A 57,671-nucleotide genomic window follows, 5' to 3' on the forward strand; every position below is an offset into this window, starting at 1 on the left:
GGCCACCGTATTCCACCAGATAGATTCCCACCAGGACACCGATCGGGATCGAAAGTGCCGCGCAGACCAGCCCGAGCAGCAGCGTGCCGACGACGGCGTGATAGGCGCCGCCACCGGGAGTCAAGACGGTCGTGCCCGCCTGCGAGTGGGTCCACCACGCGCTCGAGGTCAGCGCTTTGCATCCGTTCACGACCACCGAGCACAGCAGCCAGACCAGCGGCGCCAGGGCGATCAGCATCGCCGTAGTCACCGAAACGGTGGCGACGGCGTTGGCGATGCGACGACGCGGTCCGCGTCCGGAGAGCGTCCGCCATTTCAGCGGACGGTCCAGCCTCGAGGTCATGACGCCGGCCTACCGGCGCGGGTGCCGGTCACCGCGGCGCGCGCCAGCGCGTTGACCACGAATGTGAGCAGGAAGAGCACCAGGCCCGCGGCGATGTACGCGCCCGCCTTGTACTGGCTGTCGAATTCGGGCGCGGCGGCGGCGATCTTGGTCGCGAAGGTGGAGCCCCCGTTGAACAGTGACCAGCCGAATGCCCCGTGCGTGCCGCGCAGGATGATCAGCAGCGCCACCGTTTCACCCAGGGCCTGCGCCAATCCCAGGATCGCCCCGCTGACGAATCCGGATCGGCCGAACGGCAACACCGTCGTCTTGACCACTTCCCACCTGGTGGCACCCAGGGCGAGGGCGGCCTCGATCTCTTCCTGTGGGGTATGCACGAAAACTTCCCGGGTGACCCCGGTGATGATCGGCAGGATCATCACCGCCAAGACGATTCCGGCCGTGAAAATGGTGCCGCCACCGGCCGCCGAGGCATTGCCGGTGGCGAACAGGAAGATGCTGCCCAGGTTGGCGTTCAGCCACGTAGCCACCGGCCGCAGCTGAGGTGCCAGCACGTACAGACCCCAGATGCCGTAAATGATCGAGGGCACCGCGGCCAACAGATCGACCGCATACGACAGTGGCGCGGCGAGCCGGCGCGGCGCGTACTGGGTGAGGTATATCGCCACGCCCAGCGCCACCGGCATCGCCAGAACCAGCGCGAACAATGACACGAAGAATGTCACCTGCAACTGCTCGAGGATGCCGAACCGCATCGCCGCGGGGTCGGTGGTCACCCAATTGCCGCGATAGGTGAAGAAGTTCTCCCGATTCCGGGACAGCGCCGGCACGGCGCGCCACAGCAGGAACACGCCGATCCCGGCGATGACGGCCACGATCGACAAACCGGCACCTTCCGAGAGCCGGCGGAAAATCCGGTCACCCAGCGGGGGTTTCCCGTATCCCCACGGGCTGGTGGGAGCCGTAGGCGGTGTGCGGAACGGTCCGGCGACGACTTCAGCCGAACCTGGGTTTGGCGTCGTCAATCTCGATCCCCGCCGATCCCCGGGCCGCGACTCGGCTGCGCCCCGGTCCTTCGCTCGTCATCGGTGTTTCGTGCGGTTACTGCAGTGCTGTGATCGCGGTGTTCAGCCGCTCTTTGACCTTATCCGGCAACGGGACGTACCCGCCGGAGGTGAGCGCGGTCTGGCCGTTGTTGACGGCCGTGGTGAGGAAGGCCTTGACCGCCGCGGCGGTATCCGGGTCGTAACCCACCGAGCACACGATTTCGTACGTGGCCAGCATCAGTGGATATGACGTGGGCTCTTGCATCGCGTACATCGAGCTCAGCTCCAGGACCAGATCGTTGCCGTCGGCCGCGAAAGTGACGGCGTTGACGGCGTTGCGGGCGGTCTGGTCGGTGAGCGCGACGACGCCGTTGCCGGTATCGATCTGGGCGAACGGCATTCGGGCACGATCTGCGAATCCCCGTTCGACGTACCCGATCGCTCCGGGCGTGGTTCGCACCGCCTCGACGACTCCGGCCGACCCCGTGCTGCCCTCGCCCACGCCGCCCTGGAATTCGGTACCTACGCCCCGGACCCAGCTCTGCGGAGCGGCGACGGTCAGGTACTTCTGGAAGTTGTCCGTCGTTCCCGACGAGTCCTTGCGGTAGATCGGCGCGATCTTTGTCCTCGGTAACGCCACGCCGGGATTCAGCTTCACCAGCAGCGGGTCGTCCCAGTCCCGGATGCCGCCGCTGAAGATCTTCGCCAGGGTGTCGGCGTCGACGGTTAATTTCGCGATGCCGGGCAGGTTGTAGACCAGCGCGATCGGCCCGAACACCAGCGGCAGGTCCCAGGCCGCGTTGCCCTTGCACCGCTGGGTCGCCGGGCCGATCTGAGCGGCGAACAGCGGCGAGTCCGATCCGGCGAAGTCGACGTGGCCGGCGATGAACTGTTCACGTCCCGCGCCCGACCCGGTCGCGTTGTAGGCCACCGCCTTGCCCGGACACAGCTGGCCCCACACCTGATTGAACAGTGCGATGGCGAGCTGCTGTGCGGTCGAACCCTCGGCGGTCAGCGAATTCTTGCCGCCACACGAGCCACCGCTGGCCGGTCCACGGCTTGTCGCGGCGCCGCGGTTGTCGTCACTGCCGCACGCCGTCAGCAGCGCCCCGCACAGCGTCATCGCAGCGGCAGTCCTTGCGACTATCGAGCCCAGTCTCACCGATCCCGCTTTCCTGCGCTCATCGACGGTCTCTGTTCCCCAGTGGAACGTCTCTATTCCCCAGAGGAACGTCTCTATTCCCCAGAGGAACATTGCCAGGTACGGCCGAAACTATGCTCACGCCGCCGGGCGGGTTGTCCGATCAATTGTCGGCCGGGCCCGACCCATACGCGGTGTCGACGCTGTAGACCGAGAACCCCGTATTTTCGTAGGTGCGCACCGCAGCCGTGTTGTCGGATTCCACGTAGAGCATCGCGGTGGGCTCGGGCAAATCGGCCAGCCGCTGCGCCAGCGACGCCAGACCGATCGAGGTCAGCAGCCGACCCAGTCCGCCGCCTTGCGCCGCGGGATCCACGCCCAGCACATAGACCTCGCCCAACCCGGCGGGATCGGGATGCACCTTGGTCCAGTGGAAGCCCAGCAGCCGGTCGTCGCGGTCGAGCGCCAGGAATAGGCCGGCGGGATCGAACCATGCCTCCCGGCGCCGCTCCTCGATCTCGCGTTCGGTCCAACCCCCCTGTTCCGGGTGATGCGAGAAGGCGGCGTTGTTCACCCGCAACAGTTCGGCGTCGTCGGACGGGCCCGCGTAGGTGCGGATCCGCACGGTGCGCAAGCGTTCCGGGTGAGCGGGTTGGGCGATGTCGCGTAGCGGCCGTCTCATCTGCAGCAGTTCCCGCACCGCAACCAGACCCAGCGCCGACGCAGTGGCCCGGGCCGGCTGCAGCGTGCCGTGCGCCCAGAACCGGGTCTGCCCGCCGGTCTTGGCCAGCGCCGCGCGGGCCAGCGCGGCGCCCACGCCATGACGGCGGGCCCGGGGGCGGACCACCACCTCCGACATCGACCCGTCGCCCGCCGGGGTGAGGTTCAGGTAACCCGTGATGCCGTCGCCGCCGGCGGGATCCTTGGCCACCAGATGCTCGGTGCGGTCCTGCGCCAGTTCCCGCAGCACCTGTTCGCCGACAGGTGCTACGCCGTCGGATTCTGTTGCCTCCGTAATGATTTCACGAATCTCGTGCTGCTCATCAGCGGTCAGCGCGCTGCGCCAGTGCGGCGCGGTCACTGACTGCGCAGCGGGTCGGGCAGCGGATCTTCGATCTCGGCCTCGGAGTCGTCGTCGCCGGATTCGGTCGCCTGGACCCGTCCGCGCGCCGGCCGAACCGCCTTGTACCCGACGTTGCGCACCGTGCCGATCAGCGCTTCGTGTTCAGGCCCGAGTTTCGCCCGCAGCCGACGGACGTGCACATCGACGGTCCGAGTGCCGCCGAAGAAGTCGTAGCCCCACACCTCGTGCAGCAGTTGCGCCCGGGTGAACACCCGGCCGGCGTGCTGGGCAAGGTACTTCAACAGCTCGAATTCCTTGTAGGTGAGGTCGAGTGGGCGGCCTCGCAGTCGCGCGGTGTACGTACCCTCGTCGATCACCAGTTCACCCAGACTCACCTTGCCGACGCTCTCCTGGTCGGCCAGGCCACCGCGGCGTCCCACCACCAGGCGCAGTCGCGCATCGATTTCGGCCGGACCCGTGCTCGGTAGCAGGATCTCGTCCAAGCCCCAGTCGGCGCTCACGGCCACCAGGCCGCCTTCGCTCACCACCGCCAGAACCGGCACCGACCGGCCGGCGGTGCTCAACAGCCGGCACAGACCGCGCGCCGCCGAAAGGTCGTTGCGGGCATCGACGAGCACGGCGTCGGCGCTACCCGCTTCCAACAACGAGGACGCCTCGGCCGGCGCCGTCCGCACGGTATGAGGCAGCAGGGACAACGAGGGTAGGACCGGGTCGGGATACAGCTCCGAGGTCAGCAGTAGTAGCTCCAACACGCCCCTCCAGCGTCGTGGGCAAGGCCTCCCAGACTCATCGCGACATATGCCGTTAGCGGCAAGATCATCTAACGATAACGTGCCACCTGGTGTTAAGCCTGGCAACGAGGCCTTCCGTGACGCAAGCACGGGCGGGCGGTCGATTAGCCGAAGCGTCTGCCGAAGGCGGCCCGACCCGGCACTCGGACCTGCGGACCTGGCACCTTCGCCAATCTCCGCACCGCCGGGCCGGACCGATCGGGCGCGTTGCTGCCGGGGCGACTGTGATCAAACCAACATGGCGCGGGCGATGTCACAATGTCCGCGTGCGTAAAGTCCTGGCCGCCGCCACCGCCACGGCGATCGCCGCCGGCGTCATCGCGCTCGCCGCTGTCGGCGTCGACTACGGCGTGAGCATCTACGCCGAATACCGGCTGTCGACCAACGTGCGGAAAGCGGCGAACCTGGGGACTGACCCCTTCGTGGCCATCCTTGCCTTTCCGTTCATCCCGCAGGCGATGGGCCACCGCTACAACGAACTGGAGATCAAGGCCGCGGCCGTCGACCATGCCGCCGTCGGCAAGGCCACCCTCGAGGCAACCATGCACTCGATCGGCCTGACCGACTCGTCCTGGCTGATCAGGCCGGAGGCCAAGCTCCCGATCGGCGAGCTGGAAAGCCGCATCATCATCGACTCGGTGCATCTGGGCCGATATATGGGCCTCGCCGACCTGATGGTGGAGGCGCCACCCCAGGAATCCAATGACGCCACCGGCGGCACCACCGAGTCCGGCATCTCCGGCAGTCGAGGCCTGGTATTCAGTGGCACTCCCCGGTCAGCCGCGTTCGAACACCGGGTCAGCATTTCGGTCGACCTGTCCATCGCCCCGGAAGACCCGGCAACTCTGCTCATCACCCCGACGGGCGTTCTGACCGGACCCGACACCGCCGACCAGGCGGTACCCGCCGACAAGCGCGACGCCGTGCTGCGGGCGTTCACCAGCCGGGTGCCCAACCAGAAGCTGCCGTTCGGGGTGGCGCCGAACACCGTCGGAGCCCGCGGCTCCGACGTCATCATCGAGGGCATCACCAGGGATGTCACCGTCACGCTCGAAGGTTTCAAGCAGTCGTGACGATCACGATCGCCAGCCTGCGGTCCGTGTGTCGGCCGCTGTTGGCTTGATCACTGTTTCATTGGGTAAGCTGACCGACGTGTCAACCCGCATCGAGCCTGTGCTCACCACGCGCCGCACAGTTCAGCTGTGCCGCATCGCGGGTTGTTGCTGTTGCTGTAGCTGCTGAGTCGCCGCGCCTTTCTGCGTAGGACTCGAAGCGGCCAGGGCCCCTACCGTGGCATGCCTTCCTTGCGCAACAGGCGTACCCAGCTCCCACGCTGTCATCAGAAGAAAATTGAAAGGATCCACCATGGCACGCTCCGACGTCCTGGTCTCCGCCGACTGGGCTGAGAGCAATCTGGATGCCGAAAATGTGGTTTTCGTCGAGGTAGACGAAGACACCAGCGCATACGACGGCGGGCACATCGCCGGCGCGATCAAGCTGGACTGGCGAGACGACCTGCAGGACCCGGTCAAGCGGGACTTCGTCGACGCTGAGCAGTTCTCCAAGCTGCTCTCCGACCGCGGCATCTCCAACGACGACACCGTGATCCTCTACGGCGGCAACAACAACTGGTTCGCGGCCTATGCGTACTGGTATTTCAAGCTGTACGGCCACGACAAGGTGAAGCTCCTCGACGGCGGCCGCAAGAAATGGGAACTCGATGGCCGGCCGCTGTCCAGCGAGGTCGTCAACCGTCCCGCCACCTCGTACAGCGCTGCCGCGCCGGACAACAGCATCCGCGCCTTCCGCGACGAGGTCATCGCCGCCATCGGCACCAAGAACCTGGTCGACGTGCGCTCACCCGACGAGTTCTCCGGCAGGATCCTCGCGCCCGCGCACCTGCCGCAGGAGCAGAGCCAGCGTCCCGGCCACGTCCCGACCGCGATCAATGTGCCGTGGAGCAAGTCCGCCAACGAGGACGGCACCTTCAAGTCCGACGAAGAGTTGGCCAAGCTCTACGCCGACGCGGGACTGGACGGAACGAAGGAAACCATCGCCTACTGCCGGATCGGGGAGCGTTCGTCGCACACCTGGTTCGTCTTGCAGGAATTGCTCGGACACAAAAACGTCAAGAACTACGACGGCAGTTGGACGGAATACGGCTCCCTGGTGGGCGCCCCGATCGAGTTGGGAAGCTGACATGTGCACTGCACCAAAGCAAGGACTGACGTTGCCGGCCAGCGTCGACCTGGAGAAGGAAACGGTGATCACCGGCCGCGTGGTAGACGGCGACGGGCAAGCCGTCGGTGGGGCGTTCGTCCGCCTGCTGGACTCTTCGGACGAGTTCACCGCGGAGGTCGTCGCGTCGGCCACCGGCGATTTCCGGTTCTTCGCCGCGCCGGGGTCATGGACGCTGCGGGCATTGTCGCGGGTCGGCAACGGCGACGCGGTGGTGGCTCCGTCGGGGGCCGGCATCCACGAGGTGGACATCAAGGTCGCCTGACCGCGACCCGCTACGGCCGACTCCTGGAATAGACTCGTTCCCGTGGTGCTGTTCTTCGAGATCATGCTGGTCTTGGCGACCGTGGTCATCTCCTGGTTCGCGCTGTATGCGCTGTATCGGCTGATCACCGACGAGTCGTGACGTCCGCCGAGGGCGCAGATTCCGCAGACGCCGCTGACGAATTGTCACAGGCGGCGGAGCGGGCGAAGCTGACCGCTGCCCGGAATATTCCCGCTTACGACGACCTGCCGGTGCCCGCCGATACCGCGAACCTGCGCGAAGGCGCCAACCTGCACGACGCCTTGCTGGCGCTGCTGCCCCTGGTCGGCGTGTGGCGCGGCGAAGGCGAGGGGCGTGCCCACGACGGCGACTACCGCTTCGGCCAGCAGATCGTGGTCTCGCACGACGGCGGTGACTACCTGAACTGGGAAGCCCGCTCGTGGCGCCTCGACGACGCGGGCGAGTACCACCAGCCGGCGTTGCGGGAAACGGGTTTCTGGCGGTTCGTCGCCGATCCGGACGACCCCAGTGAATCGCAGGCCATCGAGTTGCTGCTGGCGCACTCCGCCGGCTACGTCGAGCTCTTCTACGGCCGTCCGCGTAACCAGTCGTCGTGGGAGCTGGTCACCGATGCGCTGGCCCGCAGCCGCTCCGGCGTGCTGGTCGGCGGTGCCAAACGGCTCTACGGCATCGTCGAGGGCGGCGACCTCGCCTATGTCGAAGAGCGGGTGGACGCCGACGGTGGCCTGGTCCCGCACCTGTCCGCGCGACTGTCCCGTTTCGCCGGCTGACCGGCCCCGGCACAACGTAGCCCCTACCGCTATCTCGTTGTTGCCTTCGCGTGCACTTGCGCGTGTACTGTTCGCGTCCGAGCAGGCCCGGAAGAGGCCCCGAAAGGCCCGGCAAGGGAGGTTCCATGGGCCAGAAGAGAATCGCCCCGCGGCCGGTGCGCTGGGCGATGTCCATCATTGCGGTCCTGTTGATCGGTTATCTGGCCGCGGTAGCGTTCCAGCCCGCCATCCTCGACCTGCTGCCGTCCGGCGTGGCCTGGTTCGGCCGTCCGGGATCAATGGCGACGACCGCGATCGTGGTCGCTGTGCTGGTTGCCGTGTGCGTGATGACCTTCCGGTCCAACAGCAGCCACCGCCTGGTGGGCGTGTCGTTCACCGTGATCGCGGTGCTCATCAGCATGAGCGCGGTGCTCGGCCTCAGCTCGTACTGGAATTGCCATGACGCGAACCATCCCGCGGTTTTCACCCCGCTGATGCTGACCGCCCAGCTGATCAAGGGCAGCAGCAGCGACTACTCCCTGGGCGGGCACATCTGCCCCAGCCCGACACCCGTAGGCCTCGAATTGGCCCGGATGGCAGCGGTTTCGGCGATCTTCACCGGTTTGGGCGGGGTGGTGGTCGGCGTCTTCCGGTCCCAGGTCGACCGGCTGCGGGCCAACTTCGCCGACTCCGTCACCGCCATCGTGGGTGTCGACGACGACACCGAGTCGATGATCAGCGGAGTCGCGCGGACGTTGGACCGGCGCAGCACCCTGGTGGTCATCACCAGCGCCAACGACGACCGTGTCCAGCGGATCCGCAGGATGGGCGCCCGCGTCGTGCTGGTGGACTTCACCACGCCCGCCACGCTGGTTTCGCTGCGGTTGTGGCGCCACCTGGGTCGGCTCTACCTGATGGCACCCGACCCGGCGATCAATCTGTTGTGGCTGGACCTGATCAGCCGTCGGCTCTCCGAGGTCGCCAACAAGCGGCGCTTGCCGCTCATCGTGCGCATCGACGATCCCTGGCTGGCCGAGGCATGGCGTGCCCAGCAGTTCGGCGGATCCGACACCCGGTGGGCGGCCGACGTGGTCGGCAAGTACGAGGTGACCGCCAGCCGGCTCTTGGACGGAATCATCGCCACCGGCCGAACGAAGCGCGTATTTGTCTGCGGCACTTCGCAATTGACGTTGGCGCTGTGCGCGGACCTGACCCGGCGCGCGCTGGAGCGCGACTTCTACACCCCCCCGGGAGCGGCGCCGCTGCCGTCGCTGACCCTGGTGGAACGAGACGCCGCGGAGTACCTGAAGGACCACGAGTTCTACCGCCGGCAAGCAGGATTCGCCTCGGACGGACCGTCCATCGACGCGGTGTCGGAGGGGCCGACGATTCCCACGATTCTCCGGTTGATCGGTGAAACCGAACCCGCCACCAGCGCGGTGATTCTGGTCGACAGCCACACGGCGACCACCGGCACCAGGCTGGCCGCCCGCTTTCCGGAGATGCCGGTCTACACCTCGGACCTCAACACCAGCATCGCCGACGACTCGATCCAGGTGGTGGGCATGCTGCAGTCGTACTCCCTGGTGCTGGACAGCCGCGAAGGGCAGGTCCAGGACGCCTGGGAGCGGGCGGCTCGGCTGATCCACGAACGGTATGTCGCCACCATCGATCCCAGTTGGCCGCGAGGCCCCGCCTCGGTGCCGTGGGTCGAACTCGACGAGTTCTACCGTGGTTCGAACCGGCGTCAGGTGCGCAACGCGCTGTGGATGGTCGAACAGATCGCAGGCCACACCTGGAACACTTGGGGGAGCCCACCCGCGCAGCTGTCCGGACGCGACATGGCTGACTCGCCGCCGCTGGAACAACTCGCGCTACTGGGCTTCGACCAGTATTCGGCCCTGGCCATGGCGCGGGCAGAGCACGAGGACTGGTGCCGTTACTACCGCCGCAACGGCTGGAAATACGGCACACCCCGAGACGACGCCCGCAAGATCCACGACAAGCTGGTCGACTGGTCCGTCGTCGAGGGCAACCCCGACCTCCTCAACGCGGCGGTGCGCAGTCTGGCGGCCACTCTGTGGAGCTTGCGCCAACTCGGCTACCGGTCCCGCCCGCTGTGGCGGACCTTCACCCGGGTCGGCACCGTTTCCGCCGAACAACGCACCAGCCCGTGGACGTGGACGTCGGATTCGGGACACACGATGCACGCCGACGCCGGTGACTGGGAGGTGCGCGCCGACGGTAAGGCCTGGTCGGTGCGCGACGACATCTTTCGCACCACCTACGAGCCGGCCGGTGAGGGTACCTGGCGGCGGAAAGGCCGTGTCCAGGCCCGTCCCGCGCAGCCCGGCGAGTCGATCCTCACCCTGGAAGGCCCGACCAACGCAGCCGAGGGCGACTGGGTGGTGCGAGGCGCCGAGGGCGAGCAGTGGCCGGTTCCCGGCCACGAGTTCGCGCAGCGCTACGCCGAGTTCCAGCCCCCCGAGGAAGCACATGTCCCCGCCACCGACTGACGCCTGGCGGACGTCGATGGCGGTTTGCCACAGTCGATTGCTGCGACCACGGCCATGCGCTACCGTCGCATGACGGTTTCGCCGTATCAGCTTCCCATCTGCCTCAATTGAGGAGACTGCCGTGGCCCTATTCATCAGCTACTCGAGCCAAGACAGGACGTCGCTCGAAGCGCTGACGACCGCGTTGAAGCGTGCTCAGCAGAAGGTCTGGTTCGACCAGGAACTCGGCGGCGGTGACGCCTGGTGGAACGCCATCCTGGAGCAGATCCGCTCCTGTGACGTTTTCATCGTCGCACTGTCCAACAACTGGCTGCAGTCCAAGCCCAGCCAGGCCGAGCTGCGCTACGCGCAGGCCCTGAATCGCCCGATCCTGCCGGTCAAGGTGGGGCCGGTGGACAGCGTTCGGGTCAACCCAGTCTCCACGCTGCAGATCATCGACTACCAGAAACCGACCGTCGACGCCGGCATCCAGTTGGTCACCGCGATCCATGCGATGCGCGAGAAGGCGCCGCCGCTGCCCTCACCGTTGCCCGACGAGCCGCCGGTGCCGTTCGGCTACATCATGCGGCTGGGCAACACGTTGTCGGAGAAGGAGCTCACTCCCCAGCAGCAGCTGCAATTGCTGGTCGAGTTGCGGTCGGGACTCGACGAAGACGGCGACGACCCGAGCGCACGCAGCGACATCGCCCAGCTCCTGCGGATGCTGCGGATGCGGCACGACGTCACCTACCGGACCCGGACCGAGATCGACAACGTACTCGCCGAGATCGAGGCCAAAGACGGCGCGCCGGCCGGACCACCGGCCGCCACCGCCCCGGCCGGCCCGTCGGGCAGCGCACCCCAGACACCTGCCGCGAGTGCGCCCGCGGCTACGCCACCGGCCCGTCCCACCACGGGGCATGCCGCACCCGCCCCCAGCGCCGGTCAGCAGTCCAACAAGAAGCTGCTCATCATCGGTGGCGCCGCTCTGGCAGCCATTGTGGCCATCGTGTTGATCGTGGTGTTTGCCAGTAGCGGCGGCGGAAATACCCGGAAGCCCGCGGCGGCCAGGCCGAGCGGAGCGTCAAACGGGGTCGCCGCCCCGGCCGAGTCAGCGGCAATCCTGCTCGGTGCCGCCGACATCGGCAACGTGCTGGGCGACCCCAACATGAAGGAAAGTGCACACAGCGACCAACTACGAACCCCGCAGGGCACACTGTCCGATCCGGAGTGTCTGGCAGCGTTCGAACCATTCCAGGAATCGGTGTATCGGCCCCACGATCCCACCGGAATCCACACCCAGGTGGTCCAATCGCCCGGTGACGCGCACCGGGTGGTCGAAGCCGTCGCGAAGTTCCCGTCAGCGGAGAAGGCGCAGGCATTCGTGGAGTCATCGGCCGGGAAGTGGCGGGCGTGCGCCAACAAGACCGTCACCTTCGCCGGACCGACCAAGAGCACGGAGTGGACCTTCGGCGAGCTCAACGGCGCCGCACCGAAGATCACCATGACACGTGCGGAAACCGACAACAACGGTCGGACCTGCCAGCATGCGCTCAGCGCCACGGGCGACCTGGTCGTCGAGGTTCAGGCGTGCGGTAGCGACATCACCGACGGAGGCGCGCGGCTGGCCGAACAGATTGTGGCCAGGGCAACGAAGTAGCCAGCCCAGAAATGGAGCGGCCCCCGAGCGAAGCTCCGGTTGGACAGACCGGACGCTCGGGGGCCGGGTGGCTGCGGGAAATTCGCCAGCGCGCGTAGATCGCTGACTCTTCCGAGCCAATGCAGCTAGCGCGCAGCCACCTCACATGTCCATGAAGCTATCAATTTCGCGGACCACCTCCTTCCTTGTGTACAGCCGACGCTACCGCGACTCCAGCCCGCCGACAACACAATTAAGCGCTCAGCGATCGCTGACGATGGCGGCGTCGACCAGCTCGGCGAAGGTATCGGCGAACGGCACGCGGGGCAGCCAGCGGCCGTCCAGAGTGTGCACCCGCGCTGCCAGCGTCATGCTGGAAACCAGCCAGATGCCTTGCGCCGCGACAAGATCAGCCCTGCGCAGCGCGCGGTAGTCACAGTCGTAGCCGTTGCCGCGGGCAACCTCGAACAGCGCCTGCTGGGTGGTTCCCCGCAAGATCGGGAACCACGGCGGTGGGGTGAGCACGCACGGGCGGCCGTCGTCTCCGGCAACCGCGATGACCACCGTCGAGCGCGGGCCTTCCAGGATGTAACCGTCGGTACTGACGAAGATGACGTCACCCGCGCCTTGGCCGGCGGCGTGCCGCAGGGCGGCCATGTTGACGGCGTAGGAAAGGGTCTTGGCGCTGGCCAGCAGCCAGGGCATGGCGTCAAGCCCCTTGGCCGGCAAACCCCGGTCGAGGGTGATGGCCGCCAAGCCGTCACGGCGTACCGCGGTCACCCGGTCCGGGACGGGGTTGACCATCACATACGCGGTCGGTGCGGTGGGCGCGCTCTCCCGGCCGCGGCTGTAAATCAACCGCATCGCTGCCTCGTCGGCCGTGTCCGTCAGCCACCGCCGGGTCGCCAGCTCAATCGCCTCACGCCACCGCGGCAGGTCCGGTTCGGGCAGGTCCATCGATTTCGCCGAATGGGCCAGCCGTTGCAGGTGCGACTCGATCAGACATGCCCGGCCGTCGCGTAGCAGCAGCGTCTCGAAAACTCCGTCGCCGCGCACTGCCGCCAAGTCGTCGGCGTGCAGTAACGGCGTCCCCGATTCGAGGATTTCGCCGTCCAGAGTGACGACCACACCCGTCATGGGGAGTGAGCCTAATCGCCCCGGTCATCGCCGGGAGCGTGCGGCGGGTGTGGGCCGCCGTAGAGTTGACCTGTGTCCGGGGGGCTAAGCGATGAGGAGCGGCGCACATGAATCCAGTCCCCGCCCCCGATCCCGGCCCCGACGCCGGTGCGATCTGGCATTACGGCGATCCACTCGGCGAGCAGCGGGCCGGCCAGACCGATGCCATCGCTGTCGACCGCTCGCACCGTGCCGTGATCACCCTGACCGGGGGGGATCGTCAGTCCTGGCTGCACAGCATCTCTACCCAACACGTCAGCCGGCTCGCCGACGGCGCCGCCACGCAGAACCTGAGCCTCGACGGCCAGGGCCGGGTCGAGGATCACTGGCTGCAGACCGAACTGGGCGGCACCACCTATCTGGACACCGAGCCGTGGCGCGGCGACCCACTGCTGGATTACCTGCGCAAGATGGTTTTCTGGTCCGACGTCACTGCGCGCCCGGCGGACCTGGCGGTGCTGTCACTGCTCGGGCCGCAGCTGGGCGAGCCTTCGATACTGGCGGCACTCGGCATCGATGCGCTGCCTCCCGAATGGTCGGCGACCCCCCTGCCCGGCGGTGGGTTCGTGCGCCGGATGCCGAGCACCCCGGCGGGCCCCCCCGAGCTGGACCTAGTGGTGGCGCGTGACGCCGCGACCGACTGGCGGCGGCGTCTGACCCAGGCAGGTGTTCGTCCCGCCGGTGTGTGGGCCTACGAGGCACACCGGGTCTCCGCCCTGCGCCCACGGTTGGGCGTGGACACCGACGAGCGCACTATCCCGCACGAGGTGCGGTGGATCGGCGGCCCCGGCGAGGGCGCCGTGCACCTGGACAAGGGTTGCTACCGCGGCCAGGAGACGGTGGCACGAGTGCACAACCTGGGTAAACCGCCGCGGATGCTGGTGTTGTTGCACCTGGACGGCTCGGCGGACCTACCGTCGACCGGTGCCACGGTGTCCGCAGCCGGCCGCGCCGTCGGTCGGCTGGGCACGGTGGTCGAGCACGTGGACCTCGGGCCGGTCGCGCTGGCGCTGGTGAAGCGGGGTATCCCCGCTGACACGGAGTTGACGACCGGCACAAACGGCGAGGTCGCGGCGGTGATCGACGCCGAGTCGCTGCCGCCCGTGGATGGGACGGGCGCAGGCAGGCTGGCTGTCGATCGACTGCGCGGCGGCAGCCGATGACCGACTGTGACATCCGCCATGGGCGGCCGGGCAGGGCGCGGCCACCTTCGGCCGCGCGGCACGGTAAGCTGTCGGCAGGACAATAACGACACTAGAGATCGGAGCCGCCTACTTGTTAGGCCGCTCCGTTATTTCGCGAGGGGGTTCCCCCATGGGCCGCGGCCGGGCAAAGGCAAAGCAGACCAAGGTTGCTCGAGAACTGAAATACAGCTCCCCCCAGACCGACTTCACGCGGCTTCAGCGCGAGCTGTCAGGGACGAGCACGAGCACCGGTGAATCCGACCACGCCGATGGGGATTCGTGGGACGACGAGGACAACTGGCGCCGCTGAATCTGACCGAGCCCCGTGCCGTGCGGCACTGAAGCCGTTCAGAATCTGGGGTGCTGCCCGACGAGCGTGGCTCGCGGGCCTTCTTTTCCACCCTTACAAATCGTGCCCAGCACCCAGCAATTCAGGTGACGGGCGGTCAGAATGGCCAGCGCCCGGTCGGTGTCCTCGGGAGCGACGACAGCGATCATGCCCACGCCCATGTTGAACGTCTTCTCCATCTCAGGGCGGGCGACGCGACCACGCTGCGCGATCATGGCGAACACCGGCGCGGGGGTCCACGTGCCCCGATCCACCTCGGCGACCAGGCCGTGCGGGATGACGCGCTCCAGGTTGCCGGCCAGCCCTCCCCCGGTGACGTGGCAGAACGTGCGCACCTGGGTCTCGGCGGCCAGTGCGAGGCAGTCTTTGGCGTAGATCCGGGTGGGCTCGAGTAATTCTTCGCCCAGCGTGCGGCCGAACTCCTCGATGTAGCCGGCCAGGTTCATCCGGTCGATTTCCAGCAGCACGGTGCGGGCCAGCGAGTATCCGTTGGAGTGCAGACCCGAGGAACCCATGCCGATGATGACGTCGCCGGGTTTGACGCGGTCTGGCCCCAGGACGTCGTCCGCTTCGACCACGCCGACGCCGGTGGCCGAGATGTCATAGTGGTCCGGCTCCATCAAGCCGGGATGTTCGGCGGTCTCGCCTCCGAGCAGCGCGCAGCCGGCGCGCACGCAACCCTCCGCGATGCCGCTCACGATCGCAGCGACCCGTTCCGGAACCGTGCGGCCGACGGCGATGTAGTCCTGCAGGAATAATGGCTCGGCGCCGCACACGACGAGGTCGTCGACCACCATCGCGACCAGATCCAGGCCGACGGTGTCGTGCTTGTCCATCGCCTGGGCGACTGCCAGCTTGGTGCCCACACCGTCGGTAGAGGCGGCCAGCACCGGTTCGCGGTAATCGCCGCGCAGCGCGAACAATCCGGCGAAGCCACCGAGCCCACCACGCACCTCGGGACGGGTGGCCTTGGTCGCCAGCGGCTTGAACAGATCGACAGCGCGGTCACCGGCTGCTATGTCCACCCCGGCCGCAGCGTAGGTGATGCCCTGGTTGCCGGCGCCGCGTTTGGCGCCGTGATCGGGATCCGTCATCGCGATAAAGGCTACCGGGCGGCAGGCGCCGCCGGTAACACTTACCCTCAGCGGAGGTTCGGTCAGCGCCGGACGGGAACTTCCGGAGCGTCCCGCTTCGCCAGGTCGCCCAGGCCGGCGCCACGCGCGGCATTGGCCAGCATGTGCTCGATGACGTTCTTACCCAGCGCGCTCTCGCTGGGCAGCTCGATCGGGTATGTGCCGTCGAAGCACGCGGTGCACAGCCGGGACGCGGGTTGCTCGGTCGCCGCGACCAGACCGCGCAGTGAGATGTAGCCGAGGGTGTCTGCATTGATCGCGTGCCGCACCGCCTCGAGCATCTCCCCTTCGTCCTCGACGGCGTTGGCGATCAACTCCGCCGGCGAGGGGAAGTCGATGCCGTAGAAGCAAGGCCATTTCACCGGCGGCGAGGCGATCCGCACGTGTACCTCGACCGCTCCGGCTTCCCGCAGCATGCGCACCAGCGCGCGCTGCGTGTTTCCGCGCACGATCGAGTCGTCCACGACGATGAGTCGCTTTCCGCGGATCACCTCTTTGAGCGGGTTCAGCTTGAGCCGGATGCCGAGCTGGCGAATCGTCTGCGACGGCTGGATGAAGGTGCGCCCGACGTAGGCGTTCTTCATCAGCCCCTGCCCGTAGGGAATGCCGGATTCCTGCGCGTAACCCACCGCGGCCGGAGTACCGGACTCGGGCACGCCGATGACCAGGTCCGCGTCGACGGCGCACTCCCGGGCCAGTTGGCGGCCGATGTCCAGCCGGGCACCGTGAATGGACCGGCCGCCGATGGTGCTGTCGGGTCGGGCCAGGTAAACGTATTCGAAGATGCAGCCCTTCGGCGTGGGGTTGGCGAATCGGGTGGACCGCACGCCGTCGGCGTCGATGGCAAGCAGTTCACCCGGTTCGATATCCCGGACGAACGAAGCGCCGACGATGTCGAGGGCGGCGGTCTCGGAGGCCACCACCCAGCCGCGATCCAGCCGTCCGAGCGACAGCGGCCGCACGCCGTGCGGGTCGCGGCAGGCGTACAGAGTGTTCTCGTCCATGAACGTCAGGCAGAACGCGCCACGCACGGTGGGCAGCAATTCCAGCGCGGCCTGCTCCAGGCTGGCGTCGGCCGCTCCGTGTGCCAACAGGGCGCCGAGGATGTCGGAGTCCGTGGTCGCGGGAGCCGGTGCCCGTTTGGCGATCAAACCCTCGTCTCGGGCGCGCGCTGCCAGTTCGGCGGCGTTGACCAAATTTCCGTTGTGGCCCAGGGCCACTCCGGTGCCCGCCGCGGTGTTACGGAAAACGGGCTGGGCGTTCTCCCAGGTGGTGTCGCCGGATGTGGAGTAGCGGCAGTGCCCGATGGCGACGTGGCCTTCCATGGCCGCCAGGGTCTGCTCGTCGAAAACCTGACTCACCAGGCCGAGGTCCTTGAAGACCAGCACCTGGGATCCGTCGGCCACGGCGATGCCCGCGGCTTCTTGGCCGCGATGCTGTAGCGCGTAGAGGCCGTAGTAGGTGAGCTTGGCGACATCTTCACCCGGGGCCCAGACCCCGAATACACCACACTCTTCACGAGGCGAACTGAAGTCTTGCTCGGGCTGCTGCGCGGTCACGGTTTGGCGGCTCCCTAGGGCGCGGTTGGTGACATCACGGAGTCTACGGGCACCGCGGCCCGGCGACGCAACCAAAGCGGCGTGTTGCGCCCGCCAAGAACGCCGTGTCGCCGGTTACGCGCAGATCAGAGCAGGTCACGAGGCTAAACCGAGCAGAGGTAACCAGTGTTGAATGTCACAGGCCCGTGCGCCGGAAAGGGCCAGCGCGCCACTTGCCGCCGCCTCGTCGAACCCCAACAGCCCCGTTGCCACCAGCAGCCACGTGCGCGGGTCGGTTTCCACCACGTTCGGCGGCGTTCCCCGGGTATGCCGAGGACCGGACATGCACTGCACGGCCACGAATGGCGGTATTCGCACCTCGACGCTGGCACCGGGCGCTACGTCGGCCAAGGTACGCGCCGTGAGCCGGACGGCGCTCGCGAGATCGGCCCGTTCCGGCGCGGGGCGGCTTTCGTCACGCAGCCAGTCGGCCATCGCCGACACAACCTGCCGTGTCTTTGCCGGATCGGCTTTCTGACGGGCGGCCATACCTTAGGGTCTCAGAATCATGGAGCGTCGTCGTTCGGGCGCGCGGCCACCCTACCGAACCATCGGCTTTATCACGCTGGTGGCGCTGACGCTCGTGCTGGGCGCGCTGTACTGGCAGTTCCGCGGGAACTTCACCGCCAAGACGAAGTTGATGATGGTTGCGCCGCGGGCCGGCCTGGTGATGGACCGGGGTGCGAAGGTCACTTACAACGGCGTACAGATCGGTCGAGTTGCCAGCATCTCCGAGATCGACCGCGACGGCGTCCCGGCAGCCCAGTTCGTCCTGGACATCTTTCCGAAGTACATCCCTCAGATTCCGGCAAATGTGGCCGCCGAGATCAAGGCGACCACCGTGTTCGGCAACAAATATGTCTCCCTCAGCTCACCGAAAGAGCCTGTGCCCCAACACATCACGCCTACTGTCCTGATCGATGCAACGAAGGTGACCACCGAATTCAACACACTGTTCCAGACGCTGACGGCGATCGCGGAGAAGGTCGACCCGATCAAGCTGAACCTGACACTGAGCGCGGCCGGTCTGGCACTGGCCGGTCTGGGTGACAAGTTCGGCGCCTCGCTGACCAACGGCAACGCAATCCTCGACGATCTGAACCCGCAGCTTCCTGCGGCGCGCCGCGACGTGCAGCGCCTGGCGGCACTGGGTGACGTCTACGCCGACGCCGCACCGGATCTACTCGCGGCTCTCGACCAGGCGGCGACGACGGCACGCACCGTCAGTGGGCAGCGCAACGAGCTGGATGCGGCGTTGCTGGCGGCCGCCGGATTCGCCGACACCGCGTCGCCGGTATTCGAGCGGGGCGGACCGTATCTGGCGCGGGGGGCCGCCGACCTGACGCCCACCGCCGAGCTGCTCGACGAGTACAGCCCCGAAATCATGTGCACGATACGCAACTACGACGAAGTCGCGCCTCGGATCCGAAACGCACTCGGCTTCAACGGTTATGCGCTCGGGGCGACGTCGTCGGGTGCGATCTCGGGTGCACCCAATCCGTACACCTGGCCGGAGAACCTGCCCAGGACCAACGCCCGCGGCGGGCCGGGCGGGAAACCGGGCTGCTGGCAGAAGATCACCCGCGACCTGTGGCCCGCCCCGTATCTGGTGATGGACGTGGGCGCCAACCTGGCGCCGTACAACCATTTCGACCTGGGTTCACCGGTGATCATCGATTACGTCTGGGGCCGGGTCATCGGCGACAACACCATCAACCCCTGATCATGACATCACTGCTGCGCGCGCTTGCCGCTGTCAACGCCGCCCTGCTGGTGCTCACCGGCTGTCACGACACCGGCGCCGGCGGACATGGTCAATGCCGGACACTGGCCGCCGACCCCAGCTGGTATGGCGACAACCGCGACCGGATCAACGCGATGATCAGCGAGCTGGGTAGCTGCGGGAAGACCGCCCCGGTCGGCCGCCAAGCACCGTTGGCGTTGTTTGACTGGGACAACACCATGACCCGAAACGACATCGGCAACGCGACGTTCTACTGGGTGGTGCGCAACGCCAAGGTGCGTCAACCGCCAGGCGGAGACTGGACCACCACGAGCCCCTACCTCACCCCCGTGGCCGCAGCGTCCCTCGCCGCCGCCTGCCGGGGCCTCGCGCCTCCCGGCGACCCGCTGCCGACCGGTGCCGGCCAAGGTACCGACTGCGCCGACGAGTTGGTGACTGTCTACTCGAACGGCCGAACCCGCTCGGGGGAAACAGCATTCGAGGGCTACGACCATCGGCGCTTGAAGCCGGTGGACGCGTGGGTGCTGCAGGTGCTCGCCGGCTGGACCGATGCGGACATCACCGGATTCGCCGCCGCCGCCAGGCAGGAAAATCTGGACGCGCTCCAGGGCACCGAGCAGACCGTCGGCAGTACCCGGCAAACCGCCTGGGTGCGTTATTACCAGCAGATGCGCGATCTCGTGGGCACGTTGCAGGCCAACGGGTTCGACGTGCGCGTCATCTCCGCCTCACCCGAGCTTGTGGTGCGGGTCTGGGCGGCAGATGTCGGCATTCCCGCCGACCGGGTGATGGGCGTGCTCACCGAACACGACGGCGCCCTGGTCACTCCACGTCTGGCATCCTGCGGCGGGGAACCTTCGATGCCGTTCAACGAAGGCAAACGATGCCGCGTCAATCAGCAGGTGCTGGGCATCTCGGGTCCGGCGGCATTTGCGCCGGCTCCCGAATCCCGCCGACAGGTGTTCGCCGCCGGCGACTCTGACGGCGACGCCACCTTCCTCTCCGATGCGACCGGTCTGCGACTCGTCTTGAATCGTCATCAGATTGAGCTGATGTGCCGGGCCTACTCCGACTCCGACGGCCGCTGGCTGGTCAACCCGACCTTCATCGATCCGCTGCCGCAGAGCCCACCGTACTCGTGCGCCACTCAGGGGTTCGACCAATCCGACGGCGGTCAGGGTCCACTGCACGGACCCGACGGCGCCGTCGTCCCCGACCAGCAGGACCGGGTACACTAACCGCGCGGCCGCAATAACGCCGAGATGAACTCACCTTTACGGCCACGTGTCGAGCTGCGGTCTAATCTTCTGTGTTGCAACAATTGTCACCCCGCCGCGCCGTTCGGCCAGAAGTGTGAGATTCTCCCGTTAACCAATGTGCGACTTAAGGCGGTGTTCCGATGCCAACAAGCTTCCCGTACGACGGCGGTCGGTCCGCTGGGCGCTCGTTGAACCCTCTGGTGGTCACCCGCCGAGGCAGGATAGCCCGTTTAGAAAGCGGTCTGACCCCGCATGAGGCACAGATTGAAGATTTGATCTTCCTGCGAAAGACGCTGAATCGGGCCGACATTCCGTACCTGCTGGTTCGCAACCACAAAGACCGGCCGGTTCTGGCCGTCGACATCCAGTTGCGCAGCGCTGTCGAAAAAGCCTTGGCAGCGGCGTGCGTCACCGAACCGATGTATGCCAAAACGCTTGATGGACGATCACTTCCACCGTTACTGTTGGCGCATGGCCGGCTTTCGGCAGCAGCGGATCCGCGTACCCTGCGGCTGTACCGCCGCCGTATCGCTCCGGGCGGGTTCCGCTACGGTCCGGGTTTCGGCGTCGACCTGCAATTCTGGGTGTTCGACGAATCGGTGATCCGATGCCCGGTCGAAAACTCGCTGACCCGCACCGTGCTGCCCCGGGCCGAGGTGACTCCGGCGACCGTCAAGCTCTACGGCTACAAGTGGCCGACTTTGGAGGGTATGTTCGCGCCGCACGTCAGCGACGTGACCTTTGACGTTGACATGGTGTTTTCGTGGGTCGACGGCAGTGACCCGGCGTTCCGCGCTCGCCGGGCCGCGCAGCTATCCGAGCACATCGTCGGCGAGGGTGACGACGCGGAGGCGCGTATCCGCCAGATCGACGAGTTGAAGTACGCGCTGCGTTCGGTGAACATGTTTGCGCCGTGGATCCGCCGTATTTTCATCGCGACCGACTCGACACCACCGCCGTGGTTGGCAGACCATCCGATGATCACGATTGTGCCTGCCGTGGAGCACTTTTCGGATCCCTCCGCGTTGCCGACATACAACTCACACGCGGTAGAGAGCCAACTGCACCACATCGCCGATCTGAGTGAGCATTTCCTGTACTCCAACGACGACATGTTCTTCGGCCGACCGCTGAAGGCCAGCATGTTCTTCTCACCCGGTGGAGTAAGCAAGTTCGTGGAAGCGAAGACCCGGATCGGGTTGGGAAGCAACGATCTCACCCGCAGCGGCTTCGAAAATGCGGCGCGAGTGAACCGGCAACTGCTCTTCGAGCGGTTCGGACAGCTCACCACCCGCCACCTCGAACACACCGCGGTTCCACTGCGAAAAAGCATCCTGCGGGAGATGGAGCGAGAGTTCCCGGACGACTTCGCTCGCACCCAGGCCAGCGCTTTCCGCTCCTGCACCGACATCTCGGTGACCAATTCGTTCTATCACTACTACGCGTTGCTCACCGGTCGCGCGGTACAGCAAGAGAACGCCAGAGTGCTCTATGTGAACACCACGACCCGAGCCGGGCTGGATTTGCTGCCCGAATTACGCAGGCGTCGCCGGTGCCACTTCTTCTGCCTCAACGACAGTAGTTTTCCCGAGGTCGCTGCGGCCGAACGCGCCGAATTGGTGATCAGCTTCTTGGAACGGTATTTCCCGATCCCCGCGCCGTGGGAAAACGTCGGTGACGTCAGTCAGCCGGATTTCGCGGTGCCGTCGAGGTCAGCGCCATCGGAGGGTGCGTGAAAAGCGAGTCGCGACGGGAAGGCTCGATGAAGATGCCGGCTTCGGCGATGTTGCGTTGCGCCTGACCCGGAGTGACGAACGTGCCGACGGTGTTTCCGCCGCCAAGCGGGATGACGGAGTGCACAACGGTTTCCGGGTAGATGTGCACCAGGTTGCAGGCTTGGGCGCCGTCCCTGCCGCGGGTTCCGCCGACGGCAACCGTGAGGTCCTGCGTGTAGCACGTTGCCGAAGCGACCGACACCGGGATTCCGACGAAGGTGGCATTCGTCGAATAATGCAGGTGTCCGGCCAAGATGGACCGAACATCGCTGCCGCGCAGCACTCGGCCAAGCGGTGCCTGGTCACGCAGCTCCACCGTGACCGCCATGTCCAGCACGCTGGGAATCGGCGGGTGGTGCAGGGCCAGGATTGTTCCATCCGGCGCCGGCGTTGCCAATTGCTCAGCAAGCCAATCTAATTGGGATGCCCGGAGCTCGCCGTGGTGGTGTCCCGGCACCGAGGTGTCCAGTGTGACGATGCGCAGCCCGTCGATCATGCGGACGTGATCGAGCGGAGCCATGGACGGCACCTCGTCCATCAGCAGGCGACGCAGTTCGGCCCGGTCGTCGTGGTTGCCCATCACCCAGACGAGTTCGGCACCGAGGCAGGCGGCGAACGGCTCGACCAGGTGGCGAAGCTTGCGGTACGCGGCGGGCTCGCCCCGGTCGGCGAGGTCTCCGGTGAAGACGATGGCATCGGGGCGCACCCCGGAGTGGTCCAACTGCCCGAGAAGTTCACCCAGCCGAGCGTCGGCATCGACGTCGCCGTACAGCGGACCGTCGCCGCCGATCAGGTGTGTGTCGCTGATGTGCAGTAGAACGTAATCCGGCCGCGGGTGCTCCGCGGCCCTGAGTCTGTGCACCGGCGGTGCCGCCCTCTCTAGCTGGGAATTTAACAGGCAATTAACAAGTGTAGGGCTTCAAGCGCCGGATCGCTCGCCATGTGAGCTGTTGCACGTTCGCCGTTGCACGGCGACCGCAGCGATCGCGGCCGCCTCGTTGATGGCCAGGTGCGCCAGGATCGGCGCCGTCAGGCTCTGGCTGCGGTCGGCCATCCAGCCGAACACCCAGCCCGCAATCCCGGTCACCAACAAGATCGGCAGGACGGGCTCACCCCCCGCACGCGCATCGGCGACATGTGACAGCCCGAATGCACTTGCCTGCAGTAGGCGGCCACGCGCCGGGCCGAAGGCTGTCGCGGCGGTGGTGCCCAGCGCTGCGCGAAAGCCGGCCTCCTCGGCCCACACCGTGCCGAGCGGTATCTGCCATCCCAACCATGCCGGCACCGACGGCGGCAACTCGCGGTCCGACATCGACAGCCGCACTCTGGGAACTGGCGTCGTCGCGGTAATGACGGCGGTGGCCAGGGCGGCTACCGCCGAGCCCAGCCGCAATCCTGACCACACCTGCGGCGGGCGAAACCCCAGGGATGCGCCGGTTTTCAGAGCCAGCACGCTGCCGGCACCGGCCTGCGTCGCCACCCGGTATGCAGCGGGCAGGCGTGGACCGACGAAGCTCCAGCCGACCAGTGCGGCGGCCAAACCCAGAGCGCGAAGCCTTAACCGAAGAATCGCGGCAGCACCGCCTCGGACGTTTCACGCAACTCGGTCAGCGACACCGTGAACAGTCCCTGCACCTCCACGGTGTCCGACGCCTGATCCACGACGCCGATGCGGGCCGCCGGCAGGCCCCGGGCTTCGCACATGGCCCGGAACCGGCTCTCTTCGGTGCGCGGCACCGCGACGAGCACCCGGCCGGCGGACTCCGAGAAGAGCGCCACAAAGGGATCGGCGTCCTCGGGCAGCACGATCCGGCAACCGGTTTCCCCCGCAAGGGCCGATTCGACGATTGCCTGCGCCAGACCACCTTCGGAGAGGTCGTGTGCCGCGGTGATCAGCCCGTCTCGTGATCCGGCGGCCAGCACCTCGGCGAGCAGCTTCTCGCGCTGCAAGTCAACCGCGGGCGGTAACCCGCCCAGGTGATCGGCCGTCACCTGCGCCCATATCGAACCGTCGAATTCGTCGCGGGTGTCGCCGAGCAGCAACAGGCTCTCCCCCGGTTCGGTCCCCAAGCCGGTGGGGATGCGCCGGCTGACGTCATCGATCACACCGAGCACCCCGACCACCGGGGTGGGCAGGATCGCCGTCGACCCCGTCTGGTTGTAGAAGCTGACATTGCCGCCGGTGACCGGAATGCCCAGCGCGGCACAGCCATCCGCAAGCCCGCGTACCGCCTGGGAGAACTGCCACATCACGCCCGGGTCCTCCGGCGAGCCGAAGTTGAGACAGTTTGTCACCGCCACCGGGATGGCACCGGTGACGGCCACGTTGCGGTAGGCCTCGGCCAGGGCGAGTTGCGCACCGGTGTATGGATCAAGTTTGGTGTAGCGCCCCGAGGCGTCGGTGGACAACGCGATGCCGCGGCCGGTCGCCTCGTCGATACGGAGCACACCGCCGTCCGCGTGCTCGGCCAGCACGGTGTTGCCCCGTACGTATCGGTCGTACTGCTCGGTGATCAGGGCCCGGCTGCACAAATGCGGACTGTCAAGCAGGGCAAGCAGAGTCGCGCGCAGTTCCTCTCCGGTGCCGGGCCGGGGCAGCTTCTTCGACGAGTCCGCGTTGAGCGCGTCCTGGGTATCGGGACGGACGACCGGACGCTGGTACACCGGACCCTCGTGGGCCACCGTGCGCGGCGGTACGTCGACGACGGTCTCGCCGTGCCAGGTAATGCGCAGCCGATCACCGTCGGTGACTTCGCCGATGACCGTCGCCAGCACCTCCCACTTCCGGCATACCGCCATGAAGGCATCGACATTCTCCGGCGCAACCACCGCGCACATCCGCTCCTGCGACTCACTGCACAAGATCTCGGCGGGCGTCATCTCCTTGGCGCGTAATGGCACCGCGTCCAGGTCGATCGCCATGCCGCCGTCTCCGGCCGACGCCAACTCCGATGTGGCACAGGATAATCCGGCGCCGCCGAGGTCCTGGATGCCGATCACCAGACCGCCGGCATAGAGCTCGAGGCAGCACTCGATGAGCACCTTCTCCATGAAGGGGTCACCGACTTGCACCGACGGCAGCTTCTTGCGCGAATTCTCGGCCCCCCCGTCGGCGCTGAACGTCTCCGAGGCCAGCACCGAGACCCCCCCGATGCCGTCCAGCCCGGTGCGCGCCCCGAACAGGATGATCTTGTTGCCGGTGCCGGAGGCGAACGCCAGATGCAGGTCCTCCTGCCGTAACACGCCTACGCACAACGCATTCACCAGCGGGTTGCCGGCGTAGCATGCGTCGAAGACGGTCTCGCCGCCGATATTGGGCAGGCCAAGCGAGTTGCCGTAGCCGCCGATGCCCCGGACCACGCCGTCGAGGACGCGGCGGGTGTCGGGCGCGTCGGCGGCACCGAACCGGAGCTGGTCCATCACCGCGACCGGCCGGGCTCCCATCGCCATGATGTCGCGGACGATGCCGCCGACACCGGTAGCCGCACCCTGGTAAGGCTCCACATACGACGGATGGTTGTGCGACTCGACCTTGAAGGTGACCGCCCAGCCGTCGCCGATGTCGACAACGCCCGCGTTCTCACCGATCCCTGCCAGCATCCCGGTGCGCATCGCGTCGGTGGTGGTCTCGCCGAAATAGCGGAGATGGACCTTGGACGACTTGTAGCTGCAGTGCTCGCTCCACATCACCGAATACATCGCCAGCTCGGTATCGGTGGGCCGACGGCCGAGGATCTCGCGGATGCGCTGGTACTCGTCGTCTTTGAGGCCCAGTTCGTGGAATGGTTGCGGATGCTCGGGGGTGGTCGCGGCGTGTTCGACGGTGTCAGTCACGGGGGTGGGCGCGCTCGTCACGGACACAGTCTAGGTTCCGGCTGCGAGGGGGGCTGACCGCGCGGCCTGCCGCATTATCTGCGGCCGGTCTTGTCCATGATTGGGATGGCTCGAATTGGCGTGGGCGTCAGCTGATCTTCTCGATCGCAGATAAGTCGGCAGTCCGACGAAATCCGCGACGCCATAACCAGTTTGAGCATCGATACGATGCTGCTATCCGATCTGGTTGGTGGGTGGTGGTTGGGGTTGGAAGGGTTGGTACCACCACCACTGGGCGCGTTCGCCGCTGGGCCCGGGGTAGGGCGGCACGTCGGGTGGGGGGTGGTCGGGTGGACGCGCGAGTGAGCCGGGGTGTAGCAGGTCTCCGTCGCTGTCGGTGACGGTGAGGTGCTCGGCGTCTCCGGTGATGGTGATCTCGCCGCGGTGGTGCAGCCGGTGGTGGTAGGGGCAGACCAGGACCAGGTTGGCCAGGTCGGTGGGGCCGCCGTCTTCCCAGTGCCGGATGTGGTGGGCATGCAGGCCGCGGGTAGCGCCACAGCCGGGCACCGCGCAGCTGCGGTGGCGGTGCTCGAGAGCGCGCCGTAGCCGCCGGTTGACTCCGCGGGTGCTGCGCCCGGCGCCGATGACCTCGCCGTCACGTTCGAACCAGACCTCGTAGGTGGCATCACAGCTCAGGTAGTGGCGGTCGCCCTCGCTCAGCACCGGACCCAGGTGCAGCGCGCCCACCCGCTGCGCGACATCGACGTGCACGACCACCGTGGTGTGCTGGGCGTGCGGGCGGGCGGTGGCCTCGGTATCCCAGCCGGCCTCGACCAGCCGCATGAACGCCTGCAGGGTGTCGGGCATCGGCGGCGCTGTCTGGGAGGCGCCCCCGGCGTCGGCGCGGTCGTGTTTCCACTGGGTGATCAACGCCTCGCGGTGGGAGGCCAGCGCTGCCTCGAACGTCGCCGCCTCCGTATGCGGCAAGGTGATCCGCCACGTCGTGGACTCCTCGTCGCCGGTCTTGGTGATCGCAGGCTGCCGACGCCGATCCGGCTCCGGACGCGGTTCCAGTTTGACCGCGGTACGCAACTGAGCGACCGAGGCATGCCGCGCCAACTGCGCATAATGCTCATCAGATCCCTGCCCGGCCCTAGCCGCGATCACCCCGACCTGATCCAGCGACAACCGCCCCTCCCGCAAACCCTGGGTGCAACGCGGAAACTCCTCCACCCGGCCTGCGATCGTGGTGATCGTGTGCGCAGTCGTCGAGGACAACCCCAGCTTCCAGGCCACCAACGCCGCCACCGAGCGCGCCCCGGTCATCCCGCACAACCCGTCACGATCGATCTCAGCCGCGATCTCCACAATCCGCCCGTCCAGGGCGTTACGCTGCCCGGCCAACTGCGCCAACTCCTCGAACAACACCTCCAAACGCTCCTTCGGAAGCATCACCGCAGAGCCCACCGAGCCGACCGAAGACATAACCCCATCATCACAGCGGGGTACGACAACTCTTCGCCGCGAAGTTCAGGCCGCGGCACCTGTCACCTCGCCCAAGCGCCGACCGTCAGCTAAGGGTTCAAGGCTCCGGCGAACGAGCCGGCCTTAGTCCTCGGAAAACTCAGCCACCACGCAGAAAACGTTGCCCTCCGGGTCGGCCATCACCACCCAGCGGAAGTCGTCCCCGATGCTGTGGCGTCCGACCTCGGTGGCGCCCGCAGCGGTCAGTCGTGACACTTCGCCGTCCACATCCGCGGCCACGTAATCCAGATGCACACGATTCTTGCCCGGGGTCGGGTCGGGCACCTTCTGGAACCCCAGCCGCGGCCATTCCGGGGTGATCACGGCAACGAACTCACCCGGCATCAGTTCGCGCGTCGTGCCGCCGAACTGCGCGGCCCACCAGCCGGCCAGCATCGCCGGATCGGTGCAGTCGAAGGTCACCATCTCCAATTTGAGCGCCATAAGGCCGACCTTAGGCCTCGGGCGCCAGAAACGCTTGCAGTGCAGCCGCATACGCGCCGATGTCGCGCGCGCCCATCAACTCGCGCGCGGAATGCATGGCCAGTTGCGCGGCGCCGACGTCGACCGTCGGAATACCGGTTCGCGCCGACGCCATCGGCCCGATCGTCGAACCGCACGGCAGATCCGCGCGGTGTTCGTAGCGCTGCAGCGGCACGCCCGCCTGCTCGCAGGCGATGGCAAAGGCCGCCGCGGTGCGTCCATCGGTCGCGTACCGGAGATTCGGGTGCACCTTGAGCACAGGTCCCCCGTTCACCGCGATCTGGTGTCCCGGCTCGTGACGCTCCGGATAGTTGGGGTGCGTGGCGTGCGCCATGTCGGCCGACGCCAGCAGGGAGGCGGGCAGCAACCGCAGAAAGTCCTCCCGGTTGCCGCCGGCGGCCAGGACGATCCGTTCCAGCACGGTACCCAGCAGATCGGATTGCGCGCCGTGGTCAGACGTCGAGCCGACCTCTTCATGATCGAACAGCACGAGCACCGGCACAAATCCGTCCGTCTCGGGCGTCAGGGCCAGCAAGGCCTCCAAGCCGGCGTAGCAACTGGCCTGGTTGTCCAGCCGCGGCGCGCTGAGCAGGCTGGCGTCGGCGCCGATCACGGCCGATGCGGCGAGGTCATGAGTCATCAGATCGGCGGAAAGCACCTCCTCGGGGGCCACTCCCGCCTGCTCGGCCACGTATCCGACGAAAGACTCGGCCACGTTACCCACGCCCCAGACCGCGTTGAGGTGCCGCTGCGGATCAAGTGTCACGGACTTGCGGTCCTCGGCCAGGTGGATGGCCAACTGGGGAACCCGCAGGATCGGCTCGTCGATACGAACCAGCCGATGGCTCACCCCGCCGCTGTCGCGCACCGACAACCGCCCGCTGATGCCCAGGTCTAGATCCAGCCAGGAGTTCAGCCAGGCTCCGCCGTACGGCTCGAGCGCCACCACCTTCCAGCCCGCCACGCAGCGGTCCGGGTGTTGCTTGACTCGCAGGTTCGGGCTGTCGGTGTGTGCGCCGACGATTCGGAAAGGTGTCAGGCCGGCCCGCCCGCTCCAGGCGACCAGCGATCCGGCGCGGACGGTGAAATAGCGGCCCGGCTGCCCGGGCCAGCGGTCGAACTCGCTGAGTTCGGTATATCCCTCGTCAAGCAACCGCGTGGCCGCTGCGGCGCACGCGTGGAAAGGCGACGGGGAAGCATCAATGAATTCCCCCAGGCCGGGGGCGGTGGCCACCATGTAGCCAGGTTAGGCACCGTCTCCTGCACATGGGCGTTAGGGTCTTGCCTGTGCCCGCTGTTCAGCCGCAGCCCATTCTGGAGCCCTTGACACCAGCCGCGATCTTCTTGGTGGCCACCATCGACGAGGGCGGGGAACAGGCGGTACACGCCGCACTCCCCGACATCTCGGGATTGGTGCGCGCAATAGGATTCCGCGACCCGGCCAAACGGCTCTCGGCCATCACCTCGGTCGGCTCCGAAGCCTGGAACCGATTGTTCTCCGGCCCCCGGCCGGCCGAGTTGCATCCGTTCCCCGAGCTGGTGGGTCCCCGTCACACCGCACCCGCGACGCCCGGGGACCTGCTGTTCCACATCAGGGCCGAGACCATGGACGTGTGCTTCGAACTGGCCGGCCGCATTCTCAAGGCGATGGCGGGGGCGGTGACGGTGGTCGACGAGGTGCATGGCTTCCGATTCTTCGACAACCGCGACCTGCTCGGATTCGTCGACGGCACCGAGAACCCGGACGGGCCGATCGCCGCGAGCGCGACCACAATTGGAGACGAAGACCCCGACTTCGCCGGTTCGTGCTACGTCCACGTCCAGAAGTACCTGCACGACATGACCTCGTGGGACTCGCTGTCGGTTACCGAGCAGGAGCGGGTTATCGGGCGAACCAAGTTGGAGGACATCGAACTCGGCGACGAGGTGAAGCCGTCCAACTCCCATATCGCCCTCAATGTGATCACCGACGACGACGGCACCGAACTGAAGATCGTGCGGCACAATATGCCGTTCGGCGAGCTCGGCAAGAGCGAGTACGGCACGTACTTCATCGGCTACTCGCGCACACCGGCGGTGACAGAGCGCATGCTGCGCAACATGTTTCTGGGCGACCCGCCGGGCAACACCGACCGGGTACTCGACTTTTCCACCGCGGTCACCGGTGGGCTGTTCTTCTCCCCCACCGTCGACTTTCTCGATGACCCGCCTGCCCTGCCGATATCGCCGGCACCGGCCGCGGCCGTGACAACGACTTCATATGACGGCTCACTGTCGATCGGCAGCCTGAAAGGAATCTCCCGATGAACAACCTGTACCGCGACCTGGCGCCAATCACCGAATCTGCCTGGGGCGAAATCGAAGTGGAGGCGGCACGGACGTTCAAGCGGCACATCGCCGGGCGCCGGGTGGTCGACGTCAGCGAGCCCGGCGGACCCGTGACGGCGGCCGTCAGCACCGGCCGGCTGATCGACCTGGAATCACCCACCGACGGCGTGATCGCCCATCTGCGCGACAGTCGGCCGCTGGTCCGGCTACGAGTCCCGTTTACCCTGTCCCGCAACGAGATCGACGATGTTGAGCGCGGCTCCAACGACTCGGACTGGGAGCCGGTCAAGGCCGCCGCCAAGAAGCTGGCGTTCGTGGAGGACCGGGGCATCTTCGAGGGCTATGCCCCGGCGTCGATCCAGGGCATCCGGAGCGCAAGTTCGAACCCGCCACTGCCGTTGCCCGAGGATCCCCGCGACATTCCGGACGTGATCACCCAAGCCCTCTCCGAACTGCGCCTGGCCGGTGTCGACGGCCCGTACTCGGTACTGCTGTCCGCCGATGCGTACACGAAGGTGAGCGAAACCACCGAGCACGGTTATCCGATCCTGGAGCACCTGAACCGGCTGGTAGACGGGGACATCATCTGGGCACCGGCTATCGACGGCGCATTCGTGTTGACCACCCGCGGCGGTGACTTCGACTTGCAGTTGGGCACCGACGTATCGATCGGTTACCTCAGCCACGACGCCGAGACGGTACAGCTCTATCTGCAGGAGACCCTGACGTTTCTGTGCTACACCGCTGAAGCGTCGGTCGCCCTCTCTGCCCCCAGAGATTGAGCGCCATGGCGACATTCGACGGCTACCGCGCGTTGGTCACCGGCGCCACCTCCGGGATCGGCCGCGCGATAGCGCTGCAGCTCGCCCAGCGCGGTGCCGAAGTGGTGGTACACGGGCGTAACCGGGAGCGGGGCGCGGAGGTGGTCCGGGAGATCGAAAGCAGCCATGGCACAGCGTGTTTCGTTGCCGCTGAGCTCAACAACGCCGATGACGTGCGACGGCTGGCCGCCGAAGCCGGCCCAGTCGACATCCTGGTCAACAACGCCGGCGTCTTTATATTCGGTGACACCGTCGACACCGACGACGCTGTCTTCGACGAACATGTGAATGTCAACATGCGCGCCCCCTACCTGCTGGTGCAGGAACTGGTGCCGAGTATGGCCGAACGGGGCCGCGGGGCGGTCGTCAACATCAGCACGCTCGCTGCCTCCGCGCCGAAGCGCAAGGGTGGCATCTACGGTGCCACCAAGGCCGCCCTGGAGTTGCTCACCAAGGTGTGGGCAGACGAATACGGCGCATCCGGCGTGCGAGTCAACGCGGTGGCGGCCGGCCCTACCGACACCCCGGGAACCGAGGCCACTCCGGGCCTACTGGAGAAGCTGGCGGGTGTCACCGCATTGCGCCGGATCGCCGATGCCGGCGAAATCGCCAGTGCGGTAGTCTTTCTCGCCTCGCCAGAGGCAAGTTACGTGAACGGTTCGATATTCAATGTCACCGGCGGCGAGACCTCATTTGCCCGGTAGCCACGCCCTGAACGACCGGCCACCGGTGCTGGTGTTCGACGTGAACGAGACACTCATCGACATCGAGTCCATGGCGCCGTTGTTCGACGCACTCTTCGGCGATCGACGAGTGTTGCGGGAGTGGTTCAACACCCTGGTCATGTATTCGATGACGGTTACGTTGTCCGAACACTACGTCGATTTCGCGACACTCGCCGGCGGCGTGCTGCGGATGCTGGGCACCATCCACCAGATTCCGGTTAGCGCTGACGACGTGCAGCGTGTCATGACAGGCATGCTCACCATGCCCGCGCACCCCGACAGTGTCGACGGACTCACCCGGCTGCGCGCCAGGGGTTTCCGTCTGGTCAGCCTGACGAATTCGCCTCAAATCCCCGGGATTCCGACCGCGCTGGACAACTCCGGTCTGTCCGGACTGTTCGAGCGCCAACTGAGCGTCGACGCGTGCCAGGCGTTCAAGCCGGCACCAGCGGTCTATCGACACGTGTGTCAGGAGCTCGACGTGGCTCCCGCCGATTGCATGATGGTGGCCTCCCACGTGTGGGATCTCCTGGGCGCCCGCAACGTCGGCTTCAGTACTGCCCTGATCACCAGGGCGGGCAACGCACCGCTGGCGGTCGACGCACTACCGCAGCCCGCGGTGACAGCCGGCGATCTGCGCGAGCTCGCGCGGTACCTGTTGCGTCCCGGCGCGAAAGGAAAAGATCAGTGATGGCAAAAGAATACGACGTTGTGGTGCTCGGCGCGGGCCCGGTGGGGCAGAATGCGGCCGACCGTGTTCAGGCCTGCGGCCTGAGTGTCGCCATCGTCGAGCGCGAGCTTGTGGGTGGCGAGTGTTCCTATTGGGCCTGTGTGCCGAGCAAGGCGCTACTTCGCCCCATCCTCGCCGTGGCCGATGCCCGCCGGGTGGACGGCGCCCGCCAGGCGGTGAGCGGTTCGATCGACACCGGCGGCGCCTTCGGCCGTCGCGACCGTTACGTCGGCGATTGGGACGACACCGATCAGGCCGACTGGGTGAACGGGATCGGCGCCGCGCTGATCCGCGGGCATGGACGGTTGGCCGGCCCCCGCCGAGTGGCGGTGTCGACCACGAGCGGTGAGGTGGTGCTGGCGGCCCGGCATGCGGTCGTAGTCTGCACCGGGAGCCGCCCGGTCATCCCCGACCTGCCCGGCATCGATGAAGCCAGACCTTGGACCAACCGCCAAGCCACCGACAGCAGCGCGGCCCCGGGCCGGCTCGCGGTCGTGGGCGCGGGCGGGGTCGGCGTCGAAATGGCCACCGCCTGGCAGGGATTGGGAGCGTCGGTGACCCTGCTGGTACGGGGCTCCCAACTGCTGCCCCGGATGGAGCCCTTCGTCGGCGACCTCGTCGGCCGGGGGCTTTCCGCCGCGGGAGTCGATGTGCGCCTCGGCGTCGCGGTCCGAGCGCTGCACCGCCCCGATCCGGCGGGCCCGATCGATCTCGCATTGGACAATGGTGACCGGCTGGAAGTCGACGAGGTGCTGTTCGCGACGGGGCGCGCGCCGCTCACTGACGACATCGGTTTGGAGACAGTCGGATTGACCCCGGGCGGCTGGCTCGACGCGGACGACACCTGCCAAGTCGTGAACGTCGACGGAGGCTGGCTTTACGCGGCCGGCGACGTCAATCACCGCGCACTACTGACTCACCAGGGTAAGTATCAGGCTCGCATCGCCGGTGCAGCGATCGGCGCACGCGCCGCGGGTCGTCGGCTCGATACCGCGCCGTGGGGTGCGCACGCCACCACCGCCGACCATCACGCCGTGCCGCAGGCGTTCTTCACCGACCCCGAGGCGGCCGCCGTCGGACTGACTGCACAACAGGCCGCGCACGCCGGCCATCGCATCAAGACCATCGATGTCGAGATCGGGGACGTCGTCACGGGCGCCAAACTGTTCGCCGACGGGTACACCGGCCGGGCGCGCATGGTGGTCGACGTCGATACCCACCAGGTGCTTGGGATGACACTGGTCGGCCCCGGGGTCGCCGAACTGCTGCACGCGGCCACCATCGCCGTCGTCGGCCAGGTGCCCGTCGAGCGGTTGTGGCACGCGGTACCGTGCTTCCCGACCATCAGTGAGCTGTGGCTGAGACTTCTTGAAGCCTATCGAGATTCGTTTATTGTGGTGGTCTAGCGAAGGAGCAGCGATGGCGACCTCGGACGGATTCCATCCCGACTTCGACGCGCGCGACATCGATGCGCGCCGTAAGTGCGTCCATCACATCAGGTCTTCCGAACTCGACTCCGGCACCGCCCAGACAGCCGGACTGCAGCGGTTCGCCGCCATCAGCGGCAAATCCGTTGGTGCCGAACAGTTGTGGATGGGCGAAACGTTCATCGAGCCGGATACCGCGTCGGGCAACCACCACCACGGTGATTCCGAAACGGCGATCTACGTGCGAAGCGGTAACCCGGAGTTCGTCTTTCACGACGGCGTCCAGGAGGTCCGCATCAAGACCCAACCGGGCGACTACGTCTTCGTCCCGCCTTTTGTGCCACACCGCGAGGAGAACCCGGACCCGGACACCCCGGCCGAAGTCGTCATCGCCCGCAACAGCCAGGAGGCCATCGTGGTGAACCTGGAGACGCTGTACCCGCTCTGAGGCTGACTTGATTGCGGTGCGCGCCGGACCACTTGACCCGCGGGTGTTAAGACGTTTTAATACGTCCTATGACATCCGGTCCGCCTCGCCTCGATCTGGACCTCGCCGCTTTGCAGATCTCCCGGGGCGCCGTCCCCGCCACCGCTCAACTGGCGGAGGCGCTGAAGGCGCAGATCGTCGCGCAGCGGCTGCCCCGAGGTGGACGACTGCCCAGCGAAAAGGAGTTGATGGATCGAACCGGCTTGAGCAGGGTGACGGTGCGCGCGGCAGTAGGCATGCTCGAGAGGCAGGGATGGCTGATTCGCCGCCAGGGGCTGGGCACCTTCGTCGCCGAACCCGTGGAGCAGGAACTCGGATCCGGGGTTCGCACCATCACCGAGGTACTGGTGGATTCCGGCACCACCCCACAGGTGGACGTGCTCTCCCACGAAGTCATCTCAGCGCCGCAACGGGTCAGCGACGTCCTCGGCCTGACCGAGGTGCTGTGTGTCCGCCGCCGCTTCCGCGCCGGCCCGCAACCGCTGGCCATCGTCACCGTTTTCCTGCCGGCGGGTTTGGGCCGAGCCGTCGAACCGCTGCTGTCCGGAATGCCGACGACCGAGACCACCTACTCGATGTGGGAGCAGCGCCTCGGCGTGCGGGTAGACCGCGCCACTTACGACATCCGCGCTGCGGGTGCTTCCCCCGAGACAGCCGAGGCGTTGGGCCTCACGGCGGGCGCACCGGTGCTGGTGGTGGAGCGCACCAGTTACAGCGACGACGACAAACCTCTGGAAGTGGCGGTCTTCCACCACCGTCCGGAGCGCTACAAGTTCTCCGTCACACTGCCCCGCATGGTCGCCGGGCCGGGCGCCGGAATGACCGAAAGTGATGATCGCCAATGAATCTCGACACACGCGTGGGTCTGATACTGGCCCTGACGATCAATGGCCTGGCGGTGAGTGCCTACCGCGACTTGGTGGCCGTCTCACAGCGGGCGGAGGAATACGGATTCGATTCGGTGTGGCTGTGCGATCACTTCCTGACGATCAGTCCCGACGACTATGTCAAAGACGCCGGCATCGCCGGTGAGTCGAGCGGCACCAGCCGAAGCGCGCCGCCCGCCTCGCTGCCATTATTGGAATGCTGGACCGCGTTGAGCGCATTGGCGCGCGACACCAACCGCCTCCGACTGGGCACCAGCGTCTTGTGCAACTCCTACCGGCACCCTTCGGTGCTGGCGAAGATGGCGGCCACCCTGGACGTGATCTCAGAGGGCCGGCTGGATCTGGGAATGGGCGCCGGCTGGTTCCAGCGGGAATTCGACGCCTACGGGATTCCGTTCCCGCCGGTGCGCGATCGGGTGTCGGCCCTGGCCGAGTCGCTGGAGGTGATGAAGGCGGTGTGGACGGAGCCGAGTCCGACGTACGCCGGCCAGTACTACACGCTGAACGGTGCGATATGCGATCCGCCGCCCATCCAGCGGCCTCATCCGCCGCTGTGGGTCGGTGGCGAGGGTGACCGCGTCCACCGCATCGCCGCCAAGTCGGCGCAGGGCCTCAACGTGCGGTGGTGGTCCCCACAGCAGGTCGCACAGCGCCACGATTTTCTGCGTCGGGCATGCGAGTCGGCTGGGCGTGACCCCGAGACGCTGCGGTTGTCGGTGACCGTGCTGCTGGCGCCCACCGAATCCGCGGCGCAGGAAGCCCGGATCCGGGCCGAATTCGCTTCGATTCCCGAATCCGGACTCATCGTCGGGTCGCCCGCGCGCTGCCTCGAGCGGATTCGCGAGTACCAGGGCTGCGGCATCGATCAATTCCTCTTCACGATCCCGCACGTGGTTCAATCGCAGCATCTCGACGTTGTCGGGCGGGAGATCATCCCCACGATCAAGTCTGGATAGACCGCGGTCGCTCAGCGAATTCTCAACTGATTCTTCGCAATCCCTGGCTCTTGCTCCAGGTTTCGCATAGTCGCAGCCCGGAAGATTAGACCATGTCTGAGTCGATGCACGAGCCGCTGAACACGAATCTGATCGAGCGCTACCTGTGCACCCGTGCGCGACGCTACTTCCGCGGCAGGCACGATGGCGAGTTCTTCTTCGTCCTCAACACCGACCTGCGCCTGCACGTCCATCTGGAAATCCCACCCTCGCATCCGGACGTATTGACCATCCGAGTCACCCCCGCATACTTCTTTCCCGCCGCCGAACAAGGCCGGCTGACGACCCTCGCCCGGGCCTGGAACGAACAGCATCGCGACGTCACCGCGATCGTTCACGGCTCGTCCGACCCGCAGCGCATCGGCGTAACCGCCGAGCAGTCGCGGTGGATCGGCGAGCGGGTCCGGTTCAATGATGTTGCGGCGTTTGCGGACCGCGCCACCGCGGCCGCCGTCGATCTCTTCAGCCGGCTGACAGTGACCGCCGAGTTACCAGCGCCGGCATTGCTGCTCGACGCCAGCTGATCAAGGCGACCGGCAACCATCTTGTCGGGCCGCGGTTCACCGAGTCGCTCGCGGATGGCGGTCCACGGGTCGGCGTAGCAACCGGGGGCATCGCGGTAGGCCGCCCGGCGGGCGAGTAAGCGGCGGACAATCGGTGCGACCGCACCCATCGGAAAGCGTCGCCACCCGGTAGCGGCGCGCATCTCGGCGAGCATGTCCGGCCAGGGGTGGTGCTGGAACGACAGCAACCGCTGGGCCCGGGCGGTGTCCATCCGATCGGTGACGAACCAATCGTCGTCGCTCTCCGGGTCGCCGGGCAGAACGTTGTCGAGACCACGCGCGGCGGCCAGCGCCGCACCGACCTCGCCCTGCCTGAGCTGGACCATCCGGTGTGGCGAGAGAACTGCGAGGTCGACCTCGATCACCATCTGCGCCGCGTCCGGGTGCCGGCACCGGGCGGGCGACGAGAGCTGGACCAGGTGATCGGTGAGATTGCCGCTACGCCACTGGACCGCAACCGCCCGCTGTGGGAGTTTCACTTCGCCGACGGGCTGGCCGGTGGCCGGTTCGCGCTCATCGGCAAGGTGCACCACTGCCTGGCCGATGGAATCGCATCGGCGAATCTGCTGGCCCGCCTGATGGACCTCACCGAGCCGGCATCATTGGATGACGAGAAGAACTGCAGCCCAACAACATTGCCTAGACTTTTGCTGATGGCGGCGCGGGGCCATCTGCTGCGGCTAATCGAACTGCCGGGACTGCTCAAGGACGCCACGGTGGGATTGACGCGGGTGCGCCGCCGGTCCCGGGAACGGGGACCGCAGCCCGATCTGGCCGTCCCGTTCGATGCCCCAACCACCTTTCTCAAGCACGTGGTGTCACCCAGACGCCGATTCGCCAGCGCCGCAATGTCGTTGGCAGACGTCAAAGCAACTGCGACCGGGATGGGGGTAACGGTCAACGATCTGATCCTGGCGATAGCCGCCAGCGGTTTGCGGACGCTGTTGTTGAGTTACGACGGAGGCGCCGACCGCCCGATCATCGCATCGGTGCCGACGGCCACGGACAAATCCGACCGCGTCACCGGCAACGAGATCAGCGGCCTGTCGATATCGCTGCCGGTGCACATCGCCGATCCCGTCGAGTGGGTGCGCCTGGTGGCGCTGGCCACCCGGATCGCCAAGGAAGATCACGAGCTCCTCGGCCCGCGGCTGTACGGGCGCCTGATGAACTACCTGCCGACCGCAATAGCCCCTGCCTTGTTCCGATGGCTCGGCCGGCGCAAGGGACAGAACAAGATCATGAATGTGGCGGTTTCCAGCGGGATCGGGCCACGCAGCCAGGGCCGGTTCGATGACGCGCCGGTCAGCGAGATCTACTCGACCGGAGTGCTTTCGCCCGGCGCCCCGGTCAACATCACCGTGTGGAGCTATGCGGACCGACTCGGCGTCGCGGTGCTGACGGATGACCAGCCGTTCAAGGACCCGCATGACGCCACCGATGCGCTGATCGCCGCGTTCGACGAATTACGGCATGCCGCAATGGCTTACGACGGGCTAACGGCGTGACAGTTCAGGCGGTCATCACCGCGTCCAGCGCCGAGTAGAACAGGCCCAGGCCGTCGTCAGAGGGACCGGTCAACCCTTCGATGGCGTGTTCGGGGTGCGGCATCAAACCCACGACGCGCCCGTTGGCCGAGCTGACGCCGGCGATGTCGTGCTGGGAGCCGTTGATGTTGTCGCGGTAGCGGAACACCACCCGGCCGTCGCCTTCCAACTGGTCGAGTACCTGCTTGGGCGCAACATAGCGACCTTCGCCCGATTTCAGCGGTATCAGCAGGTCGGCATCGGACTCGAAGCGCGAAGTCCACGCCGTCGACGTGGACGAGACCCGCAGCCACACGTCGCGGCAGATGAAATGCAGCCCGACATTGCGCGTCAGGGCGCCAGGCAGCAGACCCGCCTCGCAAAGCACCTGGAACCCGTTGCAGATGCCCAGCACCGGCATGCCCCGGCCCGCCGCGGCGACCACTTCACTCATCACCGGAGCGAACCTGGCTATCGCACCGGCGCGCAGGTAGTCACCATAGGAGAAGCCACCCGGTACCACCACCGCATCGACGCCCCTGAGATCGGCGTCGGCGTGCCACAGGCTGACCGCCTCGGCGCCCACCAGGCGGGCGGCCCGCGCGGCATCGACGTCGTCGAGGGTTCCGGGGAAGGTGATGATGCCGATCCGCGCCGTCACTGCGTATCCCGGCTGATGGTCCAGTCCTCGATGACCGTGTTCGCCAGCAGCGACTCCGCTATCTCGGCCAGCTGGGAGTCATCGACGGTATCGTCGACTTCCAGCTCGAATCGCTTGCCCTGGCGCACATCTGAGATCCCGGGATGTCCGAGCCGCCCCAGGGCGCCGACAATCGCCTGACCCTGCGGGTCGAGAATCTCCGCTTTGGGCATCACGTGCACGACCACCCGGGCCACTGCATTCCTCCTCGGCTCTGACGACTCCGCGCCAACTCTACCGACCACCGCAGCAGCTAGGCGACCAGAACCAGCCCGTCACCACCCAACTCGGTGATGCGGCGGTGCGCTTCCCCGTGCGGGTCCCGGGACGCGTCGCTCAGGGCGGTCCAGGCGTTGACCCCGAAAGGCCGGCCGGCCAGGCCGGAAGCACCGCGCGCGGTGCGGGCCGCCGCGACGAAATCCTCGATCCGAGGGTGATCGAGCGCGACGTTCATGGCGTCGCACCGCTCACCGGCGATCTTGGCCAGGGCCATGCTGTTGACGCCGAGCAATACCGGTGGACGCGGCGATGGCAGCGGGAAACCGGCCCACTTCTCCGGCCGATCCGGGTTCCACTGAGCGTCGCACAGGTCGAGTACGTCGAGCAGGCGCCGGTGCCGTTGCTGCATCGAGTCGCTCAGCGGAATGTTCAACACTTGATGCTCTCGGGACCAGCGGGTGCCGGGTGTGGCGCCGGCGCCGAGGCCGAACACGAATCGCCCGCCGCTGATCTCCTGCACCGACGCGGCCGCCGCAACCGCGACTCCGGCCGGACGGTTCGCCGCGTTCACCACCAGCGTGCCGACCCCGATGGTGGACGTCGCGGCCGCCAGCGCGCCGGCCAACGTGAAGCACTCCAGCATCCGGGTGCCGAACAACACCGCGCCGGAAAGGTGGTCGAAAACCCATGCTCGCTGAAAGCCCTCGGCCTCGGCCCGCAACACACCGTCGCGGAGCTGGGGCCAGGGATGGGTGGCGGCACTGTAGAGGACATCCAGGGTCACCATCCGTTGCACCTAACCTCGGATCGCACGAAAAATTCTGTCTCACAATCTATTCGGCTAAGGACAGGAGTCGATGTAAGCCTCGCACAGTGCGGCGGTCAACGCGTCGAGTACGCCGGCATCGGAGACCACCGGCCAAGGCACCTGCGGGGTGCCCGACGACCAGAGGGTCAGTTCGCTGATCGTGCTGCTCGCGACGTGTGCAACAAGGTAGGTGTGCATCACGATCGGCCCACTGACCACGGCGGCCATCCGGGTCGGTTCGTCGTCGGTGATTGACGGCGACTGTGCGGGTGCCCCCAACTGACATCCACGCAGCGCGGCGACGGCAGGGCCGAACACCGACGCGGCGAGCGCACCACCGCGGGCCGTATCCCCGCGCCAGTGCATGATCTGGGCCTGTAGCTGCCACTGCCCGGCGGGCCGGGCGACCGTTGCCCGGGCGGCAACCGCGACGTTGCGACCGCCCTGCGGGGACACCACGCTGTTGCAGACCTGCTCGAATCTGAACGCGGGTGTGGTCCCCGTCAGCACGGTTTGGCTGCCGGCCAGGACAGGCCAGTTGTACACCGAATGCATCGGTATCGACCGCCGGTCGATCCAGGCGGTGCCGGGGATTTGATCGCACACCGGAGGACAGGTCTCGGGCTCCGCGAGCGCCGGTGGCGCCGCGATCAGTGTGATCACGAAGCTACCGGCGACCATCATCATCACGATAAACACCCTGAGCTGAATAGCCGCCATCAAGGCACAATCGTAGACATGCAACTGACGCATTTCGGACATTCCTGTTTACTCGCCGAGTTCGGTCAGACAAAGATTCTTTTTGACCCCGGCAGTTTCGCCCATGGTTTCGAGGGGATCAGCGGCCTGTCGGCCATTCTGATCACCCACCAGCATCCCGACCATGTCGACGTATCCCGACTGCCGGCGCTGCTCGAAGGCAACCCGGGCGCTGCGTTGTACGCTGACCCGCAAACCGCCGCGCAGCTCGGTGAGCCGTGCCAGGCGGTGCACGTGGGGGACGAATTGTCGGTCGGTCAGCTCAGTATCCGTGCCGTCGGCGGACGCCACGCCGTCATTCACCCGGAAATACCTGTGATAGAGAACATTTCGTTTCTGGTCGGCGACGGCGAACACCGCGCCCGGTTGATGCATCCCGGGGACGCGTTGTTCGTTCCCGGGGAACCGGTGGACGTCCTGGCCACTCCCGCCGCCGCGCCGTGGATGAAGATCTCCGAAGCCGTCGACTATCTGCGAGCGGTGGCGCCCGAACGGGCGGTACCCATCCACCAGGCTGTCGTGGCACCTGAGGCGCGAGGCATCTATTACGGCCGGCTTACCGAAATGACCACAACCGACTTTCAGGTATTGCCCGAGGAGAGCGCGGTCACCTTCTGAGGCGCGCCGCCAGTTCCCCCGCGAGCAGACGCAGAATCGCACGATGTGGCGGGGCGGCGTGCGATTTCATGTCTGCTCGCGCAAGAAAAAGGGCGCGCGTCACGTGATGTCGTCGGCCACCCCACGGCCGGCCGCGCGACCGGAGAAGATGCAGCCGCCCAGAAATGTTCCCTCCAAGGCCCGATAGCCGTGCACGCCCCCTCCGCCGAAGCCCGCGACCTCTCCGGCCGCGTACAACCCGGTGACCGGGGTGCCGTCGGACCTGAGAACCCTTGATTCCAAGTCTGTCTCAATACCGCCCAACGTCTTTCGGGTCAGAATGTGCAGCTTGACCGCGATCAGCGGCCCGGCCTTGGGGTCGACCAGCCGGTGCGGCGCCACCACCCGGCCCAGCCGGTCACCCAGATAGCCGCGGGCGGCTCGAATAGCGGTGATTTGGCCGTCTTTGGTGAACTTGTTGGCGACCTCGCGGTCGCGCGAGACGACCGCCGCCTCGACCGTGTCGTAGTCCAACGGCTCCACATCGGGCAGGGCGTTCATGGCTTCGACCAATTCCGGCAGCGAATCGGCGGTGACGAAGTCCACACCTCGATCGACGAACGCCTGCACCGGCCCCGGCGGCCCCGACCGGGCCCGGGCCCGCAGCAGCCGCCGCACACTCTGCCCGGTCAGGTCGGGATTCTGTTCCTGACCCGATAGTGCGAACTCCTTCTCGATAATCTTGGCGTTCAACACGAACCAGGTGTAGTCGTAGCCGCTGGCGGCGATGTGCTCCAGGGTTCCGAGGGTGTCGAAGCCCGGAAAGAGCGGCACCGGCAACCGATTTCCCGCACCGTCCAGCCACAGCGACGATGGGCCCGGGATGATGCGGATGCCGTGCTGTGGCCAGATCGGGTCGTAGTTGGTGATGCCCTCGGTGTAGTGCCACATGCGGTCCGGGTTGATCACGCGCGCACCGGCCTTCTGCGCTATACCGATCATCCTGCCGTCCACGTGGGCGGGAACCCCGCTGAGCAGCTGCTTGGGCGCCCGGCCCATCCGCCGCGGCCAGTTCTTGCGCACCAGATCGTGGTTACCGCCGATGCCGCCGCTGGTCACCACCACGGCGGAGGCCCGGAACTCAAACTTCCCCAGGGCTTTACGTGATGACGCCACGCCGCGTGGTTCATCGGATGGCTCCAGGACGGTGCCGCGCACTCCGGTCACCGCGTCCCCCTCGACGATCAGCCTGTCCACCTGATGGCGGTGCGCGAACCGCACATTCGGCCGGTTGCGCAGCTGACGCGCAAAGATCTCGACCAGGGCGGGCCCGGTCCCCCAGGTGATGTGAAACCGCGGCACCGAATTGCCATGTCCCTGCGCGTCGTAGCCGCCACGCTCGGCCCACCCGACCACCGGGAAGATCCGGAGTCCACGGGCCCGCAGCCAACTGCGCTTCTCCCCCGCGGCGAAGTCGACATATGCGTGCGCCCACTGTTCTGGCCAGTAGTCCTCAGGACGGTCGAAGGCAGCCGTGCCCAGCCAGTCCTGCAACGCGAGTTCATGACTGTCGCGGATCCCGAGCCGGCGCTGCTCGGGGCTGTCGACGAAGAACAGGCCGCCGAACGACCAGTAGGCCTGGCCACCGAGATTGGCGCTGTTCTCCTGGTCCACGATCAGCACCCGCAAGCCCCGGTCCACAAGTTCACACGCGGCCACCAGCCCGGCGAGCCCGGCTCCGACGATGATCGCATCCGCTGTGAAGTCGTCCGAACCCACGCTCGCGTCGCCCATGTCGAATCAGGGTAGCGCCAGCCGGCCGGCAGCACCCGCGCAGCGTCAGGCGGCGTCGAGTACCGCCCTACCGGATTGCCAGCGGTACACCGTGGGCACGCAGTCCTGCAGCAGGGCCAGGTCGACCGCATCCAGCATGGCCTGCCGTGGACCGGGCTTGCGCAAGTGACGGGCCGCCACGGCGATCCGTACCACGCCGCCGCGCCGGGCGATCCGGTCGGCGGACAGGACTACCATGCGGCACCACCACGGCTCGGCCAGATACCCTTCGCCGATGCCCAGCACGCGGGCCCGCACGGTGTTGTTGCGGACCAGGTCGGTCAATCCGTAGGCATCGGCGAGGAGACGAAAACCGTTGTTCGGCAAAGCCTTGACCACCCCCGGGGAAACCAGCCAGCCGGGTGCCGCGAACAGCCGGGTGCGCAGGCCGAGATGTTCGAGCACCCGGTCGGCCCCCTTGATTCGCAGGCCCGCCTCGTGCGCGTGCAGCGTCGCGAACTCGCCACGCCGCCTCTTGGTGGCGGCTTCGTCGTAGCCGTGCAGCACCAGGGCGTCGCCGCCGGCACGCCGCTCGGTCAGCCAGTCCACGGTGCGCGGGTCGCGGTCGAGTCGATAGTCGTTGCCCAGCCGCGGCGCCACGAGCAGCGACACTGGAATCGAACGGGCGTCCATTTGTGCGCAGAAGTCGGCGACATCGCTCAGCGTTTGCTCGCCGATTCCCGAAACCGACACGATCAGTTTTCCAGACACACCAGTAGTTTGCCGATTCCAGGTGTCGCGTCGGTGAAGGACACACGGACAGCAGACGTCGGGCCTCTGATCAGGTCGAACGCCGATCCCCTGAGTCGGCGGTCGCAGTCGGTTAGATATGCTCAACAACGCCATGGACAAGGCGCCCTCCGCGCCGGCCGACGCCGCGCTGCCCAGTGCCACGGGAACGTCGGTGACCCCCGACTTTCCCGACAAACTCGATGCGGCCACACTGCGGGTTGCCGGGGTGTGCATTCTGGCTTCAATGATGATGGCGGTGGACACCACGGTCGTCAGCGTCGCGCAACGCACCTTCGTCGTGCAGTTCGGCTCGACCCAGACCGTCGTCGGCTGGACCATGACCGGTTACACGCTGGCACTGGCCACCGTGATCCCGTTGGCCGGTTGGGCGGCCGACCGCTTCGGCACCAAACGCCTGTGGATGGGTTCGGTGGTCGCGTTCATGGTCGGCTCGATGCTGTGTGCGGCGGCGCCAAATATTCTGCTGCTGAATGTTTTTCGCGCGGTACAGGGTATGTGCGGCGGCATGATGGTGCCGTTGGGTTTCACGATTCTGACCCGCGTGGCGGGCCCGAGGCGGCTCGGGCGGCTGATGTCGGTGCTTGGCATCCCGATGCTGCTCGGCCCGATCGGTGGGCCGATCCTGGGCGGTTGGTTGATCAATGCCTTCAGTTGGCCCTGGATCTTCCTGATCAACGTCCCGATCGGGTTGTGCGCGTTCATCCTTGCCAAGCTCGTGTTCCCCCGGGACGACCCGGCGCCGTCGGAGACCTTCGACTTCCTCGGCGCCCTGCTGCTCTCACCCGGCCTGGCCGCCTTCCTCTTCGGGGTCTCATCCATTCCCGGCCGGGGCACGCTGGCCGACCGCCATGTGCTGATACCGGCGGTCATCGGGCTGACGCTGATCGTGGCCTTCGTGGTGCACGCGTGGCACCGGCGCGATCACCCGCTCATCGATTTGAGGTTGTTCCGGGTCCCGGCCGTCACCCATGCCAACATCACCGGTTTCATCTTCTCGATCGCCTTTTTCGGGTCACTGCTGCTACTGCCGAGCTACCTGCAGCAGGTGATGCACCAGAGCCCGCTGCAATCCGGCTTGCACCTGATTCCCCAGGGGATCGGTGCCATGCTGACCATGCCCTGGGCCGGAGTCTTCACGGACCGCAAGGGCCCGGGCAAGAGCGTCCTGTTCGGCATCACGCTCATCACGGTGGGACTGGGGTTGTTCACCTTAGGTGTCGCCCGCCAGGCCGCGTTCTCACCTGTGCTGCTGATCGGACTGGGCATCCTGGGTATGGGCATGGGCTGCACCATGATGCCGCTGTCGGGGGCGTCGGTGCAGGCGCTGAGGCCACTGGAAATCGCCCGCGGTTCGACGCTGATCAGCGTCACCTTCCAGGTGGGCGGCTCGATCGGGACGGCACTGATGTCGATGGTGCTCACCAGCCAGTTCAATCGTAGCGAGAACATTTCCGCGGCAAACGAACTCGCCCGACGCGCTCCGTCGGCGGTACCGCCGCGGGCGCTGAGCCCAGACTTTGCCGCCAGCCTGCTCAACGATCTTTCGCACGCCTACACAGTGGTGTTGGTCATCGCGGTCGCGTTGATGGCCACCACCCTGATCCCGGCCTCGTTCCTGCCCAGGACGCCGTCCGCCTAACCGCTCTGCGCGGTCGATAACAGCCACGCGTACTGGAAAGCGGTTTCCTTCCAGCGTTCGTAGCGGCCGCTGATTCCACCATGGCCGGCATTCATCTGGGTCTTCAACAGCACCGGGCTGCTTTGCGGACCGGCACCGTTGTTGGCGTGCCGCAACGCGGCCACCCACTTGGCCGGTTCCACGTAGTAAACCCGGGTGTCGTTCAGCGAGGTCATCGCCAGGACCGCCGGATACCTCCTGGCAGCGACGTTCTCGTACGGCGAATAGGACTTCATGTAGGCGTAGACGTCGCTGTCGGCCAGCGGGTTTCCCCATTCGTCCCACTCGGTGACGGTCAACGGCAGCGAGGGATCCAGAATGGTGGTCAAGGGGTCGACGAACGGCACCTGCGCCAGGATTCCGGCGAAGAGTTCCGGCGCCATGTTGGCCACCGCGCCCATCAGCAGGCCGCCGGCGCTGCCCCCCAGCGCGACCAGCTGCTGCGGGCTGGTCAGCCCCGTGTCGACGAGATGTCGCGCCACCGTGATGAAGTCGGTGAAGGTGTTCTTCTTCTCCAGCAGCTTGCCGTGTTCGTACCACAACCGGCCCATCTCGCCACCGCCCCGGACATGTGCGATGACGAACACCATGCCACGGTCCAGCAGCGACAGCCGGGCAATGGAGAACCGGGGATCTTCGCAGATCTCATAGGCGCCGTACCCGTAAACCAGTGCTGGAGCAGGGAATTCGATGCCGTCCCGGTACACGATCGAGATCGGCACCCGGGTGCCGTCTGCCGCCCGGGCCCAGTCCCGCCGTTCCACGTAGTCCTCGCGGCGGTAGTCGCCCAGCACCGGTTGCTCCTTGAGCAGAGTGCGTTCTCCGGTGGCCAGATCCAGGTCGTAGATTTGCACCGGCGTAACGAATGACCCGGCTCCCACCCGGAGCTTGGGTGCCTGCCAGTTCGGGTTGCCCGCCAGCCCGGCCGACATCAGCTCGGAGTCGAAGGCCATCTCCTCGGGCTCGCCGTAGCTGCCGTCGGAACCCAACGGCCACAACTGGATTCGTGGGAGCGCCGCTCGCCGGTAACTGACCACCAGGTGGTCGGCAAAGGCGTCCACGCCGTCCAGGCGGACGTCGTCGCGGTGGCCGATGAGCGTGCGTTGCTGCGTCGGATCGGTGACCGGAGCCTCCACGAGCGTGAAGTTCACCGCCCCGTCGTTGTGCAGGATCAAGAACCTGTCCTGCCCACCGACAATCGCGTGCTCCACCGAGTACTCGACGCCCTCGCGGCGCGGCAACACCACGGTGAACTCGGCGTCGGGGTCGGCCGCGTCGGCGTAGCGCACCTCGGAGGTAATCGACGATCCAGCGGCAATCAGCATGTAGCTGTTGCTGCGGGTGCGGCCCACGCCGAGCCAGAACCGCTCGTCGGGTTCGTGATAGACCTGCTCGGACGCTGCGCCGGAACCCAGTCGGTAGCGCCAGACCGTGTCGGGGCGCCACGCCTCGTCCACCGTGCTGTAGTAGACGGTGCGGTTGTCGGCCGCCCATGTTGCACCCGCGGCGATATCGGCGATCTCGTCGGGATAGCGTTCGCCGGTGCGTAAGTCTTTGAACCGCAGTGTGTATCGTTCGTCGCCCTTAACGTCGACGGAGTATGCCAGCAGGTTGGCATCCAGGCTCACGCTGGCGGCGCCGAGAGCGAAGAAGTCGTGCCCCTCGGCCTCGATGTTCTCGTCGAGCAGGATCTGTTCGCCGGAAATCTCGGTGTGCTCGTCGAGCTGCGGCGGATTCCAGTCGTCGGGATCAGCGACCGGGCAACGGCAGTGGACGCCGTACTGCTTGCCTTCGAAGGTTCGAGCGTAGTACCACCAGTCACCGCGTCGGGTGGGCACCGACAGGTCGGTCTCCTTGGTGCGCGACTTGATCTCGTCGAAGATCTGTTGCCGTAGCGACTCCAGGTGAGCGGTACTCTGATCGGTGTAGTGGTTTTCCGCCTCCAGGTAGCCGATGACCTCGGGGCTTTCCTTGTCCCGCAACCATTCATAGTGATCGATGAAGACGTCGCCGTGATGTTCGCGGCGCGTCTGGACCCGTTTGGCGGTGGGCGGCAGCAGCGCGTCCGTCATGCGCCGATCCAGTCGTCGAAGCGCTGTCCCGAAATCCGTTCATAGGCATCGATGTAACGCCCGCGAGTGGCATCGACGATGTCTTGCGGCAGCGGCGGCGGCGGCTCTACGCCGTGGCGATCCCAGCCGGACTCCGGGCTGGTCAGCCAGTTCCGCACGAACTGCTTGTCGAAGCTGTTCTGAACCACACCGGCACGGTATTCGTCGGCCGGCCAGTAGCGCGACGAGTCGGGCGTGAAGATCTCGTCGGCCAGCAGGAGATTGCCGTTGCGGTCAGTGCCGAACTCAAACTTGGTGTCAGCGATGATGATTCCTTTGGTGAGGGCGTGATCGGCGGCCTGCACGTAGATCTGCAGGGTGCGGTCGCGCAGCTCGTTGGCGGCCACGAAGCCCACCAGCTCGACCACCCGGTCGAAGGAGATGTTCTCGTCATGGCTCCCCAGCTCCGCTTTGGTCGCCGGGGTGAACAACGGCTCGGCGAACTTGCTGGCTTCGACCAGCCCAGGGGGTAATGCGATACCGCAGACTTTTCCGGTCGCCTGGTAGTCCAGCAGTCCCGAGCCGGTGAGGTAGCCGCGGGCCACACACTCCACCTCGAGCATCTCCAGCCGGTGCACCACGAGCGCTCGGCCGAGCACCTCCTCGGGGATGCGCGGGTCGTCCGGCGGTCCGGCCAGGTGGTTTGGCGCAGCCACGAGGCCGAAGAAGAACACGCTCATCGCGGTCAGGATGCGGCCCTTGTCCGGGATCACACTGTCCAGGATGAAGTCGTATGCCGAGATCCGGTCGGTGGCGACCAACAGCAGGTGGTCGTCGTCGACGCGGTGAATCTCACGAACCTTGCCGCTGGCCACGTGCTGGTAATCGGACAATGCGGGTCGCATCGGGTCAGCCTATCGGGCGAGCCGGCACCATTCCGTGGCGAGCTGTGCTGGTATCGGTGGTATGACGAGGTACCTGCCTTACTCCACCCGGCCCATCCGCCTGTTCGGTCAACTGATGAGCGACATCACCATTTCGCTGTGGACGGTGATCTGGGTGTTCGTCGGTATCGCGGTGCACGACGCGATTGCCACGATCGCCGAGGCCGGCCGACAAGTGGAAAGCGGCTCGAAAGACCTGGCCGGTAACCTGGCCTCGGCGGGGCGCGGTGCGCACAACGTCCCACTGCTCGGCGATGCGCTCGGCAAGCCGCTCGATGCGGCCAGCCAGGCGGCCCTGGACGTGGCGGGGGCGGGCCACAACTTGGACACCACGGCGAGCTGGCTGGCCTGGGTGCTGGCGCTGGCGGTCGCGTCGCCGCCGATTCTGGCGGTGACCGTGCCGTGGCTGTTGCTGCGGTGGCGGTTCTTTCGGCGTAAGTGGGTGGTGACGGCGCTGGCCGCCACGGCGGCGGGGCAGCAACTGCTGGCGCTGCGGGCGTTGGCCAACCGGTCGCCGGCCAAACTGGCGGCCGTCAGTGCCGACCCGGTCGGCGGGTGGCGCCATGAAGATCCGATGGTCATCCGGGGACTGGCGGCCCTCGAACTACGTGCGGCGGGGATCAGGTTGCGCATGCCCTGAGCGCTCGGCCGGCGTTCGTTAACCTTCGTGCAGTTCCACAAGCAGGTGCCGGATGCCGGTGTGGCGGTTGCTGCGCGTCCATTCCGGAGGTTCCACCAGCCGCACGGTCCCGAACCGCGACAGCAGCTCCTCGTACAGCACCCGCAGCTCCAGCCGGGCCAGGTTGGCACCCAGACAGTAGTGCACCCCCTGCCCGAACCCCAGATGTGGATTGGGTTTTCGGGTGATGTCGAATTCCGTCGCCCGCTGGAAGACGTTCTCGTCGCGGTTGGCCGAGCCCTCCCAGATCTGCACCTTCTGGCCGGCCTCGATGGACTGCCCCCCGAGCGTGACCGCGCGAGTGGCGGTGCGCCGCTTGGACGGCGAGGGCGAGGTCCACCGGATTATCTCCTCGACCGCGGTCGGCAGCAACTCGAAATCGTCACGGAGCGCACCTAATTGGTCGGGATGATCGGCGAGGGCCAGCAGCCCTCCGGCGACCGCGTTGCGCGTCGTCTCCGCGCCGGCGCTGAACAGCAGGCTGAAGAACAGGTACACCTCCAGATCGGACAACGCCTGCGAGGCTTCGTCTTCGACCATGGCGTTGGCGACCACCGACAGCATGTCGTCGGTGGGGTGCGCGCGCTTGGCGGCGATCAGCTCCTGCCCGTAGGTGTACATCCGCGACCCGGCTTCTTCGAGCGACAATTGCGAGAGGGCCGCTTTGCGCGAGCCGCCGAAGTCGAACTGCGGTTCGATCGCCTCGAACAGCCAATGCCGTTCCGATTCAGGCACTCCCAGCAAGATGCAGATCATCTGCATCGGCAGCTCGGCGGCGATGTCGACCAGAAAGTCGAACGGCTCGCCCGGCACCACGGCATCCAGCAGGCGGCGCGCCCGGTTGCGCAGATCGTCCTCCACCCGGCGGATCATCCGCGGTGTGAGTCCGGAGCTGACCAACCGCCGGATCTGCGAGTGCCGCGGGTCGTCCATCATGTTGAGCACTTGACCCGCGATGGCCAGATCCTGCAACAGCGTGCCGCCGAACGGACGGTCTCCACCGGTGACCGAGGAGTACGTCACCGGGTCACGCAGCACTTCAAGGGTTTCCGGGTAGGTCGCCACCGACCAGAACCCTTCGCCGTCGGGGGTGTTGTCGGTGGGCTCGTGCCAGTACACCGGCGCCTCGCGCCGATGGACGGCGAACAGCTGATGGGGGAACCCGCCGGCGAAGTTGTCCAGATCGGTGAAATCGATGCCGGCAACGGCAAGAGTCACAGGATGGCCCCCGGCGTGTACTTGGCCGCCTCGGGATAGCGGCCGACCAGGTCGTCTACCAGTCCGGCCACCGCGTCGACCTGGTCACCGGCCGCGCCGACGAAGGCCTTCTTGTCGGCCAGCGCTGCGTCGAGCGCCGCCCGGTCCAGCGGCAACCGGTCGTCGGCGGCCAACCGGTCCAACAGATCTGGCTCGGCGCCGCGTTCCCGCATGGCCAGCGCCGTGGCCACCGCATGCTCGCGGATCACATGGTGTGCGGATTCGCGGCCCATACCCGCGCGCACCGCGGCCATCAGCACCTTCGTGGTGGCCAGGAACGGCAGATACCGGTCCAGCTCGCGCTGGATCACCGCCGGGTAAGCACCGAACTCGTCCAGCACCGTCAGGAACGTCTCGATCTGCCCGTCGATGGCAAAAAAGCTGTCCGGCAACGCGACTCGCCGCACCACCGAGCAGAACACGTCACCCTCGTTCCACTGCGCACCGGCGAGTTCGGCGGCCATCGAGGCGTAGCCGCGCAACACCACCTGCAATCCGTTGACCCGTTCGCAGCTGCGGGTGTTCATCTTGTGCGGCATGGCCGACGAGCCGACCTGACCTTCGGCGAATCCCTCGGTGACCAGTTCGTGCCCCGCCATCAGCCGGATGGTGTGCGCCAGCGACGACGGCCCCGCACCCAGCTGCACCAACGCGGAGAGCACGTCATGATCCAGCGAACGCGGATACACCTGTCCGACGCTGTGTAATACCGTTGCGAAGCCCAGGAATTCGGCCACCTGCCGCTCGAGGGCGGCCAGTCTGTCTGCATCGCCGTCGAGCAGGTCGAGCATGTCCTGCGCGGTGCCCATCGGGCCCTTGATGCCCCGCAACGGATAGCGGTCGACCAGCTCGCGCAGCCTGCTCAACGCGATCAGCGTCTCCTGCGCGGCCGACGCGAACCGCTTTCCCAACGTGGTGGCCTGGGCGGCGACGTTGTGGCTCCGTCCGGCCATCACCAGATCGCGGTACGCCACCGCCCGCTCGGCCAGCCGCGCCGCGACCGCCACCCCGTGGCCGAATACAAGTTCCAGCGACTGCCGGATCTGCAGTTGCTCCACGTTCTCGGTCAGATCGCGGCTGGTCATGCCCTTGTGCACATGCTCGTGGCCGGCGAGCGCGTTGAATTCCTCGATGCGGGCCTTCACGTCATGGCGCAGCACCCGCTCGCGGGCCGCGATCGAGGCCAGATCGACGGTGTCCACGACCCGCTCGTAATCGGCGATGGCACCTTCGGGAACGCTTACGCCGAGCCCCGCCTGCGCCCGCAGCACCGCCAACCACAGTCGCCGCTCGGCCACCACCTTGGCCTCGGGCGACCAGATCGCCACCATCTCCCCGCTGGCGTACCGGCTGGCCAGGACGTTCGGAATGCTCACGAACACACAGCTTACGGTCGGGGCGGCACCGGACCCACCGCCGACGGGCAGGCCTGGCGCGCCGAGGGGGGCACAACGGGTCGCGCTTGCGGCAGAGGTGAAACTGGCGAAGTGACATGATGCCGGGATGTACTTCGCCGGCGTCGACCTGGCCTGGGCCGGCCGCAACCCGACCGGGGTTGCCGTCGTCGACGACGAGGGCCGGCTCGTCGAGGTATGTGCCGTCCGGACCGATGACGAAGTGCTGGACACACTGCGCCCCCATCTGCGGGGCGACTGCCTGGTGGGGTTCGACGCGCCACTGGTGGTGGTCAATCCGACCGGTCAGCGCCCGGCCGAAACCGCACTCAACCGCGATTTCCGCCGGTTCGAGGCGGGCGCGCACCCGGCCAACACCGGCAAACCGGAATTCGCCGGCGGGCCAAGAGCCGCCCGTTTGGCCCGTGCGCTGCAACTGGACCTGGACCCGTATTCACCGGCGCCGCGACGGGCCCTCGAGGTGTACCCGCACGCGGCGACCGTGGCCCTGTTCCGGCTGCCCCGCACGCTGAAGTACAAAGCCAAGCCGGGCCGCGACGTCCTCCGACTCAGGTCGGAGCTGCTGCGGCTGATGGACCTCATCGAGACTCTGGCCGACGCGCCGGCACCAATGCACGTCTCCGGGCACGCCGATTGGGCCAAGCTGCGCCAGGCCGTGCTGACCGCCCGGCGCAAGAGCGACCTCCGGCGCGCCGAGGATCCCGTCGATGCGGTGATCTGTGCCTACGTTGCGCTGTACGCCCAGCGTCGCCCCGACGACATCACCATCTACGGCAACGCGACGACCGGCTATATCGCGACGCCGTCGTTGCCGGGTGACGTGCTGACGATCCGCACCGGCGGCTGATCGACGGGCGCCAGCACTTCGATCAGATCGATCACGGTCGCCATCGCTGCAGCACGCGGATCGCGTCCTTCGACCAGCGCCGAGACCACCGAACCGTCAACGGCGCAGATCAGGGTGCACACCAGCTCGATCTGTACCGACCGCCCCGATCGCTCGATCGCCTCGGCGACCGCCTCGGCACGCTGGCGCAGGCTGCGCCGCATGCTCTCCCGCAACGCGGGAAGGCGGGTCGAGGCGATATGACGCTCGTATCGCGAAATCAGCTGCTCGGCGAGCCCCGGCCCGGATACGTCCCCGACGAGCAGGTCGACCAGCACGTCAGCGGTGGTCTCAGGCCCCCGGCGCCGGCGGGACAGGGCGTTGACCCGCGCCCGTAGCTGCGCCACCTCGATCATTCCGATGTGTTCGACCGCACGGGCGATCAGGTCATCGAGCGATGAGAAGTAGTACGTAGTGGACGCCAATGGCAGGCCGGCTCGCCGAGCGACCGCCCGATGGCGCACCGCTTCGAACCCGCCTTCGCCGAGCAGCTCGGCGGCAGCGCTCACCAACGCATACCGTCGACGTTCTCCTTTTGGAGTAACTGCTGCTGTCACGCCAACCCATGCTGCCAGCCAAAGTGGTACTGCATTGCCATTTTCGCGAAACGAACATGGCATGATGACCGGCATGCCAGACATCAGCCGCCGGGCGGTGCTACGGCTCGGCGCCGCCGCTGCATGCGGCGCGGGCGGCGCATATGCGCTCGACGTGCTGTTTCAGCCGCGGACGTCGGGCGCTGCGCCGGTTTCATGGACTGGGACAAACGTTCCATTGGCCCCGGCACGGCCACTGGATCCGGCACCGCCCGCTCAGGCCGCTCCCACGATGGTGACGGGCTCGTTCGCATCGGCCGCCCGGGGCGGGATCTCGACAAACTGGGCGATCGCGCGCCCACCAGGTCAGACCAAACCCCTGCGACCGGTCATCGCCTTACACGGCAAAGGCAACGATGCCGCGGCCGTGATGGCCGGCGGCGTCGAACAAGGGTTGGCCCAAGCCGTCAACGCCGGGTTGCCGCCTTTCGCAGTGGTCGCTGTCGACGGCGGCGGTGGCTACTGGCACAAGCGGGCCTCCGGTGACGACGCCGGCGCGATGGTGTTGAACGAGCTGATCCCGATGCTGGACAGCCACGGCCTGGATACCTCGCGGGTGGGTTTTCTGGGCTGGTCGATGGGCGGCTACGGGGCCCTGCTGCTCGGTGGCCGGCTGGGCGCCGGCCGTACCGCGGCGATCTGCGCGGTGAGTCCCGCCCTGTGGACGTCCGCGGGTGCCGCCGCGCCCGGCGCCTTCGACGGCCCCGACGATTACGCGGCCAACTCGGTGTGGGGCATGCCGGCGCTGGGTTCCATCCCGATCCGGATCGACTGCGGCGACAGCGACCCCTTCTACTCGGCGACCAAGCAGTTCATCGCTCAGCTACCGACCCCTCCCGCGGGCGGATTCTCGCCGGGCGGCCATGACGGCGGCTTCTGGAGCTCTCAGTTGCCGGCCGAGTTGACCTGGATGGCACCGATACTGACGGCGTAGCGCCCGCGACCTCGAAACTGCGCCGATGGCGCCGGGGCTGCGACGACATCGTGGCGGCCGGCCGAAGACCAGCCCTCACCCCAGCCTCGACCTCCTTTCTGCAGACTCGCTGGGCCGTTACGCTCGCGCAGTGAGCACACCATTCGGTTGGAAGAACCCGTACAGCTGGCCCCGCACGCCCATGCTGGGCGCCAACGTGGTCTGCACGTCTCAACCGCTGGCCGCCCAGGCCGGGCTCGGCATGCTGGCCGCGGGCGGGAACGCGGTCGACGCGGCCATCGCCACCGCGATCACGATCACGCTGGTCGAACCGGTGTCCAACGGCATCGGGGCGGATGCCTTCGCCATCGTCTGGGACGGCGAGCGACTGCACGGGCTCAACGCGTCGGGACGTTCACCGGCGGCGTGGACACCTGAATACTTCGGCGATCAGGGGGTTCCGGCCGCCGGCTGGAATTCGGTGACGGTGCCGGGCGCCGTGTCGGCCTGGGTGAAGCTGCATGCCGAGTTCGGCAAGCTCCCGTTCGAGCGGCTCTTCGCACCTGCCATCTCCTACGGCCGCAACGGTTTCCTGGTGTCGCCGATGGTGGCCGCGCAGTGGGCCGCCCAGGCGCCGCTCTTCACGAACCAGCCCGGGTTCGCCGAGGCGTTTCTGCCGGGCGGGCGGGCGCCGAAAGCCGGCGAACTCTTCCGGTTTCCCGACCATGCGACCACGCTGGAAAAGATCGCGGCATCCGGCGGCAACGCGTTCTATCACGGAGAGTTGGCGGCGGCACTCGAAGCGCACTCGGCCGCCAACGGCGGCGCCCTGCGGGCCAGCGACCTGGCCGCCCACCAGGCCGACTGGGTAGGCACGATCACCGGCGAGTACCGCGGATACACGGTCCACGAGATACCGCCGAACGGCCAGGGCATCGTCGCGTTGATTGCGCTGGGGATCCTCGAGCAGTTCGACATGTCCTCGCTGCCGGTTGATTCCGCCGACAGTGTGCACCTGCAGATCGAAGCGCTGAAGCTGGCTTTCGCCGATGCGCAGGCTTATGTCGCGGACATCGACTATATGCAGGTCACCGCGGGGCAATTGCTCGACCGGGACTACCTTAAGCAGCGGGCCGGGCTGATCGACCCACAGCGCGCGATGCCGGCGTCGGCCGGAACTCCCAAGGGCGGAACAGTTTATCTGACTGCCGCCGATGCCTCCGGGATGATGGTGTCGATGATCCAGTCCAACAACATGGGGTTCGGCTCCGGGGTGGTGGTACCGGGAACCGGGATATCGCTGCACAACCGTGGCGCGAATTTCTCTGTGGCGCAGGGGCATCCAAACCAGGTCGGACCGGGCAAGCGCCCGTATCACACCATCATTCCGGGCTTCGTCACCAAGAACGGAGCGCCGGTGATGAGTCTGGGTGTGATGGGCGGGCCGATGCAGCCGCAAGGTCACGTACAGGTGCTCGTGCGAATCGCCGACTACGGCCAGAACCCCCAGGCAGCCTGCGACGGCCCACGATTCCGTTGGGTGCAGGGCATGGAAGTGAGTTGTGAGGACGGATTTCCGCCGGCGACGCTGGATGAGTTGCGCCGGCGTGGGCACGAACTGCTCACCGTGGACGACTACAACGCCTTCGGCAGTTGCCAGGCGATCTGGCGTTTGGACGACGGGTATCTCGCGGTCAGCGACCCACGGCGGGATGGGCAGGCCGCAATTTTATGAATTTCATTTCACGAAATTTATGTTAGATTGCCAGTGAGTTGACTGCCGCAACCGTCACCGTGAATCAAAGGTGAATGGAAGGTAAACTCATAGGAAATTCTTGCCGCCTTAAAGGGCGCTCGCGAGGTATGATTGCACGCGTAATCGCTGGTTAGCGCCTGGCATGGGCCCGAGATCCCAAATGGACGGTGCGATGATTGGGTTAACTCTTCCAGGGCCCGACACCGGGCTGAACCCCGGTGCGGTGTTTGCCGGGTACACGATCGTACGAATGCTCGGGTCCGGTGGCATGGGCGAGGTCTACCTCGTCGAGCATCCACGACTGCCCCGCCGCGAGGCGCTCAAGGTCTTGGGCTGTGACTTGTCTGCTGACGACAGCTACCGCCTGCGTTTCATCAGAGAGGCGGATCTGGCTGCCGCACTGTGGCATCCGAACATCGTCCGAGTGAACGATCGCGGTGAGTTCCACGGGCGGCTCTGGATCTCCATGGATTACGTCGACGGAACTGACGCAGCGACCCTGTTGCGCAATCGCTATCCGGCGGGCATGCCGGCAGATCGGGTGGCTGCGATCGTCCGAGCGATCGCCAGCGCGCTGGACTATGCACATCAGCACCACGATGTCATGCACCGCGACGTCAGTCCCGGCAATATTCTGCTCGCCAGGCCGGAGGACGGTGAACAGCGGATTCTATTGGGCGACTTCGGGATAGCCAGGAACATCGGCGACACCACCAGTGGTCTGACCGCGACAAACATGACCATCGGCACATTCCCTTACGCCGCACCCGAACAGCTGATGGACGACCCAGTGGACCACCGCGCGGACCAGTACGCCCTTGCAGCCACCGCCTACCATCTGTTGACCGGATCGCCGCTTTTCCCGCACGACAACCCGGCCGTTGTGATCAGCCGCCATCTGAATGCGCCGCCCCCGCCGGTAGCCGAGATCCACCCCGCGCTGGCGTCGCTCGACCCGGCGCTTGCCACCGCTCTCGCCAAGGACCCGGCCGATCGATTCGCCCGGTGCTCTGATTTCGCTCGCGCATTCGAGCAGGCATTACGCCCTGGTCGGCCGGCAAACGCGGCTTCGACAATGCCGCGACCCGTAGCGGCCAGGCGCCCGACTAGCGCAGCGCCGCCCCCGGCACCTAGGGGTCCCGATAAGCAACGCCGGCGCAATCTGCGGCGGATCGTCGCCGCGGCGGCATCAACGGTGACCGCTCTTGCCATCGTCGGGGCAAGTGCCTATCCAACCGACAACGACAACACGGTCGCCAAGCAGATTCCGGCCGCCGTGTTCCCGGCTGTTGCACATCCGCAGTTCGAGGCTGCCTACGTGCCACCAGCCACGTCCGTGCCGGCCCAACCGGTTGCCGAGAATGCGCCATCGCCCGCACCCCCCGTGCAGCCGCCTGCACCGGCTCCGAAGGCGGCTCCGCGATCGGCATCGCGGGCGCCAGCGCCTGTTCAAGTGCCGACAACACCGGTAGCACCGGCACCGGCCTC

54 protein-coding genes (2 of these 54 cut by a window edge) are annotated in these 57,671 nt (G+C 66.8%); 28 read left to right on the forward strand and 26 right to left on the reverse strand.

Annotated elements, in window-relative coordinates:
- The 5 genes from pstA to AC5Y7D_RS12640 form a co-directional block, all read right to left on the reverse strand.
- On the reverse strand, positions 1-343 hold the start of the coding sequence (pstA, locus tag AC5Y7D_RS12620) for a phosphate ABC transporter permease PstA (protein WP_499924314.1). It extends 572 nt beyond the left edge of the window; the window shows 343 of its 915 coding nt (coding positions 1-343); its start codon is at positions 341-343; its stop codon lies off the left edge, out of view.
- Positions 340-1,368: a phosphate ABC transporter permease subunit PstC gene (gene pstC / locus AC5Y7D_RS12625; protein ID WP_499924316.1), complete on the reverse strand. Its 1,029-nt coding sequence runs from the start codon at positions 1,366-1,368 to the stop codon at positions 340-342. The genes pstA and pstC overlap by 4 nt, the downstream gene beginning before the upstream one ends.
- Positions 1,369-1,444: 76 nt before the next feature.
- Positions 1,445-2,512, reverse strand: a complete 1,068-nt coding sequence (pstS, locus tag AC5Y7D_RS12630) for a phosphate ABC transporter substrate-binding protein PstS (RefSeq protein ID WP_499924318.1) — start codon at positions 2,510-2,512, stop codon at positions 1,445-1,447.
- A 181-nt stretch (positions 2,513-2,693) separates the two neighbouring features.
- Positions 2,694-3,611, reverse strand: a complete 918-nt coding sequence (gene mshD, locus AC5Y7D_RS12635; RefSeq protein WP_499924320.1) for a mycothiol synthase — start codon at positions 3,609-3,611, stop codon at positions 2,694-2,696.
- Positions 3,608-4,366 carry a winged helix-turn-helix transcriptional regulator gene (locus tag AC5Y7D_RS12640; RefSeq protein ID WP_499924321.1) on the reverse strand — a complete coding sequence of 253 codons (759 nt, stop codon included), beginning with the start codon at positions 4,364-4,366 and terminating at the stop codon, positions 3,608-3,610. The genes mshD and AC5Y7D_RS12640 overlap by 4 nt, the downstream gene beginning before the upstream one ends.
- 305 nt (positions 4,367-4,671) lie before the next feature.
- Here AC5Y7D_RS12640 and lmeA point away from each other — a divergent pair, with 305 nt between their 5' ends.
- From lmeA to AC5Y7D_RS12670, 6 genes are all read left to right on the forward strand, one after another.
- Entirely contained in the window at positions 4,672-5,478 is an 807-nt protein-coding gene (gene lmeA / locus AC5Y7D_RS12645; protein ID WP_499924323.1) for a mannan chain length control protein LmeA, read from the forward strand.
- Between the two features lie 292 nt (positions 5,479-5,770).
- The gene (locus AC5Y7D_RS12650) at positions 5,771-6,604 is read left to right on the forward strand and encodes a sulfurtransferase (RefSeq protein WP_499924324.1); all 834 of its coding nucleotides are present in this window, start codon (positions 5,771-5,773) and stop codon (positions 6,602-6,604) included.
- A 1-nt stretch (position 6,605) separates the two neighbouring features.
- Positions 6,606-6,908 (forward strand): DUF1416 domain-containing protein, encoded by a 303-nt coding sequence (locus AC5Y7D_RS12655; protein WP_205874850.1) that lies wholly within the window; start codon positions 6,606-6,608, stop codon positions 6,906-6,908.
- A 137-nt stretch (positions 6,909-7,045) separates the two neighbouring features.
- The gene (locus AC5Y7D_RS12660; RefSeq protein ID WP_499924326.1) at positions 7,046-7,699 is read left to right on the forward strand and encodes a heme-binding beta-barrel domain-containing protein; all 654 of its coding nucleotides are present in this window, start codon (positions 7,046-7,048) and stop codon (positions 7,697-7,699) included.
- A 125-nt stretch (positions 7,700-7,824) separates the two neighbouring features.
- Entirely contained in the window at positions 7,825-10,194 is a 2,370-nt protein-coding gene (locus AC5Y7D_RS12665) for a hypothetical protein (protein ID WP_499924328.1), read from the forward strand.
- Between the two features lie 121 nt (positions 10,195-10,315).
- Positions 10,316-11,833, forward strand: a complete 1,518-nt coding sequence (locus AC5Y7D_RS12670; protein ID WP_499924329.1) for a sensor domain-containing protein — start codon at positions 10,316-10,318, stop codon at positions 11,831-11,833.
- 240 nt (positions 11,834-12,073) lie between these two features.
- On the opposite strand, the gene AC5Y7D_RS12675 is transcribed toward AC5Y7D_RS12670, so the two are convergent.
- Entirely contained in the window at positions 12,074-12,940 is an 867-nt protein-coding gene (locus AC5Y7D_RS12675; protein WP_499924460.1) for an aminodeoxychorismate lyase, read from the reverse strand.
- Between the two features lie 116 nt (positions 12,941-13,056).
- Here AC5Y7D_RS12675 and ygfZ point away from each other — a divergent pair, with 116 nt between their 5' ends.
- Both ygfZ and AC5Y7D_RS12685 read left to right on the forward strand, forming a co-directional pair.
- The gene (ygfZ, locus tag AC5Y7D_RS12680) at positions 13,057-14,151 is read left to right on the forward strand and encodes a CAF17-like 4Fe-4S cluster assembly/insertion protein YgfZ (protein WP_499924330.1); all 1,095 of its coding nucleotides are present in this window, start codon (positions 13,057-13,059) and stop codon (positions 14,149-14,151) included.
- A 151-nt stretch (positions 14,152-14,302) separates the two neighbouring features.
- On the forward strand, positions 14,303-14,482 hold the full coding sequence (locus AC5Y7D_RS12685; RefSeq protein ID WP_499924332.1) for a DUF3073 domain-containing protein: 180 nt from the start codon (positions 14,303-14,305) through the stop codon (positions 14,480-14,482).
- A gap of 38 nt (positions 14,483-14,520) precedes the next feature.
- Here the strand turns inward: AC5Y7D_RS12685 and purM are convergent, their stop codons facing one another.
- The 3 genes from purM to AC5Y7D_RS12700 form a co-directional block, all read right to left on the reverse strand.
- A complete protein-coding gene (purM, locus tag AC5Y7D_RS12690; RefSeq protein ID WP_499924333.1) occupies positions 14,521-15,615 on the reverse strand; it encodes a phosphoribosylformylglycinamidine cyclo-ligase in 1,095 nt (364 codons plus the stop codon).
- Between the two features lie 62 nt (positions 15,616-15,677).
- Positions 15,678-17,213, reverse strand: a complete 1,536-nt coding sequence (gene purF / locus AC5Y7D_RS12695) for an amidophosphoribosyltransferase (RefSeq protein WP_499924335.1) — start codon at positions 17,211-17,213, stop codon at positions 15,678-15,680.
- A 135-nt stretch (positions 17,214-17,348) separates the two neighbouring features.
- Positions 17,349-17,741: a sterol carrier family protein gene (locus AC5Y7D_RS12700; RefSeq protein ID WP_499924337.1), complete on the reverse strand. Its 393-nt coding sequence runs from the start codon at positions 17,739-17,741 to the stop codon at positions 17,349-17,351.
- A 19-nt stretch (positions 17,742-17,760) separates the two neighbouring features.
- Here AC5Y7D_RS12700 and AC5Y7D_RS12705 point away from each other — a divergent pair, with 19 nt between their 5' ends.
- The 3 genes from AC5Y7D_RS12705 to AC5Y7D_RS12715 all read left to right on the forward strand — a co-directional run bounded on the left by AC5Y7D_RS12705 (position 17,761) and on the right by AC5Y7D_RS12715 (position 21,991).
- The gene (locus tag AC5Y7D_RS12705; protein WP_499924338.1) at positions 17,761-18,975 is read left to right on the forward strand and encodes an MCE family protein; all 1,215 of its coding nucleotides are present in this window, start codon (positions 17,761-17,763) and stop codon (positions 18,973-18,975) included.
- Between the two features lie 2 nt (positions 18,976-18,977).
- On the forward strand, positions 18,978-20,234 hold the full coding sequence (locus AC5Y7D_RS12710) for a haloacid dehalogenase-like hydrolase (protein WP_499924339.1): 1,257 nt from the start codon (positions 18,978-18,980) through the stop codon (positions 20,232-20,234).
- 161 nt (positions 20,235-20,395) lie between these two features.
- Positions 20,396-21,991: a stealth family protein gene (locus tag AC5Y7D_RS12715; RefSeq protein WP_499924340.1), complete on the forward strand. Its 1,596-nt coding sequence runs from the start codon at positions 20,396-20,398 to the stop codon at positions 21,989-21,991.
- On the opposite strand, the gene cpdA is transcribed toward AC5Y7D_RS12715, so the two are convergent.
- The 6 genes from cpdA to AC5Y7D_RS12745 all read right to left on the reverse strand — a co-directional run bounded on the left by cpdA (position 21,936) and on the right by AC5Y7D_RS12745 (position 29,087).
- On the reverse strand, positions 21,936-22,892 hold the full coding sequence (cpdA, locus tag AC5Y7D_RS12720) for a 3',5'-cyclic adenosine monophosphate phosphodiesterase CpdA (protein WP_499924342.1): 957 nt from the start codon (positions 22,890-22,892) through the stop codon (positions 21,936-21,938). The two genes, AC5Y7D_RS12715 and cpdA, sit on opposite strands and share 56 nt — an antisense overlap.
- A 57-nt stretch (positions 22,893-22,949) precedes the next feature.
- Complete coding sequence (locus AC5Y7D_RS12725; RefSeq protein WP_499924461.1) at positions 22,950-23,600, reverse strand: Rv0804 family intramembrane glutamic endopeptidase; 651 nt, start codon at positions 23,598-23,600, stop codon at positions 22,950-22,952.
- Positions 23,588-25,864 (reverse strand): phosphoribosylformylglycinamidine synthase subunit PurL, encoded by a 2,277-nt coding sequence (purL, locus tag AC5Y7D_RS12730; RefSeq protein WP_499924462.1) that lies wholly within the window; start codon positions 25,862-25,864, stop codon positions 23,588-23,590. Before purL ends, AC5Y7D_RS12725 begins: the two co-directional genes overlap by 13 nt.
- Before the next feature lie 213 nt (positions 25,865-26,077).
- A complete protein-coding gene (locus tag AC5Y7D_RS12735) occupies positions 26,078-27,328 on the reverse strand; it encodes an HNH endonuclease signature motif containing protein (protein WP_499924343.1) in 1,251 nt (416 codons plus the stop codon).
- Positions 27,329-27,451: 123 nt separating this feature from the next.
- A complete protein-coding gene (locus AC5Y7D_RS12740) occupies positions 27,452-27,811 on the reverse strand; it encodes a VOC family protein (protein WP_499924344.1) in 360 nt (119 codons plus the stop codon).
- 10 nt (positions 27,812-27,821) lie between these two features.
- Positions 27,822-29,087: a M18 family aminopeptidase gene (locus AC5Y7D_RS12745; RefSeq protein WP_499924345.1), complete on the reverse strand. Its 1,266-nt coding sequence runs from the start codon at positions 29,085-29,087 to the stop codon at positions 27,822-27,824.
- Positions 29,088-29,131: 44 nt separating this feature from the next.
- Between AC5Y7D_RS12745 and AC5Y7D_RS12750 the strand changes: the two genes are divergently transcribed.
- The 10 genes from AC5Y7D_RS12750 to AC5Y7D_RS12795 all read left to right on the forward strand — a co-directional run bounded on the left by AC5Y7D_RS12750 (position 29,132) and on the right by AC5Y7D_RS12795 (position 38,321).
- Complete coding sequence (locus tag AC5Y7D_RS12750; protein WP_499924346.1) at positions 29,132-30,157, forward strand: Dyp-type peroxidase; 1,026 nt, start codon at positions 29,132-29,134, stop codon at positions 30,155-30,157.
- Positions 30,154-30,960, forward strand: coding sequence for a family 1 encapsulin nanocompartment shell protein (locus AC5Y7D_RS12755; protein WP_499924347.1), 807 nt, complete (start codon positions 30,154-30,156; stop codon positions 30,958-30,960). The genes AC5Y7D_RS12750 and AC5Y7D_RS12755 overlap by 4 nt, the downstream gene beginning before the upstream one ends.
- A gap of 5 nt (positions 30,961-30,965) precedes the next feature.
- Positions 30,966-31,703 (forward strand): SDR family NAD(P)-dependent oxidoreductase, encoded by a 738-nt coding sequence (locus tag AC5Y7D_RS12760; RefSeq protein WP_499924348.1) that lies wholly within the window; start codon positions 30,966-30,968, stop codon positions 31,701-31,703.
- Entirely contained in the window at positions 31,693-32,415 is a 723-nt protein-coding gene (locus AC5Y7D_RS12765; protein WP_499924350.1) for a haloacid dehalogenase type II, read from the forward strand. The genes AC5Y7D_RS12760 and AC5Y7D_RS12765 overlap by 11 nt, the downstream gene beginning before the upstream one ends.
- Entirely contained in the window at positions 32,415-33,860 is a 1,446-nt protein-coding gene (locus AC5Y7D_RS12770; protein WP_499924351.1) for a dihydrolipoyl dehydrogenase family protein, read from the forward strand. Before AC5Y7D_RS12765 ends, AC5Y7D_RS12770 begins: the two co-directional genes overlap by 1 nt.
- A 13-nt stretch (positions 33,861-33,873) precedes the next feature.
- Complete coding sequence (locus AC5Y7D_RS12775; RefSeq protein ID WP_499924352.1) at positions 33,874-34,329, forward strand: cupin domain-containing protein; 456 nt, start codon at positions 33,874-33,876, stop codon at positions 34,327-34,329.
- A gap of 68 nt (positions 34,330-34,397) precedes the next feature.
- Positions 34,398-35,213 carry an Rv0792c family HTH-type transcriptional regulator gene (locus AC5Y7D_RS12780; RefSeq protein ID WP_499924353.1) on the forward strand — a complete coding sequence of 272 codons (816 nt, stop codon included), beginning with the start codon at positions 34,398-34,400 and terminating at the stop codon, positions 35,211-35,213.
- Complete coding sequence (locus AC5Y7D_RS12785; RefSeq protein ID WP_499924355.1) at positions 35,210-36,211, forward strand: LLM class flavin-dependent oxidoreductase; 1,002 nt, start codon at positions 35,210-35,212, stop codon at positions 36,209-36,211. Before AC5Y7D_RS12780 ends, AC5Y7D_RS12785 begins: the two co-directional genes overlap by 4 nt.
- Positions 36,212-36,303: 92 nt before the next feature.
- Entirely contained in the window at positions 36,304-36,774 is a 471-nt protein-coding gene (locus AC5Y7D_RS12790) for a hypothetical protein (RefSeq protein ID WP_499924356.1), read from the forward strand.
- Positions 36,775-36,980: 206 nt separating this feature from the next.
- Complete coding sequence (locus AC5Y7D_RS12795) at positions 36,981-38,321, forward strand: wax ester/triacylglycerol synthase family O-acyltransferase (RefSeq protein ID WP_499924357.1); 1,341 nt, start codon at positions 36,981-36,983, stop codon at positions 38,319-38,321.
- A gap of 4 nt (positions 38,322-38,325) precedes the next feature.
- On the opposite strand, the gene purQ is transcribed toward AC5Y7D_RS12795, so the two are convergent.
- From purQ to AC5Y7D_RS12815, 4 genes are read right to left on the reverse strand one after another with little or no spacing between them, the layout of a single operon-like run.
- On the reverse strand, positions 38,326-39,000 hold the full coding sequence (gene purQ / locus AC5Y7D_RS12800) for a phosphoribosylformylglycinamidine synthase subunit PurQ (RefSeq protein WP_499924358.1): 675 nt from the start codon (positions 38,998-39,000) through the stop codon (positions 38,326-38,328).
- A complete protein-coding gene (gene purS, locus AC5Y7D_RS12805; RefSeq protein ID WP_499924359.1) occupies positions 38,997-39,236 on the reverse strand; it encodes a phosphoribosylformylglycinamidine synthase subunit PurS in 240 nt (79 codons plus the stop codon). The genes purQ and purS overlap by 4 nt, the downstream gene beginning before the upstream one ends.
- Before the next feature lie 56 nt (positions 39,237-39,292).
- On the reverse strand, positions 39,293-40,045 hold the full coding sequence (locus AC5Y7D_RS12810; RefSeq protein WP_499924360.1) for an LLM class flavin-dependent oxidoreductase: 753 nt from the start codon (positions 40,043-40,045) through the stop codon (positions 39,293-39,295).
- Between the two features lie 54 nt (positions 40,046-40,099).
- Entirely contained in the window at positions 40,100-40,828 is a 729-nt protein-coding gene (locus AC5Y7D_RS12815; protein WP_499924362.1) for an ATPase, read from the reverse strand.
- Here AC5Y7D_RS12815 and AC5Y7D_RS12820 point away from each other — a divergent pair.
- Positions 40,805-41,443 (forward strand): MBL fold metallo-hydrolase, encoded by a 639-nt coding sequence (locus AC5Y7D_RS12820; RefSeq protein WP_499924363.1) that lies wholly within the window; start codon positions 40,805-40,807, stop codon positions 41,441-41,443. The two genes, AC5Y7D_RS12815 and AC5Y7D_RS12820, sit on opposite strands and share 24 nt — an antisense overlap.
- Before the next feature lie 99 nt (positions 41,444-41,542).
- Here the strand turns inward: AC5Y7D_RS12820 and AC5Y7D_RS12825 are convergent, their stop codons facing one another.
- Positions 41,543-43,216: an FAD-binding dehydrogenase gene (locus AC5Y7D_RS12825; protein WP_499924364.1), complete on the reverse strand. Its 1,674-nt coding sequence runs from the start codon at positions 43,214-43,216 to the stop codon at positions 41,543-41,545.
- A gap of 45 nt (positions 43,217-43,261) precedes the next feature.
- Positions 43,262-43,966, reverse strand: coding sequence for a DUF2334 domain-containing protein (locus tag AC5Y7D_RS12830; protein WP_499924365.1), 705 nt, complete (start codon positions 43,964-43,966; stop codon positions 43,262-43,264).
- 118 nt (positions 43,967-44,084) lie between these two features.
- Between AC5Y7D_RS12830 and AC5Y7D_RS12835 the strand changes: the two genes are divergently transcribed.
- Positions 44,085-45,647, forward strand: coding sequence for a DHA2 family efflux MFS transporter permease subunit (locus tag AC5Y7D_RS12835; RefSeq protein WP_499924366.1), 1,563 nt, complete (start codon positions 44,085-44,087; stop codon positions 45,645-45,647).
- On the opposite strand, the gene AC5Y7D_RS12840 is transcribed toward AC5Y7D_RS12835, so the two are convergent.
- Positions 45,644-47,758 (reverse strand): S9 family peptidase, encoded by a 2,115-nt coding sequence (locus AC5Y7D_RS12840; RefSeq protein ID WP_499924367.1) that lies wholly within the window; start codon positions 47,756-47,758, stop codon positions 45,644-45,646. The genes AC5Y7D_RS12835 and AC5Y7D_RS12840 overlap by 4 nt on opposite strands.
- Positions 47,755-48,642 carry a phosphoribosylaminoimidazolesuccinocarboxamide synthase gene (locus AC5Y7D_RS12845; protein ID WP_499924368.1) on the reverse strand — a complete coding sequence of 296 codons (888 nt, stop codon included), beginning with the start codon at positions 48,640-48,642 and terminating at the stop codon, positions 47,755-47,757. Before AC5Y7D_RS12845 ends, AC5Y7D_RS12840 begins: the two co-directional genes overlap by 4 nt.
- Positions 48,643-48,703: 61 nt before the next feature.
- Here AC5Y7D_RS12845 and AC5Y7D_RS12850 point away from each other — a divergent pair, with 61 nt between their 5' ends.
- The gene (locus tag AC5Y7D_RS12850; protein WP_499924369.1) at positions 48,704-49,321 is read left to right on the forward strand and encodes a hypothetical protein; all 618 of its coding nucleotides are present in this window, start codon (positions 48,704-48,706) and stop codon (positions 49,319-49,321) included.
- An 18-nt stretch (positions 49,322-49,339) separates the two neighbouring features.
- On the opposite strand, the gene AC5Y7D_RS12855 is transcribed toward AC5Y7D_RS12850, so the two are convergent.
- Together AC5Y7D_RS12855 and purB are read right to left on the reverse strand one after the other, a co-directional pair.
- On the reverse strand, positions 49,340-50,578 hold the full coding sequence (locus tag AC5Y7D_RS12855) for a cytochrome P450 (protein ID WP_499924370.1): 1,239 nt from the start codon (positions 50,576-50,578) through the stop codon (positions 49,340-49,342).
- Complete coding sequence (purB, locus tag AC5Y7D_RS12860; protein WP_499924371.1) at positions 50,575-51,993, reverse strand: adenylosuccinate lyase; 1,419 nt, start codon at positions 51,991-51,993, stop codon at positions 50,575-50,577. The genes AC5Y7D_RS12855 and purB overlap by 4 nt, the downstream gene beginning before the upstream one ends.
- A 127-nt stretch (positions 51,994-52,120) precedes the next feature.
- On the opposite strand from purB, the gene AC5Y7D_RS12865 reads away from it, so the two are divergent.
- Positions 52,121-52,879, forward strand: a complete 759-nt coding sequence (locus AC5Y7D_RS12865) for a DUF429 domain-containing protein (protein WP_499924372.1) — start codon at positions 52,121-52,123, stop codon at positions 52,877-52,879.
- On the opposite strand, the gene AC5Y7D_RS12870 is transcribed toward AC5Y7D_RS12865, so the two are convergent.
- On the reverse strand, positions 52,822-53,538 hold the full coding sequence (locus tag AC5Y7D_RS12870) for a TetR/AcrR family transcriptional regulator (protein ID WP_499924373.1): 717 nt from the start codon (positions 53,536-53,538) through the stop codon (positions 52,822-52,824). The two genes, AC5Y7D_RS12865 and AC5Y7D_RS12870, sit on opposite strands and share 58 nt — an antisense overlap.
- On the opposite strand from AC5Y7D_RS12870, the gene AC5Y7D_RS12875 reads away from it, so the two are divergent.
- From AC5Y7D_RS12875 to AC5Y7D_RS12885, 3 genes are all read left to right on the forward strand, one after another.
- Entirely contained in the window at positions 53,537-54,448 is a 912-nt protein-coding gene (locus AC5Y7D_RS12875) for an alpha/beta hydrolase (protein ID WP_499924374.1), read from the forward strand. The genes AC5Y7D_RS12870 and AC5Y7D_RS12875 overlap by 2 nt on opposite strands.
- 130 nt (positions 54,449-54,578) lie before the next feature.
- Positions 54,579-56,162 (forward strand): gamma-glutamyltransferase, encoded by a 1,584-nt coding sequence (gene ggt, locus AC5Y7D_RS12880; protein ID WP_499924375.1) that lies wholly within the window; start codon positions 54,579-54,581, stop codon positions 56,160-56,162.
- Between the two features lie 193 nt (positions 56,163-56,355).
- Positions 56,356-57,671, forward strand: partial view of a serine/threonine-protein kinase gene (locus AC5Y7D_RS12885; protein WP_499924376.1) — the 5' portion only. It continues 250 nt past the right edge of the window; the window shows 1,316 of its 1,566 coding nt (coding positions 1-1,316); its start codon is at positions 56,356-56,358; its stop codon lies beyond the right edge, outside the window.

This window comes from Mycobacterium sp. NGS49, assembly GCF_059812565.1.

Coding starts and splice junctions, on each gene's coding strand:
- pstS (WP_499924318.1), bottom strand. CDS start 2,512: ATGACGCTGTGCGGGGCGCTGCTGACGGCGTGCGGCAGTGACGACAAC.
- AC5Y7D_RS12650 (WP_499924324.1), top strand. CDS start 5,771: ATGGCACGCTCCGACGTCCTGGTCTCCGCCGACTGGGCTGAGAGCAAT.
- AC5Y7D_RS12655 (WP_205874850.1), top strand. CDS start 6,606: ATGTGCACTGCACCAAAGCAAGGACTGACGTTGCCGGCCAGCGTCGAC.
- AC5Y7D_RS12665 (WP_499924328.1), top strand. CDS start 7,825: ATGGGCCAGAAGAGAATCGCCCCGCGGCCGGTGCGCTGGGCGATGTCC.
- ygfZ (WP_499924330.1), top strand. CDS start 13,057: ATGAATCCAGTCCCCGCCCCCGATCCCGGCCCCGACGCCGGTGCGATC.
- AC5Y7D_RS12685 (WP_499924332.1), top strand. CDS start 14,303: ATGGGCCGCGGCCGGGCAAAGGCAAAGCAGACCAAGGTTGCTCGAGAA.
- purM (WP_499924333.1), bottom strand. CDS start 15,615: ATGACGGATCCCGATCACGGCGCCAAACGCGGCGCCGGCAACCAGGGC.
- AC5Y7D_RS12700 (WP_499924337.1), bottom strand. CDS start 17,741: ATGGCCGCCCGTCAGAAAGCCGATCCGGCAAAGACACGGCAGGTTGTG.
- AC5Y7D_RS12705 (WP_499924338.1), top strand. CDS start 17,761: ATGGAGCGTCGTCGTTCGGGCGCGCGGCCACCCTACCGAACCATCGGC.
- AC5Y7D_RS12710 (WP_499924339.1), top strand. CDS start 18,978: ATGACATCACTGCTGCGCGCGCTTGCCGCTGTCAACGCCGCCCTGCTG.
- AC5Y7D_RS12715 (WP_499924340.1), top strand. CDS start 20,396: ATGCCAACAAGCTTCCCGTACGACGGCGGTCGGTCCGCTGGGCGCTCG.
- AC5Y7D_RS12735 (WP_499924343.1), bottom strand. CDS start 27,328: ATGTCTTCGGTCGGCTCGGTGGGCTCTGCGGTGATGCTTCCGAAGGAG.
- AC5Y7D_RS12740 (WP_499924344.1), bottom strand. CDS start 27,811: ATGGCGCTCAAATTGGAGATGGTGACCTTCGACTGCACCGATCCGGCG.
- AC5Y7D_RS12745 (WP_499924345.1), bottom strand. CDS start 29,087: ATGGTGGCCACCGCCCCCGGCCTGGGGGAATTCATTGATGCTTCCCCG.
- AC5Y7D_RS12755 (WP_499924347.1), top strand. CDS start 30,154: ATGAACAACCTGTACCGCGACCTGGCGCCAATCACCGAATCTGCCTGG.
- AC5Y7D_RS12760 (WP_499924348.1), top strand. CDS start 30,966: ATGGCGACATTCGACGGCTACCGCGCGTTGGTCACCGGCGCCACCTCC.
- AC5Y7D_RS12770 (WP_499924351.1), top strand. CDS start 32,415: ATGGCAAAAGAATACGACGTTGTGGTGCTCGGCGCGGGCCCGGTGGGG.
- AC5Y7D_RS12775 (WP_499924352.1), top strand. CDS start 33,874: ATGGCGACCTCGGACGGATTCCATCCCGACTTCGACGCGCGCGACATC.
- AC5Y7D_RS12780 (WP_499924353.1), top strand. CDS start 34,398: ATGACATCCGGTCCGCCTCGCCTCGATCTGGACCTCGCCGCTTTGCAG.
- AC5Y7D_RS12785 (WP_499924355.1), top strand. CDS start 35,210: ATGAATCTCGACACACGCGTGGGTCTGATACTGGCCCTGACGATCAAT.
- AC5Y7D_RS12790 (WP_499924356.1), top strand. CDS start 36,304: ATGTCTGAGTCGATGCACGAGCCGCTGAACACGAATCTGATCGAGCGC.
- AC5Y7D_RS12810 (WP_499924360.1), bottom strand. CDS start 40,045: ATGGTGACCCTGGATGTCCTCTACAGTGCCGCCACCCATCCCTGGCCC.
- AC5Y7D_RS12820 (WP_499924363.1), top strand. CDS start 40,805: ATGCAACTGACGCATTTCGGACATTCCTGTTTACTCGCCGAGTTCGGT.
- AC5Y7D_RS12815 (WP_499924362.1), bottom strand. CDS start 40,828: ATGTCCGAAATGCGTCAGTTGCATGTCTACGATTGTGCCTTGATGGCG.
- AC5Y7D_RS12825 (WP_499924364.1), bottom strand. CDS start 43,216: ATGGGCGACGCGAGCGTGGGTTCGGACGACTTCACAGCGGATGCGATC.
- AC5Y7D_RS12835 (WP_499924366.1), top strand. CDS start 44,085: ATGCTCAACAACGCCATGGACAAGGCGCCCTCCGCGCCGGCCGACGCC.
- AC5Y7D_RS12840 (WP_499924367.1), bottom strand. CDS start 47,758: ATGACGGACGCGCTGCTGCCGCCCACCGCCAAACGGGTCCAGACGCGC.
- AC5Y7D_RS12845 (WP_499924368.1), bottom strand. CDS start 48,642: ATGCGACCCGCATTGTCCGATTACCAGCACGTGGCCAGCGGCAAGGTT.
- AC5Y7D_RS12850 (WP_499924369.1), top strand. CDS start 48,704: ATGACGAGGTACCTGCCTTACTCCACCCGGCCCATCCGCCTGTTCGGT.
- AC5Y7D_RS12865 (WP_499924372.1), top strand. CDS start 52,121: ATGTACTTCGCCGGCGTCGACCTGGCCTGGGCCGGCCGCAACCCGACC.
- AC5Y7D_RS12875 (WP_499924374.1), top strand. CDS start 53,537: ATGATGACCGGCATGCCAGACATCAGCCGCCGGGCGGTGCTACGGCTC.
- AC5Y7D_RS12870 (WP_499924373.1), bottom strand. CDS start 53,538: ATGCCATGTTCGTTTCGCGAAAATGGCAATGCAGTACCACTTTGGCTG.